42 protein-coding genes (1 of these 42 running past the window's edge) are annotated in these 57,671 nt (G+C 69.1%); 36 read left to right on the forward strand and 6 right to left on the reverse strand.

Annotated elements, in window-relative coordinates; all coding sequences use genetic code 11:
• The first annotated feature begins 92 nt into the window (after window positions 1-92).
• From LR394_RS05510 to LR394_RS05540, 7 genes are all read left to right on the forward strand, one after another.
• Window positions 93-668 carry an ATP-dependent Clp protease proteolytic subunit gene (locus LR394_RS05510; protein ID WP_052532488.1) on the forward strand — a complete coding sequence of 192 codons (576 nt, stop codon included), beginning with the start codon at window positions 93-95 and terminating at the stop codon, window positions 666-668.
• Window positions 669-743: 75 nt separating this feature from the next.
• A complete protein-coding gene (locus LR394_RS05515) occupies window positions 744-1,454 on the forward strand; it encodes an ATP-dependent Clp protease proteolytic subunit (protein WP_231439268.1) in 711 nt (236 codons plus the stop codon).
• Between the two features lie 119 nt (window positions 1,455-1,573).
• Complete coding sequence (gene clpX / locus LR394_RS05520) at window positions 1,574-2,854, forward strand: ATP-dependent Clp protease ATP-binding subunit ClpX (protein WP_231439269.1); 1,281 nt, start codon at window positions 1,574-1,576, stop codon at window positions 2,852-2,854.
• Window positions 2,855-3,090: 236 nt separating this feature from the next.
• Entirely contained in the window at window positions 3,091-5,481 is a 2,391-nt protein-coding gene (locus tag LR394_RS05525; RefSeq protein ID WP_231439270.1) for an immune inhibitor A domain-containing protein, read from the forward strand.
• Window positions 5,482-5,736: 255 nt separating this feature from the next.
• On the forward strand, window positions 5,737-8,073 hold the full coding sequence (locus tag LR394_RS05530) for an immune inhibitor A domain-containing protein (RefSeq protein WP_231439271.1): 2,337 nt from the start codon (window positions 5,737-5,739) through the stop codon (window positions 8,071-8,073).
• 217 nt (window positions 8,074-8,290) lie between these two features.
• Window positions 8,291-10,651, forward strand: a complete 2,361-nt coding sequence (locus tag LR394_RS05535) for an immune inhibitor A domain-containing protein (protein WP_231439272.1) — start codon at window positions 8,291-8,293, stop codon at window positions 10,649-10,651.
• A gap of 201 nt (window positions 10,652-10,852) precedes the next feature.
• Complete coding sequence (locus tag LR394_RS05540) at window positions 10,853-11,770, forward strand: siderophore-interacting protein (RefSeq protein ID WP_231439273.1); 918 nt, start codon at window positions 10,853-10,855, stop codon at window positions 11,768-11,770.
• 6 nt (window positions 11,771-11,776) lie between these two features.
• On the opposite strand, the gene LR394_RS05545 is transcribed toward LR394_RS05540, so the two are convergent.
• A complete protein-coding gene (locus LR394_RS05545; RefSeq protein ID WP_231439274.1) occupies window positions 11,777-12,706 on the reverse strand; it encodes a hypothetical protein in 930 nt (309 codons plus the stop codon).
• The gene (locus LR394_RS05550) at window positions 12,703-13,239 is read right to left on the reverse strand and encodes an RNA polymerase sigma factor (protein WP_231439275.1); all 537 of its coding nucleotides are present in this window, start codon (window positions 13,237-13,239) and stop codon (window positions 12,703-12,705) included. The genes LR394_RS05545 and LR394_RS05550 overlap by 4 nt, the downstream gene beginning before the upstream one ends.
• A gap of 199 nt (window positions 13,240-13,438) precedes the next feature.
• Here LR394_RS05550 and LR394_RS05555 point away from each other — a divergent pair, with 199 nt between their 5' ends.
• The 14 genes from LR394_RS05555 (at window position 13,439) to LR394_RS05620 (ending at window position 37,443) form a co-directional block, all read left to right on the forward strand.
• Window positions 13,439-14,872 (forward strand): bifunctional folylpolyglutamate synthase/dihydrofolate synthase, encoded by a 1,434-nt coding sequence (locus tag LR394_RS05555; RefSeq protein ID WP_231439276.1) that lies wholly within the window; start codon window positions 13,439-13,441, stop codon window positions 14,870-14,872.
• A gap of 203 nt (window positions 14,873-15,075) precedes the next feature.
• Entirely contained in the window at window positions 15,076-16,278 is a 1,203-nt protein-coding gene (locus tag LR394_RS05560; protein ID WP_231439277.1) for an ROK family transcriptional regulator, read from the forward strand.
• A gap of 72 nt (window positions 16,279-16,350) precedes the next feature.
• Window positions 16,351-17,844 (forward strand): sugar ABC transporter ATP-binding protein, encoded by a 1,494-nt coding sequence (locus LR394_RS05565; protein WP_269328748.1) that lies wholly within the window; start codon window positions 16,351-16,353, stop codon window positions 17,842-17,844.
• Window positions 17,841-18,833 carry an ABC transporter permease gene (locus tag LR394_RS05570; protein WP_231439279.1) on the forward strand — a complete coding sequence of 331 codons (993 nt, stop codon included), beginning with the start codon at window positions 17,841-17,843 and terminating at the stop codon, window positions 18,831-18,833. Before LR394_RS05565 ends, LR394_RS05570 begins: the two co-directional genes overlap by 4 nt.
• A gap of 117 nt (window positions 18,834-18,950) precedes the next feature.
• Window positions 18,951-20,012, forward strand: coding sequence for a substrate-binding domain-containing protein (locus tag LR394_RS05575; protein WP_231439280.1), 1,062 nt, complete (start codon window positions 18,951-18,953; stop codon window positions 20,010-20,012).
• Window positions 20,012-21,211 (forward strand): Gfo/Idh/MocA family protein, encoded by a 1,200-nt coding sequence (locus tag LR394_RS05580; protein WP_456238328.1) that lies wholly within the window; start codon window positions 20,012-20,014, stop codon window positions 21,209-21,211. Before LR394_RS05575 ends, LR394_RS05580 begins: the two co-directional genes overlap by 1 nt.
• Before the next feature lie 113 nt (window positions 21,212-21,324).
• Complete coding sequence (locus LR394_RS05585; RefSeq protein ID WP_231439282.1) at window positions 21,325-22,452, forward strand: sugar phosphate isomerase/epimerase family protein; 1,128 nt, start codon at window positions 21,325-21,327, stop codon at window positions 22,450-22,452.
• Window positions 22,452-25,583, forward strand: coding sequence for a PQQ-dependent sugar dehydrogenase (locus LR394_RS05590; RefSeq protein WP_231439283.1), 3,132 nt, complete (start codon window positions 22,452-22,454; stop codon window positions 25,581-25,583). The genes LR394_RS05585 and LR394_RS05590 overlap by 1 nt, the downstream gene beginning before the upstream one ends.
• 59 nt (window positions 25,584-25,642) lie before the next feature.
• Window positions 25,643-26,647 carry a sugar phosphate isomerase/epimerase family protein gene (locus LR394_RS05595; protein ID WP_231439284.1) on the forward strand — a complete coding sequence of 335 codons (1,005 nt, stop codon included), beginning with the start codon at window positions 25,643-25,645 and terminating at the stop codon, window positions 26,645-26,647.
• Between the two features lie 96 nt (window positions 26,648-26,743).
• Window positions 26,744-27,139, forward strand: a complete 396-nt coding sequence (locus LR394_RS05600) for a DUF4233 domain-containing protein (protein WP_231439285.1) — start codon at window positions 26,744-26,746, stop codon at window positions 27,137-27,139.
• 92 nt (window positions 27,140-27,231) lie between these two features.
• On the forward strand, window positions 27,232-27,894 hold the full coding sequence (locus tag LR394_RS05605; protein WP_231439286.1) for an NAD(P)-binding oxidoreductase: 663 nt from the start codon (window positions 27,232-27,234) through the stop codon (window positions 27,892-27,894).
• A gap of 126 nt (window positions 27,895-28,020) precedes the next feature.
• Window positions 28,021-28,440, forward strand: coding sequence for a YbaB/EbfC family nucleoid-associated protein (locus tag LR394_RS05610; RefSeq protein WP_231439287.1), 420 nt, complete (start codon window positions 28,021-28,023; stop codon window positions 28,438-28,440).
• The gene (locus tag LR394_RS05615; protein WP_231439288.1) at window positions 28,437-28,769 is read left to right on the forward strand and encodes a hypothetical protein; all 333 of its coding nucleotides are present in this window, start codon (window positions 28,437-28,439) and stop codon (window positions 28,767-28,769) included. Before LR394_RS05610 ends, LR394_RS05615 begins: the two co-directional genes overlap by 4 nt.
• A 49-nt stretch (window positions 28,770-28,818) precedes the next feature.
• The gene (locus LR394_RS05620; protein ID WP_231439289.1) at window positions 28,819-37,443 is read left to right on the forward strand and encodes a trichohyalin-plectin-homology domain domain-containing protein; all 8,625 of its coding nucleotides are present in this window, start codon (window positions 28,819-28,821) and stop codon (window positions 37,441-37,443) included.
• A 4-nt stretch (window positions 37,444-37,447) separates the two neighbouring features.
• On the opposite strand, the gene LR394_RS05625 is transcribed toward LR394_RS05620, so the two are convergent.
• Window positions 37,448-37,618: a hypothetical protein gene (locus tag LR394_RS05625; RefSeq protein WP_231439290.1), complete on the reverse strand. Its 171-nt coding sequence runs from the start codon at window positions 37,616-37,618 to the stop codon at window positions 37,448-37,450.
• 193 nt (window positions 37,619-37,811) lie between these two features.
• On the opposite strand from LR394_RS05625, the gene ndk reads away from it, so the two are divergent.
• The 5 genes from ndk to LR394_RS05650 all read left to right on the forward strand — a co-directional run bounded on the left by ndk (window position 37,812) and on the right by LR394_RS05650 (window position 46,555).
• Complete coding sequence (gene ndk / locus LR394_RS05630) at window positions 37,812-38,234, forward strand: nucleoside-diphosphate kinase (protein ID WP_231439291.1); 423 nt, start codon at window positions 37,812-37,814, stop codon at window positions 38,232-38,234.
• 67 nt (window positions 38,235-38,301) lie between these two features.
• Complete coding sequence (locus tag LR394_RS05635) at window positions 38,302-40,365, forward strand: TIGR03960 family B12-binding radical SAM protein (protein ID WP_231439292.1); 2,064 nt, start codon at window positions 38,302-38,304, stop codon at window positions 40,363-40,365.
• The gene (locus LR394_RS05640) at window positions 40,365-41,150 is read left to right on the forward strand and encodes a TIGR03936 family radical SAM-associated protein (protein ID WP_231439293.1); all 786 of its coding nucleotides are present in this window, start codon (window positions 40,365-40,367) and stop codon (window positions 41,148-41,150) included. Before LR394_RS05635 ends, LR394_RS05640 begins: the two co-directional genes overlap by 1 nt.
• 159 nt (window positions 41,151-41,309) lie before the next feature.
• Complete coding sequence (locus LR394_RS05645) at window positions 41,310-44,747, forward strand: ribonuclease E/G (RefSeq protein ID WP_231439294.1); 3,438 nt, start codon at window positions 41,310-41,312, stop codon at window positions 44,745-44,747.
• A 116-nt stretch (window positions 44,748-44,863) separates the two neighbouring features.
• The gene (locus LR394_RS05650) at window positions 44,864-46,555 is read left to right on the forward strand and encodes a thioredoxin-like domain-containing protein (RefSeq protein ID WP_231439295.1); all 1,692 of its coding nucleotides are present in this window, start codon (window positions 44,864-44,866) and stop codon (window positions 46,553-46,555) included.
• Here the strand turns inward: LR394_RS05650 and LR394_RS05655 are convergent.
• Complete coding sequence (locus LR394_RS05655) at window positions 46,542-47,426, reverse strand: oxidoreductase (protein WP_231439296.1); 885 nt, start codon at window positions 47,424-47,426, stop codon at window positions 46,542-46,544. The two genes, LR394_RS05650 and LR394_RS05655, sit on opposite strands and share 14 nt — an antisense overlap.
• A gap of 5 nt (window positions 47,427-47,431) precedes the next feature.
• The gene (locus LR394_RS05660; protein ID WP_231439297.1) at window positions 47,432-48,502 is read right to left on the reverse strand and encodes a GGDEF domain-containing protein; all 1,071 of its coding nucleotides are present in this window, start codon (window positions 48,500-48,502) and stop codon (window positions 47,432-47,434) included.
• A 271-nt stretch (window positions 48,503-48,773) separates the two neighbouring features.
• Between LR394_RS05660 and rplU the strand changes: the two genes are divergently transcribed.
• The 7 genes from rplU (at window position 48,774) to LR394_RS05695 (ending at window position 55,418) form a co-directional block, all read left to right on the forward strand.
• Window positions 48,774-49,082, forward strand: a complete 309-nt coding sequence (gene rplU, locus LR394_RS05665; protein ID WP_231439298.1) for a 50S ribosomal protein L21 — start codon at window positions 48,774-48,776, stop codon at window positions 49,080-49,082.
• A 31-nt stretch (window positions 49,083-49,113) separates the two neighbouring features.
• Window positions 49,114-49,377, forward strand: coding sequence for a 50S ribosomal protein L27 (rpmA, locus tag LR394_RS05670; RefSeq protein WP_231439299.1), 264 nt, complete (start codon window positions 49,114-49,116; stop codon window positions 49,375-49,377).
• Window positions 49,378-49,651: 274 nt separating this feature from the next.
• Window positions 49,652-51,205 carry a GTPase ObgE gene (gene obgE / locus LR394_RS05675; RefSeq protein ID WP_231439300.1) on the forward strand — a complete coding sequence of 518 codons (1,554 nt, stop codon included), beginning with the start codon at window positions 49,652-49,654 and terminating at the stop codon, window positions 51,203-51,205.
• 241 nt (window positions 51,206-51,446) lie between these two features.
• A complete protein-coding gene (gene proB / locus LR394_RS05680) occupies window positions 51,447-52,583 on the forward strand; it encodes a glutamate 5-kinase (RefSeq protein ID WP_231439301.1) in 1,137 nt (378 codons plus the stop codon).
• 247 nt (window positions 52,584-52,830) lie between these two features.
• Window positions 52,831-53,268: a hypothetical protein gene (locus LR394_RS05685; protein WP_231439302.1), complete on the forward strand. Its 438-nt coding sequence runs from the start codon at window positions 52,831-52,833 to the stop codon at window positions 53,266-53,268.
• Between the two features lie 104 nt (window positions 53,269-53,372).
• Window positions 53,373-54,677 carry a glutamate-5-semialdehyde dehydrogenase gene (locus LR394_RS05690; RefSeq protein ID WP_231439303.1) on the forward strand — a complete coding sequence of 435 codons (1,305 nt, stop codon included), beginning with the start codon at window positions 53,373-53,375 and terminating at the stop codon, window positions 54,675-54,677.
• A 45-nt stretch (window positions 54,678-54,722) separates the two neighbouring features.
• Window positions 54,723-55,418 (forward strand): class I SAM-dependent methyltransferase, encoded by a 696-nt coding sequence (locus LR394_RS05695; protein WP_231439304.1) that lies wholly within the window; start codon window positions 54,723-54,725, stop codon window positions 55,416-55,418.
• Window positions 55,419-55,442: 24 nt separating this feature from the next.
• Here LR394_RS05695 and LR394_RS05700 read toward each other — a convergent pair whose 3' ends face one another.
• Window positions 55,443-56,426: a glycosyltransferase family 2 protein gene (locus tag LR394_RS05700; RefSeq protein WP_231439305.1), complete on the reverse strand. Its 984-nt coding sequence runs from the start codon at window positions 56,424-56,426 to the stop codon at window positions 55,443-55,445.
• Window positions 56,427-56,569: 143 nt separating this feature from the next.
• Between LR394_RS05700 and LR394_RS05705 the strand changes: the two genes are divergently transcribed.
• The 3 genes in view from LR394_RS05705 to rsfS are tightly spaced (at most 21 nt apart) and all read left to right on the forward strand, a layout consistent with a single transcriptional unit that may run on beyond the window.
• The gene (locus LR394_RS05705) at window positions 56,570-56,743 is read left to right on the forward strand and encodes a hypothetical protein (RefSeq protein ID WP_231439306.1); all 174 of its coding nucleotides are present in this window, start codon (window positions 56,570-56,572) and stop codon (window positions 56,741-56,743) included.
• A complete protein-coding gene (nadD, locus tag LR394_RS05710) occupies window positions 56,744-57,397 on the forward strand; it encodes a nicotinate-nucleotide adenylyltransferase (RefSeq protein WP_231439307.1) in 654 nt (217 codons plus the stop codon).
• Between the two features lie 21 nt (window positions 57,398-57,418).
• On the forward strand, window positions 57,419-57,671 hold the 5' portion of the coding sequence (gene rsfS, locus LR394_RS05715; RefSeq protein WP_231439308.1) for a ribosome silencing factor. 143 nt of this gene lie beyond the right edge of the window; the window shows 253 of its 396 coding nt (coding positions 1-253); the start codon lies at window positions 57,419-57,421; its stop codon lies beyond the right edge, outside the window.

The raw sequence follows: 57,671 nt of genomic DNA on the forward strand, positions 1-57,671 counted from the left end.
GGAGCGACATCGTGAGCCACTTGATCGTTCCGGGGATCGACCCGGTGACGAATTCGTTCGACCAGCCGGTGGCCCGCACGGCGTCACCCGGCATGGGTTACGACGACCACGTGTACAACCGTCTCCTGAAGGACCGGATCATCTTCCTCGGTTCCGAGGTGCGCGACGAGAACGCGAACGCGATCTGCGCGCAGATGCTGCTGCTCGCCGCGGAAGACCCGAACAAGGACATCTACCTCTACATCAACTCGCCCGGTGGCTCGGTGACCGCCGGCATGGCGATCTACGACACCATGCAGTACGTCTCCTGCGACGTGGCCACCATCGCGATGGGCCTGGCCGCCTCGATGGGGCAGTTCCTGCTCACCGCGGGCGCCAAGGGCAAGCGCTCGGCCACCCCGCACGCCCGCGTGATGATGCACCAGCCGCTGGGCGGCATCGGTGGCTCGGCGACGGACATCAAGATCCAGGCCGAGCAGATCCTGCACATCAAGCGGCAGATGGCCGAGCTGATCGCCGAGCAGACCGGGCAGTCGGTCGAGACCATCACCAAGGACTCCGACCGCGACCGCTGGTTCACCGCGCAGGAAGCCCTCGAGTACGGCATCGTCGACCACGTGGTCCGCTCCGCCCGCGACGTCAGTGGTGGTGGCGGCACCGGCGCCTGACCTCCCGGTCAGAGCCTGCCGAACCGCTGTCCGAACCGCCTTCCCAAGCCAGCAAGAGCATCAGGAGTTGACCCGATGAGCTACCCCGATCACCACGCAGGTCTGCACCTGCCGGGTTCTGGCCGCACCGCCGGCCACGTCGCCGCGCCCAGCAGCCGCTACGTGCTCCCGAACTTCGAGGAACGCACCGCCTACGGCTTCAAGCGGATGGACCCGTACACCAAGCTGTTCGAGGACCGCATCATCTTCCTCGGGGTGCAGGTGGACGACGCCTCCGCCGACGACGTGATGTCGCAGCTGATCGTGCTGGAGAGCCAGGACCCGGACCGTGACATCACCCTGTACATCAACAGCCCGGGTGGCTCGTTCACGGCACTTACGGCAATCTACGACACGATGCAGTACGTGAAGCCGGACATCCAGACGGTCTGCCTGGGGCAGGCGGCCTCGGCCGCCGCGGTGCTCCTGGCGGCCGGCACCAAGGGCAAGCGCCTGGCGCTGCCGAACGCCCGGGTGCTGATCCACCAGCCGGCGATGTCCGGTGGCGACTACGGCCAGGCCTCGGACATCGAGATCCAGGCGAACGAGGTCCTGCGGATGCGGACCTGGCTGGAAGACACCATCGCACTGCACTCGAACCACACCTCGGAACAGGTGCAGAAGGACATCGAGCGGGACAAGATCCTGACCGCCGCTCAGGCCCTGGAATACGGGCTCATCGACCAGGTACTCACAAGTCGTAAGGGCGTTCAGGTCTCCACGCCGCCCGACCCGTCCGGCGCCTGACACGCCGACCGAACAGGGGGTGCCGCTGACAGCGGCGTCCCAGTGGCGTTGAATGGTGCTGGGGCCGGTCGAATGCAGACGGGCGAGGAGCCAGTAAGCCCCCGGAGGAAGGACTGCGCGTGGCACGCATCGGAGACGGTGGCGACCTGCTGAAGTGCTCTTTCTGTGGAAAGAGCCAGAAGCAGGTGAAGAAGCTCATCGCCGGGCCCGGCGTCTACATCTGCGACGAGTGCATCGACCTGTGCAATGAGATCATCGAGGAGGAGCTGGCCGAGGCCAGCGAGCTCGGTCTGGTCGAGCTGCCGAAGCCGAAGGAGATCTTCGACTTCCTCGAGCAGTACGTGGTCGGGCAGGCGCCGGCGAAGAAGAGCCTCGCGGTCGCCGTGTACAACCACTACAAGCGGATCCAGGCGGGCGAGCCCGGCCGGCGCGGTGACGAGCCGGTCGAGATCGCCAAGTCGAACATCCTCCTGATCGGGCCGACCGGCTGCGGCAAGACGTATCTGGCCCAGACCCTGGCCAAGATGCTGAACGTGCCGTTCGCGATCGCCGACGCGACCGCCCTCACCGAGGCCGGTTACGTCGGCGAGGACGTCGAGAACATCCTGCTGAAGCTGATCCAGGCGGCCGACTACGACGTCAAGAAGGCCGAGACCGGGATCATCTACATCGACGAGGTCGACAAGATCGCCCGGAAGTCGGAGAACCCGTCGATCACCCGGGACGTGTCCGGCGAGGGGGTTCAGCAGGCCCTGCTGAAGATCCTCGAAGGCACTACCGCGAGTGTGCCGCCGCAGGGTGGCCGTAAGCACCCGCACCAGGAGTTCATCCAGATCGACACCACCAACGTGCTGTTCATCGTGGGTGGGGCGTTCGCCGGGCTGGACCAGATCATCCAGTCCCGGGTGGGCAAGCGCGGCATCGGTTTCGGCGCCCCGCTGCACGAGGCGAAGGCGAACAACGACTCCTACGCCGACGTGATGCCGGAGGACCTGCTGAAGTTCGGGCTGATCCCCGAGTTCATCGGCCGGCTCCCGGTGATCACCACGGTCTCCAACCTCGACCGGGAGGCGCTCGTGCGCATCCTCACCCGGCCGAAGAACGCGCTGGTCAAGCAGTACCAGCGGATGTTCGAGATCGACGGGGTGGAGTTGGAGTTCACCGACGACGCGCTGGACGCCATCGCCGACCAGGCGATCCTGCGGGGCACCGGCGCTCGAGGCCTGCGGGCCATCGTCGAAGAGGTGCTGCTGCCGGTGATGTTCGACGTACCCAGCCGGGACGACGTGGCGCGCTGCGTGGTCACCCGCGAAGTGGTGCTGGAGAACGTCAACCCGACGCTGGTGCCGCGCGAGGCGCCGGTGCGTAAACCGCGGGAGCGGCGCGAGAAGTCGGCCTGATCCGCCGAAAAGCCCGATCGCTGCCCAGGTGGCGAGTCCGACCGAGGCGACCACACCGTCCCCCATTGGGAGACGTTGGTGGTCGCCTCGGTCGTTTGCCCGGGCTTGGGCGGGACGAACGCATCAATGCCCTTCTCGGTCGTGGGCTACTGACCGGGACTCCGAAATGATCGCCTGCGAGCCTCTAGCAGTTGACGGGATGGGGCTTATTCGGGGGACGTTCTCGGGGGTTGGCCTTGAAGCGAAAAGTGCTGGTGGGTCTGCTGACCCTGGGGATCGCCGGTGGCGCGGTGACCGCGTTGCCGGGGGTGGCGCTGGGCGCTGCGCAACCGGTGCGGGCGGTGGCGCCGAGCGACCTGCTGGAGGTGACCGGTCAATCGGACGATGATCTGGTCGGCCCGCTGCAGGTGAAAGCCCGTGCTCTGCGGGACAAGGCGGTGACCCAGGTGCTGAACGGGGAAGCCGAGGTGGAGAACCGCAACGGCAGCAAGGTGGTCCGCCTGGACGGCCCGGCGAATGCCGAGAACCGGCGCAGCAGCAAGGACGAGGGGCAGTACGTCGAGCTCGGCCGGCAGGCGACCGACAAGATCTTCGTGGTGCTGGCCGAGTTCGGCAACGAGCGGCACCCGGACTACCCGGATCAGGACACCGATCCGAAGACGCCCGGCCCGAGCGTGTTCGACGGCCCGCTGCACAACCGGATCCCGCAGCCCGGAACGGACGACAACACCACCAACTGGCAGCCGGACTACGATCGTGAGCACTTCGAGCAGATGTACTTCGGCGAGGGTGAGGGCGTCGAGTCGCTGAAGACGTACTACCAGACCCAGAGTTCGGGCCGCTACAGCGTGGACGGCGTGGTCACCGACTGGGTCAAGGTGCCGTACAACGAGGCCCGCTACGGCCGCTCGAACGGCTATCCGTGCACCGGCAACGTCTGCGTCAACGTCTGGTCCCTGCTCTCCGACGCGCTGAAGGCCTGGGTGGACGGGCAGAAGGCCGGCGGCCGCAGCGATGCCGAGATCAAGGCCGGGCTGGCCGAGTTCGACCGGTGGGACCGCTACGACCACGACGGCGACGGGGACTTCAACGAGCCGGACGGGTACATCGACCACTTCCAGATCGTGCACGCCGGGGGTGACCAGGCCGACCGCGACCCGTACCAGGGGGAGCACGCGATCTGGAGCCACCGTTCGTACGTGAACCTCGACCGCGCCGGAAGGGACGGCCCGGCGAGCAATCCGCTGGGCGGCACCCAGGTCGGTGGCACCGGTATCTGGGTGGGCGACTACACGATGCAGCCGGAGAACGGCGGCATGGACGTGTTCGCCCACGAGTACGGCCACGACCTCGGGCTGCCGGACGACTACGACACCACCGGTGGTGAGGGCAGCCCGGTGGAGTGGTGGTCGCTGATGGCGCAGAGCCGGCTGAACGGTAAGGGCGAGCCGATCGGTTCGCGCGCCGGTGATCTCGGCGCCTGGCAGAAGCTGCAGCTCGGCTGGCTGGACTACGAGGTGGTGCCGTACGGCCGCCGCGACCGGGTGGTGGAACTCGGCCCGCAGGAGTACAACACCGACCGGGCCCAGGCCGTGGTGGTACCTCTGCCGCTGAAGAAGGTGGTCACCGAACTGCCGAAACCGGTGAGCGGCGAGTACGAGTGGTGGAGCGGCACCGGGGACATGCTCAACACCACGCTGACCCGGACGCTCGAGATGCCGGCCACCGATCCGCAGCTGACCTTCCAGGCCAGCTGGAACATCGAGGACTGCGGCACGACCGCCTGTGACTACGCCTATGTAGAGGTGAACGACGGCAAGGGGTGGAAGGCGATCTTCGGCTCGATCACCAACGGCGAGGCCGAGGGCTACGGTATCGACGGGCTGAGCAAGGGCTGGCAGCCGGCCTCGTTCGACCTGGGCGCCTACGCCGGCCAGAAGGTGGACCTGCGGCTGCGGTACACCACCGATCCGGCCGTGGCCGGTCAGGACGTCAAGCAGCCGGGCGGGCTGTTCGTCGACGACATCGAGGTGTCGGGAGCCTTCACCGATGGTGCCGAGGACGGTGACAACGGCTGGCAGAGACTTGGTTTCGTGCGGACCACCGGCACGGTGACGGAGTACTACGACCACTTCTACATCGCCGGCCACCGGTCGTACGTCAGCTACGACCAATATCTGAAGACCGGTCCGTACAACTTCGGCTGGCAGACCGAAAAGCCCTTCTGGGTGGAGCACTTCCCGTACCAGGAAGGGCTGCTGGTCTCCTACTGGGACACCTCGCAGGTCGACAACAACGTCAGCCAGCACCCGGGCGCGGGGCGCAACCTGTACGTGGACGCGCACCCGGCGCCGTTGTACCGCAGCGACGGCAAGCCGTTCCGGACCCGGATCCAGCTCTACGACGCGCCGTTCGGCCTGGATCGGACCGACAGCCTCCGCCTGCACATCGAGGGGGAGAAGACCCGGATCCCGAAGCAGCCGGGCAACCCGGTGTTCGACGACACGCAGAACTACTTCGACCCGGTGCAGCTCGACCACGGCGTGAAGCTGCCCGGCACCGGAGTGAAGATCGAGGTGCTGAAGCAGAAGAAGACCCGGATGACGATCCGGGTGACCACCCCCTGATCTGATCGGGTGGGAGCGGGGCGTTCGGTCGCTGTCCAGGACCGGACGCCCTGCTTTGGTCATGGCCTGGCTCACAGCCAAAAGGTTGCCCAATAAAACAATATGAGACGTATCTCTCGCCAGGGCTTTTCAGCTGTGGCTTTGCCGGGTGACCCGGTTTGTAACAAAGGTGACTCTTGGCTGACGCACAGCGATCCTTAAGTTTTCGGTGCACCCGGCGGTGTCATTGCGGGTGCTCGGGAAACGGGAGGTCTGATGCGAAAGGCTTTGATCGGCCTGGCCACGGCGTCGTTGGTGGCGGCCGGGGCCGGGCTGCTGGTGCCGGTGACCGCGCAGGCGGCGGTGCCGAGAGCGGTGCAGGCGGTGAGCGGGTCCGAGGTCGCCGGATCGGACGACCTGCCCAACCCCCTGGCCGAGAAGGCACGGGCGCTGCGGGAGGAGGCGGTGTCCGGAGTGCTGGACGGCGAGGCCGATGTGTTGCGGCGCAACGGTAGTGACGTGGTCCGGCTCGACGGAACCGGGATCGACGACGACCGGTACGTGGAACTGGCCCGGGAGAAGACCGACCGGATCTTCGTGGTACTGGCCGAGTTCGGCAACGAACGTCATCCGAACTTCCCTGATCAGGACACGGCTCCGGCCATTCCTGGCCCGGCGACCTTCGAGGGGCCGCTGCGCAACGCCATCCCGGAGCCGGGCAAGGACGACAACACCACGATCTGGCAGCCCGACTACGACCAGAAGCACTTCCAGGATCTGTATTTCGGCGATGGTGAGTCGCTGAAGACGTACTACGAGTCGCAGTCCTCGGGCCGGTACAGCGTCGAAGGTACGGTGACCGACTGGGTCAAGGTGCCCTACAACGAGGCCCGGTACGGCCGATCCAACGGTTACCCGTGCGCCGGTGACACCTGTAACAACACCTGGGCCCTGGTGACCGACGCGCTCAACGCCTGGGTCGCGGACCAGAAGGCGGCCGGTAAGTCGGACGCCCAGATCAAGGCGGACGTGGCCGAGTTCGACCAGTGGGACCGTTACGACTACGACGGTGACGGCGACTTCAACGAGCCGGACGGATACATCGACCACTTCCAGGTGGTGCACGCCGGTGGTGACCAGGCCGACGGCGACCCGCAGCAGGGCGAGGACGCGATCTGGAGCCACCGCTGGTACGTCAGCCAGAACAGCACCAGCGGGCCGGCCGGAAACCGGCGGGGCGGAACGCAGATCGGCACCACCGGGCTGTGGGTCGGGGACTACACGATCCAGCCGGAGAACGGCGGTCTGAGCGTCTTCGCCCACGAGTACGGCCATGATCTCGGTCTCCCGGACGAGTACGACCTCGGCGGCGGCCAGGGCAACGCCAACGAGTGGTGGACCCTGATGGGCCAGAGCCGGCTGGGGGCCAAGGGCGAGGCGCTGGGCGAGCGGCCCGGTGACATCGGAGCCTGGCAGAAGCTCCAGCTGGGCTGGCTGGACTACGAACTGGTCGGCGCCGGTGAGAGCCGGACGATCGAACTCGGCCCGGAGGAGTTCAACACCGCTGATCCGCAGGCCACCGTGGTGGTGCTGCCGGAGAAGGAGACCAGCTCCAAGCCGGTCGAGCCGGCCTCGGGGGAGTGGGAGTGGTTCAGCGGGACCGGTAACAGCTTCACTCACACCCTGACCCGGGCGGTGGACCTGCCGGCCGGCTCGCCCCAGCTGACCTTCCAGGCCAACTGGAACATCGAGGACTGCGGGCCGGACGCCTGTGACTACGCCTACGTGGACATCAACGACGGGGACGGCTGGGACGCCATCCCCGGCTCGATCACCAAGGCGGGTGAGGGCAACGGGATCGACGGAGTCAGCGAGGGCTGGCAGCCGGCCACGTTCGACCTGTCCGGCTACGCCGGGCAGAACGTCCAGCTGCGGTTCCGTTACGTCACCGACCCGGCGGTCGAGGGTCAGGTGACCACCCGGGCGCCTGGGTTCTTCGTGGACGACATCGCGGTGGCGGGTGTCTTCGAGGACGGTGCCGAGACGGCCGACGAGGCCTGGACCGCAGACGGTTTCGAGCGGATCGAGGGCCGGGTGGTGACCACCGCCGAGCAGTACTACATCGCCGGCTACCGCTCCTACGTCAGCTACGACCAGTACTTGAAGACCGGGCCGTACAACATCGGCTGGGCCTCCACCAAGCCGGACTACGCCGAGCACTTCCCCTACCAGGTGGGTCTGCTGGTGTCGTACTGGGACACCTCCTACAGCAACAACAGTGTCAGCCAGCATCCCGGGGCAGGCCGCAACCTGTACGTGGACGCGCATCCGGAACCGATCTACGACGACGCTACCGGGCGCCCGTTCCGCACCCGGGTCCAGATGTACGACGCGCCGTTCGGCCTGGAGAAGACCGACAGCATCACCCTGCACACCAACGGCGAACGGACGAAGATCAAGAAGCAGGAGGGTAATCCGGTCTTCGACGACACCGGCGACTACTTCGACGAGGCCCAGCCCGACCACGGGGTGAAACTTCCGGCCGTCGGGGTCCGGATCGAGGTGCTGAAGCAGGACCGGGACGACATGACGATCAAGGTCACCAACCCCTGACGTCCCCTCCGGCACGAAAGTCTCCGTGCTGACTCTGGAAACACGGCGATCGCCGAACGGCTGCCCGGATCGGCAGGCGTTCGGCGATTCGCGGGTTTCGGTGGTGTTTCTGCTTCTATATCCGACAAATACCTTAACTTGAGCGGTGTTCTCGCCTAGGTTCGACTCCGAGTCCTGCGGCACCTGGACCGCGGGATCAGCGGACTCGGAGGTCTGAGTGCGAAAAGTCCTGGTGGGTCTGGCGACCCTTTCCCTGGCCGCGGGAGCGGCGATCGCGCTGCCCGGCTCGGCGGCAGCGTCCGCACCACTGGCGCAACCTGCCGTCGGTACCCCTGATCAGGCCGTTCAGGGTACGGACGACCTGTCCAGCCCGTTGCAGGACAAGGCCCGGGCGCTGAAGCAGGAGGCCCTGACCCAGGTGCTGAACGGTGAGGCCACGGTTCAGCGCAAGAACGGCAGCCAGGTGGTGAAGCTGGCCGGGAGCAAGGGCAAGGGCGACGACAAGTACGTCGAGCTGGCCCGCGAGCAGACCGACAAGGTGTTCGTGGTGCTGGCCGAGTTCGGCGACGAGCGTCATCCGGACTACCCCGACCAGGACACCGACCCGGATTTCGTCGGGCCCACGGTGTTCGACGGTCCGCTGCACAACCAGATCCCGAAGCCGGGCAAGGACGACAACACCACGGTCTGGCAGAAGGACTACAGCAAGGAGCATTTCGAGGACCTGTACTTCGGCGAGGGCAAGAACGCCGAATCGCTGAAGACCTATTACGAGACCCAGTCCTCCGGCCGGTACAGCGTCGAGGGCACGGTCAGCGACTGGGTCAAGCTGCCCTACAACGAGGCCCGCTACGGCCGCTCCAACGGCTACCCCTGCGCGGACGTGATCTGCGACAACACCTGGGAGATGCTGGCCGACGCGATGAACGTGTGGGTCGCCGACCAGAAGGCGGCCGGTAAGTCGGACGCCGAGATCAAGGCCGCGGTGGCCGAGTACGACCAGTGGGACCGTTACGACCACGACGGGGACGGCGACTTCAACGAGCCGGACGGGTACATCGACCACTTCCAGATCGTCCACGCCGGCGGCGACCAGGCCGACCAGGACCCGCAGCAGGGTGAGGACGCGATCTGGAGCCACCGCTGGTACGCGTTCTTCGACCAGGCCGGCAGCGCCGGCCCGGCGGACAACCCGCTGGGCGGCACCCAGATCGGCGACACCGGCATCTGGGTCGGCGACTACACCACGCAGCCGGAGAACGGTGGGCTCAGCGTGTTCGCCCACGAATACGGCCACGACCTGGGCCTGCCCGACAACTACGACACCGCCGGCGGCGAGGGCAGCCCGGTGGAGTGGTGGTCGCTGATGGCGCAGAGCCGGCTCGGGGCCAAGGGCGAGGCACTCGGCGAGCGGGCCGGGGACCTCGGGGCCTGGGAGAAGCTGCAGCTCGGCTGGCTGGACTACGAGGTGGTGCAGGCGGGCAAGGACAAGAGCCGCACGATCGACCTCGGTCCCTCGGAGTACAACACCTCCAAGCCCCAGGCGGCGGTGGTGGTCCTGCCCAAGAAGCAGGTCACCGAGCAGCTGGTGGAACCGGCCGCCGGTGAGTACGAGTGGTACAGCGGCAGCGGGAACGAGCTGAGCAACACGCTGAGCCGCTCGGTGGCGGTGCCCGCCGGTTCGCCCGCTCTGACCTTCCAGGCGAACTGGAACATCGAGGACTGTGGCGAGACCGCCTGCGACTACGCCTATGTCGAGGTGGACGACGGCAGCGGCTGGAAGGCGATCCCGGGCTCGATCGCGAATCCGGCCGAGGGCAACGGCATCGACGGGCTGAGCGAGGGCTGGCAGCCGGCCACCTTCGACCTGTCCGCCTTCGCCGGCCAGACGGTGGGCCTGCGCTTCCGTTACGCCACCGACCCGGCTGCGGTGGGCAACGACCCGACCAAGCCGGCCGGGATCTTCCTCGACGAGATCGCGGTCGAAGGGGTGTTCGAGGACGGTGCCGAGACGGACGACAACGGCTGGGATGCCGACGGTTTCCGGCGCACCACGGGTACCGAGCAGGTGGAGTACGACCACTATTACATCGCTGCCAACCGGACCCACGTCAGCTACGACAAGTATCTGAAGACGGGGCCGTACAACTTCGGCTGGGCCTCCACCCGGCCGGACTACGTGGAGCACTTCCCGTACCAGGAAGGCCTGCTGATCACCTACTGGGACACCTCGTTCGCCGACAACGACGTAAGCGTGCACCCGGGCCAGGGCCGCAACCTGAACGTGGATGCGCACCCGAAGGCGCTGATCCGCCCGGACGGCAAGCCGTGGCGCACCCGGGTGCAGCTGTACGACGCGCCGTTCAGCAAGAAGAAGGCCGACAGCATCACCCTGCACCTGGAGGGTAAGAAGCAGAAGATCAAGGGTCTGAAGGGCAACCCGACCTTCGACGACACCAAGGACTACTTCGACCCCAAGCAGCTCGACCACGGCGTCAAGGTCGCCGACGCCGGCGTGAGGATCCAGGTCACCAAGCAGAAGGGGGCCTCCGCCACGGTACGGATCACCACCAAGTAACCCGGTTCTCCCGCGGCGTCCCGGCTCCTGTGGGCCGGGGCGCCGTTGTGGGTTGGTGGCTCTCGAACTGGAGGACGCGTCCCGGCCGCCGGTTCGGTCGCTCTTGCGGGTGTCGCGCACTTCACCTGGTCTGGATGCCAGGGCTGCGATGGCTTAAGGTTAGGCTGTCCTAACTATTGCTTGAGCTGGGAGCAGCCAGAGATGACCTACAGCGTGACCGGTGCCATCTACGCCGAGGTCGTCGCCACCGAACGGATCAGCCCGCACCTGGTGCGGATCGTCCTCGGCGGACCCGAGCTGTCGCAGTACCAGCCGCTGCAGGTGCCGGACGAGGCGGTCGTCCTCTGGTTCCCCAAGGAGGGGCAGGACCGGCCCGCCCCGCTGACCGAGAAGGACGGCGTCTGGGGGCATCACGACCCGCAGGTCGCCCCGCCCGGCCGCAACTACACCGTGCGCTCCTTCGAACCGGGTGAGAACGCCCGGATGACCGTGGACTTCGTGGTTCACCCGGGCGGGGTCGCAGGCGAGTGGGCGGTCAAGGCACAGGTCGGGCAGCAGCTGATGATCACCCGGCCGCGCTGCTGGTTCGAGCCCCCGGCCGACGCCCGGTGGATCCTGGCCGCCGCCGACCTCACCGGCCTGCCGGCCCTGGCCCGGATCATCGAGGAGTGCAAGCCCGACGGCCCGGCCGTGCACGCGATGGTCGAGACGGTGGACGCGGCGGACCTGGCCGGGCTGCCCGCCACCCAGTGTCACGCCCGCAGCGTCGACGCGAGCGTGGGCACAGGTAACGGCGTGGCGCCCGGGGCGCTGGCCGACCTGATCGCGGCCAAGCTGCCGGAGCTGGTCGGGAAGGGCCCGGGGTACGTCTGGTACTCGGGCGAGGCGGCGCAGTCCCGGGAGATCCGCAAGCTGCTGCGCAAGGGGCACGGCTGGCCGCTCGAGCGGGTGGCGACGGTGGGCTACTGGCGGCAGGACGCCGAACGCTGGAACGAGACGTTCGAGAAGATCGGCGGCGAGCAGCTGGTGCAGGTGTACTACGAGGCGGTCGAGCACGGCCTCTCGAACGCCGAGGCGTCGGAACTGCTCGACGAGGCGTACGAGAAGGCCGGGCTCTGACGCGTTCTAAGGGCGCATGACCGCCGAGGCGTGGAACGAGGGCTCGGTGCTCAGTACAACCCGGGTTTCCTGTTCCGGGTCGACCAGAACCAGTCCACCGTCCTCCTCCACCTCGATCCCGGCCGAGCCGGCCTTCGGCCCGTCGTACCACTCGCCGGCCAGGATCTGGGTCAGGAGGCTGGCGACCTCCTGCGGTTCGCCGATGCAGAAGTTCTCGCGGTCCGACGGGTCGCACCTGAGCAGAAGACCCTCGAACTCCAGGGTCGAACGGTCCACCCGGCAGACGGTGGCCAGCGGGGTGGCCTGGGTGCTCTCACTTCCGCAGTAGACCGCGTCGTCCATCACCTGGAACCAGTCCGCTCCGCCGATCTCCGTCTGCAGGCCCCCGCCGGGCTGGGGAAACGCGTGCTGGATCTGGGAGGCGCCGGCGTTCAGAAGGAGCAGCTCGGTGTACTCCTCGGTGTCGCAGATCTGGTAATCCGGCCCGTCAGGCGCCCGCAGGCAACCGTGGAACCGTTCCAGGCCGGCCGGGATGGTGGGCCGGCTGAGCACCCACACACCTTCCGGCGCTCGCATCGGTGTGCCGATGATCGTGCCGATCCGCTGCCGCAGGGGCAGTTCGGCCACGACCGGGAAGACCTCGTCCCGTTCGGCCTGCTCCGGCGTCTGGCTGGGCCCGTCCTGGTCGGGGACGACCAGGGAGGGCACCGGTGTCGGGTCGTCCGAGGGGGCGACGGCCGCCTTTTCCGGTAGCCCGCCGAGCAGCAGGGTGCCGGCCAGCACCGCCAGTACAGCCACTGCGGCCAGTGCCGGGATCAGGTACCGGTGTTGGACTCGGTCCGGGGCGGGCGGAGCAGCCGCCACCCGCTCGTCCAGGTCGTGCAGGGCAGACCGGATCCGGTCGTCCAGGTTGCTCGTCCTGCTCACCTTGCTCATCGGCCGTCCTCCTCTCCCAGGATCTTCGCCAGCCGGGCGCGAGCCTTGTACAGGTGAGCCTTGGCCGTCCCCTCCGCGCAGCCAAGAATCTCCGCCACTTCCTTCACACTGCGGTCCTCCAGGTAGGCCAGCACCACGGCGGCCCGTTGCTGCCGGGGTAACCGCCGGATCGCCGCCAGGACCACCTCGTACTGTTCTGGTGCGGGTGGCAGCGCCGGCACCGGGCGGCCGAGCTTCAGCACGGCGGCCGCCTCGGCGCGGGCCCGGCGCAGCCGCTTCGAGGCCAGCTGGATCGTGACCTTGCGCAGCCAGGCACCCGGACGCTCGTAACCGCCAACCGAGTCCCAGCTCTGCCGGGCCTGCAGCAGTGCGTCCTGGGCGACGTCCTCGGCCACCGCCCGGCTGCCCGAGACCACGCCCGCCAGGGTCACCATCCGGGGGAACTCGCGGCGGTAGAACTCCTCGAAGTCCAGGGCCGTCCCTCCTCTGCTCGAACTTCGGCTCGAAGCTGCTGTGTGCGGTGCGGCGGGCACGATGCCAGTCCTTCCCGTCGGTCGTCGTCCATGACCAAGCACAGCCGCAGCCCAGCCTGAAGGTTTACTCCAGAGGCGCACGAATGCTGGGTCGCTCCGGCCGACGCGGTGCTGCGGGCTGTCGGGGAGCGATCCGGGTGCGGGGATCTTCCCCCGCGCGGACTAGGCTGCGGGGAATGAGCAAGGTGGAGATGCGCTGATGGCACGGATCGACGGTCGGGGACCGCAGCGGGATGCCAAGGAGGCCGCAGCGGCCGAGGCGCTCTCGCAGCGCTCCGCCGAGGTCTACAAGGAGATCCTCGACCGGGCCCCGGAGCACGACCTGGTGCCCAGCCTGGACCGGATCCAGGCGGTGGCCGAGCTGCTCGGCGACCCGCAGCGCTCGTTCGAGGCCGTGCACGTCACCGGCACCAACGGCAAGAGCTCCACCACCCGGATGATCGAGCGGCTGCTGCGCGAGCACAACCTGCGCACCGGCCGGTTCACCAGCCCGCACCTGAACGACGTGCGCGAGCGGATCTCGATCGACGGCGAGCTGATCGACCAGGAACGCTTCGTCGAGGTCTACGACGAGATCAAGCCCTACCTGGAGCTGGTCGACGCCCGCAACGCCGAGGCCGGTAACCCGCGCCTGACCTACTTCGAGGTGCTGGTCGCGCTGGCCTACGCGGCGTTCTCCGACACCCCGGTGGACGTGGCCGCGGTCGAGGTCGGCCTGGGCGGCTCCTGGGACGCGACCAACATCATCGACGCCCGGGTGGCCGTGGTCACCCCGGTCGGCGTCGATCACGAGCGTTTCCTCGGCCACGATCCGGCCACGATCGCCACCGAGAAGGCCGGCATCATCAAACCCGGTGCCATCGCCGTGCTTTCGGAGCAGCTCGAGGAAGCGATGGAGCCGCTGCTGGAGCGCGCGGCCGAGGTCGGGGCCACGGTTTTCCGCGAGGGCTACGAGTTCAGCGTCAGCAGTCGCGAAGTAGCCGTCGGCGGGCAGCTTCTCACGCTCCAGGGCGTGGCCGCGGTCTACCCCGACCTCTTCCTCCCGCTGCACGGCGCCCACCAGGCGCAGAACGCGGCCACCGCGCTCGCCGCGGTCGAGGCCTTCCTGCTCTCGGACGGGCGCGACTGGTCCACCACCGACAACTCCCGTGAGGGAACCGGTCTGGACATCGACGTGGTGCGCGCCGCGTTCGCCGACGCCAGCTCACCCGGCCGTCTCGAAATGGTCCGGCAGAGCCCGGCGGTACTGATCGACGCGGCCCATAACCCTTCCGGCGCCCAGGTTCTCGCAGACAGCCTGGAAGAGGCCTTCGGCTTCAACAAACTGGTCGGCGTGGTAGCGGTGCTGGAGGACAAGGACGCGGAGAGCATCCTCGGCGTGCTGGAGCCGGTGCTCGACGAGATCGTGGTCACCCGCACCTCCTCCCCGCGGGCGATGGACCCGGACGAGCTGGCCGAGATCGCCGAGGACGTTTTCGGCGAGGAACGGGTGACCACCTTCCAGCGCCTGGACGACGCCCTGGACTACGCCATGGGCCAGGCCGAACTGGGTGGCCAGATCGGCGGCGGGGTGCTGGCCACCGGCTCGGTCACGATGGCCGCCGACGTCCGCCGGCTGTTCCGGATCAAGTAGCAGCTTCGCTGGTTGCCCAACCCGACCACGTTGTCGGGGTGACCTGCGCGCTTGTGGCGCGCCAGGCGTCCTCAATCGACCGCTCACCGGACTTTTTGTTTTTTGTGGCCGAAGTTCTTCACAAAAAGGGCGAAGCCTGACTACTGTCACTCACAGGTGCTACACAGGGGTAGCGGCCAGACACGGACAGGGAGGTCGGCGTCGTGGCACGAGTCGGCACCCGTCCGGAGAACCGGCACCAGGCGCGGTTTCTCAGAATTCTGCGGGACAGCGGGCCGCAATCCCGGGCCGAGCTCGGTGACGCTGTGGAGCTGTCCAAGTCCAAGGTGGCGATCGAGGTCGAGCGCCTGGCCGAGCTGGGCTTCGTCGACATCGTCGGCCTGGCCGCCTCCCGAGGTGGCCGGCGCTCGCAGATGGTCGCCCTGTCACAGAACCTGCGCTTCGTCGGCATCGACATCGGCGCCACCTCGATCGACGTGGCCGTGCTGGACGGCGAGCTGAACCTGCTCGGCCAGGACCGGGCCGAGACCGACGTCCGGCTCGGCCCGCGGGTGGTGCTCGACCAGGCCACCGATCTGGTGGCCAAGCTGCGCGCGTCGCTGGCCGGGGGATCGGTCGCCGGGGTCGGCGTCGGAGTGCCCGGTCCGGTCAGCCAGGCCGAGGGGGCCCTGGTCGCTCCGCCGATAATGCCTGGCTGGAGTCGGTTTCCGATTCGCGACGTGCTCGGTGCGGCCCTGGGGGCCCCGGTCATGGTCGACAACGACGTGAACGTGATGGCCCTCGGCGAACTGCACGCCGGTACTGCCCGGAGCGTGCGCGACCTGCTCTTCGTCAAGATCGGCACCGGCATCGGCTGCGGCATAGTGGTCGGCGGGGAGATCTACCGCGGGGTGAACGGCTCGGCCGGCGACATCGGGCACATCCAGGTGGACGGGCACGGTCCGGTCTGCGCCTGCGGCAATACCGGGTGCCTGGAGGCTGCCTTCGGTGGCGCCGCCCTGGCCCGGGACGCCGAAGCCGCCGCTCGTAGCGGCCGTTCCGCGTATCTGGCGGAAATGCTGGGAAAAACCCTGTCCGCGAAGGATGTCGGAGCCGCCGCCGATGCCGGAGATCCGGTCAGCCTGGCCCTGATCCGCGACGGCGGTACCCGGATCGGCAAGGTCCTGGCCTCGCTGGTCAGCTTCTTCAACCCTGGTCTGGTGGTGATCGGGGGCGGCGTGGCCGGTCTCGGTCATCCGCTGCTCGCCGAGATCCGCAGTGTCGTGTATCGCCGTTCGCTTCCTCTCGCGACCGGGAATCTGCCCATCGTCCTGTCCGAGCTCGGCGGCACCGCAGGAGTTGTCGGTGCCGGGCGGCTCATCTCCGACTCGGCCCTCTCCGTCAACGGGCAGAGTGCCACTAACTGACCCACTCTCCTAGGCACCTTCCATCCTGACCTCGAAGAGGAGGCCACCGTGGACGACGGCGTTCTGCTGCGCATGCGCGGAATCGTCAAGCAGTTCCCTGGTGTACGGGCCCTGGACGGCGTCGACCTCGACGTCGCCGCAGGGCAGGTGCACTGTCTTCTCGGCCAGAACGGCGCCGGGAAGTCCACTCTGATCAGGGTTCTCGCCGGAGCGCACCGGCCGGACGAGGGCAGCCTGAGCTGGGAGGGGGAGGATGTCTCGTTCTCCTCGCCCTCGTCGGCCATCCAGCGCGGGATCGCCACCATCTACCAGGAGCTCGACCTGGTGCCGGGGCTTTCGGTGGCTGACAATCTTTACCTCGGTCACGAGAAGGCCACCGCCGGGTTCGTGCACCGCAGCGCGCAGGGTGCGGCGGCCGCTGCGGTACTGAAAAAGCTTGGCCACTCCGAGATCCCGGTGAGCCGGGAGGTCGGGCGGCTGTCGGCGGCTCAGCAGCAGATCGTCAGTCTGGCCCGGGCGCTGGCCCGGGACGCCAAGCTGATCGTGATGGACGAGCCCTCGGCGGTGCTGGCCCACGACGAGGTGGACAACCTGTTCCGGGTGATCCGCGGGCTGATCGCCGAGAACGTTGCGGTGGTCTACATTTCGCACCGGCTGGAGGAGATCCGGCAGATCGGCGACATGGTCACCGTGCTGAAGGACGGGCGTACGGTAGCCACCGGGCTGCCCGCCAAGAGCACGCCCACGCCGGAGCTGGTCTCGCTGATGACCGGGCGGAACGTCGAATACCTCTTTCCGCCGCGAACTTCGGATCCGTTCTCCAGCGATGCTCCGCTGTTGCAGGTCGAGGGTCTGGCCCTGAAGGGCGCTTTCGAGGGAGTGGACCTGGTGGTGCGGCCTGGCGAGATCGTCGGGCTGGCCGGCCTGGTCGGCGCCGGGCGCTCCGAGGTGCTGGAGACCATCTACGGGGCTCGACGGCGAACTACCGGCACGGTCCGGATGGAAGGCCGCGAGCTGCCGGCCGGGTCGGTGCGGGCTGCGGTCAAGGCCGGCATGGGCCTCGCGCCGGAAGAGCGCAAGAGCCAGGCCCTGCTGCTGGGCGAACCGGTGGCCCGCAACGTCACACTGGCCTCACTGTCCCGGATGACGAAAACCGTTCCGGGGTGGCTGGACCGGCGCCGCGAGAAGATCACCGCGCAGGAGGCCACGGCCGGGTTGGAGGTGCGCCCGGCCGATGTGACCCGCGCGGTGAAGACCCTTTCCGGCGGTAACCAGCAGAAGGTGGTGCTGGCCCGCTGGCTGCTCGGCTCGACCAAGCTGCTGCTGCTCGACGAGCCCACGCGGGGGGTGGACGTGGGCGCCCGATCGGAGATCTACGCCCTGGTCCGGCGCCTGGCCGACGACGGGATGGGCGTTCTGCTGGTCTCCAGCGAGGTGCCGGAGGTACTCGGTCTGGCCGACCGGGTGCTGGTGATGCGGGAAGGCCAGGTGGTGCACACCGGTCCCGCCGACGAACTCGACGAGCACCGCGTGCTCGACCTGGTGATGGAAGGAATCGCGCGATGAGTGTCTCCACGGCCCCACCGGCCGTCTCTACGCAACGGCCGGGCGTGCTGGCCCGGATGCGGGGCACCGAGGTCCGCAACCTCGGGCTGGTCGCGGTGCTCGCCGTGCTGATCGTGATCGGCGCGGTCACCAGCGAGAACTTCCTGACCACCGACAATCTCGAGAACATCCTGGTCAGCTCGTCGGTGATCGGGGTGGTCACGATCGGCATGACCTTCGTGATCATCGGCGGCGGGATCGACCTGTCGGTGGGCGCGATCGTGGCCCTGGCCTCGGTCTGGGCCACCACGCTGGCCACCCAGTCGTACGGCCCCTGGATGATGGCGCTGTGCGCGATCCTGGTCGGTGCCGGGGCCGGGCTGGCCAACGGCCTGCTGATCGCCTACGGCCGGCTGGTGCCCTTCATCGTCACGCTGGCCATGATGGTCTCGGCCCGTGGCCTGGCCGCCCGGCTGGCCGACAACCGCACCCAGCTGGTGAACGAGCAGGGCATCAAGGACCTGGCCAAGACCGACGTGCTCGGCATCCCGCTGATGGTGATCATTCTGGCGGTGGTGGCCGCGCTGGGCTGGATCCTGCTGAACCGCACCACCTTCGGCCGGCGCACCTTCGCGATCGGCGGCAACACCGAGGCGGCGCGGCTGGCGGGCATCGACACCCGGCTGAACACCGCACTGCTGTACGTGCTCTCCGGAACCTGCTGCGGAATCGCCGCGGTGATGCTCCTGGCCCGGACCACCACCGGCTCCAGCACCCACGGAAACCTTTACGAGCTCGACGCCATCGCCGCGGTGATCATCGGCGGGACGCTGCTGAGCGGAGGCCGGGGCACCCTGATCGGTTCCATCCTGGGCGTGCTGGTCTTCATCACGATCTCCAACATCTTCATCCTGAACAACCTCGCCACCGAGACCCAGAACATCGCCAAGGGCCTGATCATCGTCGGGGCCGTGCTGCTGCAGCGCCGCGCCAACCGCGACACGACCTAGGCGCGGGCTGGGCGGGCAAGTATGTGAGCCAAGGCGAGCAACAACCACAGGTGCGGGCCGGGCGGCCGGCCCCCACCACGTCTCAACTTTGAAAGTCCGACCACAACGGAGGTTCCCATGGACGGCTTCACCCTCGATCGCCGCCGGCTGCTGGCCGGGTCCGGTCTGCTCGGCGCGGCCGGCCTGCTCGCCGCCTGCACCAGCAACGAACCGGACGAGCCGGAGAGCACCGGCGCCAGCCAGGTGGCCAACACCGGCAGCGGGAACGACGAGCCCGGCCAGGAGGTGGTCATCGGGTTCAGCGCCCCGGCCGCCGACCACGGCTGGATCGGCGCGATCACGACCAAGGCCGAGGAGGAGGCCGCCAAGTACGAGGACGTCGACTTCCAGGCGGTCGAGGGCAGCAACGACGTCAATCAGCAGATCTCCCAGGTGGAGACCCTGATCAGCCGCAACGTCAACGTCCTGGTGATCCTGCCGTTCGACGGCAACGCCCTGACCGAGGTCGGGATCAAGGCGATGGAGGCCGGGATCCAGGTGATCAACCTGGACCGGGTGTTCTCCTCGGCGCGCGGGTACCGCACCTACATCGGCGGCGACAACTACGGCATGGGCGCGGCCGCCGGGTACTACCTGGCCCAGCAGCTCACCGAGAAGGGCGTCAAGGACCCGGTGATCGGCGAGGTGCAGGGGATCGCCGACCTGCCGCTCACCCAGGACCGCAGCAAGGGCTTCGAAGAGGCCCTGGCCACTGCCGGTTTCAAGGTCTCGAACAAGGTCAGCGCGCAGTTCACGGTGGAGTCCGGGCAGCAGGTGACCAGTAACCTGCTGCAGGCCGCGCCCAAGCTCGACGCGCTCTGGAACCACGACGACGACCAGGGCCTGGGCGTCCTGGCGGCGATCGAGCAGGCCGGCCGGGACGAGTTCATCATGGTCGGCGGGGCCGGCTCGCGGAACATGATGGACCTGATCAAGGCCGACTCCGGGGTGATGAAGGCGACCGTCACCTACCCGCCGAGCATGGCGGCCTCGGCGGTGAAGCTGGCCCGGCTGGTCGGCCAGAGCAAGGGGATGGCCGACCTGGTCGAGCTCGGGGTGCCCGCCTCGATCACGCTGACCAGCGAGACGATCACCAAGGAGAACGTGGACCAGTACCTCTCCCTCGGATTCGAGTCCTGATGGGGGAGAAGACTTATGGAGTAGGCATGATCGGCTACGCCTTCATGGGAGCGGCGCACTCCCAGGCGTGGCGGTCGGCCGGGCACTTCTTCGACCTGCCGGCGCAGGCCCGGATGACCGCGATCTGCGGCCGGGACCGCACCGCCACCGAGCAGGCGGCGGCGAAACTCGGCTGGGCGAGCGTCGAGACGGACTGGCGGGCGCTGCTGGAGCGCGACGACATCCAGATCATCGACATCTGCTCACCCGGGGACACGCACGCCGAGATCGCGATCGCCGCGCTGGCCGCGGGCAAGCACGTGCTGTGCGAGAAGCCGCTGGCCAACACCGTGGCCGAGGCCGAACTGATGGTGGCGGCGGCGCAGCAGGCCCGGGCTCAGGGGGTGCGCTCGATGGTCGGCTTCAACTACCGCCGGGTGCCCGCGATCACACTGTCCCGAAAACTGGTGGCCGAAGGACGGCTTGGCGAGATCCGGCACGTGCGGGCGCAGTATCTGCAGGACTGGATCATCGACCCGGACTTCCCGCTGGTCTGGCGGTTGCAGGCGGAACGGGCGGGCAGCGGGGCGCTGGGCGACATCGGCGCCCACATCGTCGACGCCACACAGTTCATCGTGGGCGACCAGCTGGCGGGGGTGAGCGGCCTGACCGAAACGTTCGTCAAGGAGCGTCCTCTGCCCACCGCGTCCTCCGGTCTGTCGGCGGGTGCCGACAGCGACATCAAGGGTGCAGTAACAGTGGACGATGCGGCTCTCTTCATCGGTCGGTTCACCGGTGGGGCGCTCGGGTCCTTCGAGGCCACCCGTTTCGCCGGAGGCCGCAAGAACGCCATCCGGATCGAGATCAACGGCAGCCTGGGCAGCCTGGCCTTCGACTTCGAGGCGATGAACGAGCTGCACCTGTACGACGGCACCTCCAGCCCGGAGACCGGCGGGTTCACCCGGATCCTGGTCACCGAGCCGGAACACCCGTACCTGAAGTCCTGGTGGCCGCCCGGCCACCTGATCGGGTACGAGCACTCCTTCACCCACGAGATCGCCGACCTGCTGGCCGATCTCGGCAACGGGGTGGACCCGACGCCGTCGTTCGAGGACGGACTCCAAGTGCAGCAGGTGCTGGCCGCGGTGGCCGAGTCGGCCGCCGGCGGATCGCGCTGGCAGGCCCTGCCGCTCGTGGCCGCGGCCAGCAGCGCCGCCTGACCACCGCCCGAAAACGGTTCCCGCCGGTGCTGGCACACCGGCGGGAACCCGCCAGGAAGGAGATCAGCACCTAGCTCGCAGCCCCCCTGACCGCTCCAGTCTAGGAGACAAGAATGTTCGACGCACCATCGCAGAACGAGCCATCAGCCCTGGCCAAAGCCCTGCGGCTGAACCGTCGTCAGCTCTTCGCAGCCAGCACCGGCCTGGCCGCCGCGGCGGCCGTGGCGCTGCCCGCCGGGCCGGCCGCGGCCGCCCCAGGGACCAAGGGCAAGAGCGGTGCGATCCCGAAGGGCAAGCGCGGGATCATCCTTTACACCGTGCGCGACGCGATCTCCCGCGACCCGAACACCTTCAACGGTCCGTCCGGGTTCAAGGAGGTTTTCGAGGCGCTGGCCAAGATCGGTTACAAGCAGGTCGAGTTCGCCGGTTACAGCCAGCACGCCAACGCTCCCGGCGGGGCCTCGCTGGAGAGCGTGGAGGGCGCCAAGCAGCTGCGCAAGTGGCTGAACGACAACGGCCTGAAGGCCCAGGGCAACCACGGCTTCATCCCCTCCTCCTGGCCGTTCACCGACGCCGACCTGGAGCGCTTCAAGCTGCACACCGAGATCGCGAACATCCTTGGCATGCAGCACATCGGCACCGGCTCCGACCCGACCAACAGCTCGTTCAAGGCGGACTGGGACGTTGCCGCGGAGAAGTGGAACGCGCTGGGCAAGATCGCCGCGAAGGCGGGCCTGAAGCTGTACACCCACAACCACGACGCGGCCTACAACTTCCTGCTCGACACCGGACCGGCCGACGCGAGCGGTAATCCCACGCGCAGCACGGGAATCCGGAAGCTGGAGTACTTCCTGAAGGTGACCGACCCGAAGTACGTGCACCTGGAGATGGACATCTTCTGGGCGCACGTGGCGCAGTACAAGTTCAAGGAGTACACCGCCAAGGACGGCTCGACCCGCAAGGACGTGTTCGACCCGGCGGCCACGGTGCTCACCGCCAACGCCCGGTTCCCGCTGTTCCACGCCAAGGACGGTGAGCCGGACGCCGACGTGGCGAACGGGTACAACATCGTGCCGTTCGGGACCGGGCAGATCGACTACGACAAGTTCTTCCGCCGGGTGGGCCGCACCGACAGCCGTAACCCGATGGTCGAGCAGGACACCGCCCCGGGCGGCACCACCGCTCCGGCGCAGTCGTTGCAGCACGCTCGTCTGGGCTACCAGCACCTGTCGAGCCTGTGATGGCCGCGACAACGGGGTTGCGGCGGATCCGGCTGTTCAGTCTGCTGGTTGCGGTACTGCTGGTCGCCCTGGTCTCGAGCCTGGTGGTCGGCCTGGGCTCGCCGAAGTCAGCGGTGGCCAACACCGGAGGCCACCACGGTCTGGCCCAGGCCCCGGAAGATCCCGGGGCCGCGGACGACCCGCTGAACTGGGCCAACTACGAGAAGGTCACGCTGACCAAGGAGACCGGCGAGCCGATCGACCTGGCCGTGCTGCCGGACAGCCGGGTGCTGCACACCGCCCGCAACGGGGTGGTCCGGCTGACCGATCCGGCCACCGGCCTGACCACCACGGCCGGCACGTTCGACGTGTACAGCAACTCCGAGGACGGCCTGCAGACGGTCACCCTGGACCCGGAGTTCGCCGAGAACAACTGGGTCTACTTCTACTACGCGCCCAAGACGATGGACGCGCCGTACCCGGCCAGCACGCCGACCGGCTCGGCCCCGACCTCGCTGCCGGCCGGCGCCGACGAGACCTACTGGGACCAGTGGAAGGGCTACAACCAGCTCTCCCGGGTGAAGTGGGACGACGCCACCGGCAAGCTCGACCTGAGCACCGAGCAGGTGATCATCAAGGTCGAGCAGCAGCGCGGGCAGTGCTGTCACGTGGCCGGTGACGTCGACTTCGACGGCGAGGGCAACCTCTACCTCGGCACCGGCGACAACACCCCCGCCAGCACCCCCGGGGCGGACGGCTTCGCGCCGAACAACGACCGGCCCGGCTACAACCCCGGGCTCGACTCCCGTCGCGGGGCCGGCAACACGAACGACCTGCGCGGCAAGATCCTGCGGATCAAGGTCGCCGAGGACGGCTCGTACACCGTGCCGGAGGGCAACCTCTACCCGGCCGGGACCGAGAACACCCGGCCGGAGATCTTCGTGCAGGGCGTGCGCAACCCGTTCCGGATCGACGTGGACGCCGAGACCAACAGTGTTTCCTGGGGCGACTACGGCCCGGACGCCGGGGTGGCGAACCCGCAGCGGGGCCCGATGGGCCTGGTCGAGTGGCAGACCACCGGGATCGACAACCCGATGAACTCGGGCTGGCCGTACTGCACCGGCGACAACTTCAACTACAACGAGTGGAACTTCGAGACCGCCACCCCGGGTGAGTTCTTCGACTGCGCCGCCGGCGCCGAGAACAACTCACGCTGGAACACCGGTCTGGACACCCTGCCGCCGGCCACGCCCGCCACCCTCTACTACGGGGACGACGCGGACGACCAGCCCTGGCCGGAACTGACCGAGTTCGACCGCCAAGGGGGCCAGGGCCCGATGGGCGGCCCGGTCTACCACTACGACGCGGACAACCCCTCGAGCACGAAACTGCCCGAGTTCTGGGACAACAAGGCGTTCTTCGCCGAGTTCTCGCAGGACTACCTGGCGGCCTTCACCGTCGACTGGCCGAACGGCCCGGTCTCCAAGATCGAGCAGTTCCTGCCCAACCGTGATCTCACCCTGAACGTCCAGCCGATCACCGACAGCCCGATCGACATCGAGTTCGGGCCGGACGGTTCGCTTTACGTGCTGGACTACGGGGACGGCTTCTTCCGGCAGAACCCGGACGCCGGTCTGTACCGGATCGACTGGGCTCCGGGGAACAAGAGCCCGCAGGCCAAGATCACCGCGGACAAGGTGAGCAGCAGCGAGGCTCCGCTCACGGTCGAGTTCTCCGGCGCCGGGTCGATCGACCCGGAGGGCGAGGACCTGACGTACGAATGGGACTTCACCGGCGACGGCGAGTTCGACGCCACCGGTGAGACCACGTCCTACACGTACGAGGAACTGGGCGCCTACAAAGCCCGGCTGAAAGTGACCGACCCGGGCGGCAAGTTCGCCCTGACCACGATCGCGATCAGCGTCGGCAACGTGGCGCCCACGGTCAAGGTCACCACCCCGGCGGACGGGTCGTTCTTCAACTGGGGCGACCAGGTTCCGTTCACGGTGACGGCGACCGATCCGGAGGACGGGGACACGCCGGTGTGCGGCCGGATGGCCTGGGACTTCGGGCTGGGTCACGACAGCCACGCCCACCCGCTCAGCCAGGGTACCGGTTGCCAGTTCACCCTTCCGACCCCGGCGGATGCGCAGGAGCACGGGGTCACCGAGAACATCTTCGGGGTCATGGTGATCCGCTACACCGACGGCGGGGCGAACGGGGTCCCACCGGCCACCGGTGAGGCCACACTGATCCTCAACCCGCGTGAGCAGCAGGCCGAGTGGGCCGACGTCCAGGAGGGCGTCGAGATCACCGACGACGAGAACGCCGGTGGTCTGCGGAAGGTCACCTCGTTCGACGCCGGCGATCATCTGGGCTGGGACCCGGTGAACCTGGAGGCGATCAAGTCGATCGTGGTCCGCTCGTCCGGAGCCGGCACGCTGGCCTTCCGCTGGGGTGCCCCGGACGCCGAGCCGATCGCTCAGCTGAAGGTGGACAGCGCCGAACTCGCCGACAAGACGGTGGGGCTGAAGAACGTGCCGGAAGGCACCGGCAAGCTCTTCGTCACCTCCACCGGCGGCGTGATCCTCGATCAGCTCACCTTCTCCACCGAGGAGGGCGGCACCGAGGAACCACCGGACGACACCACCCCGCCGGTCGTGACCGTCACCGGAGTGGAGGCGGGCATCGAGTACGGGGACGCCGGCGTCCTCAAGCCGAAGTGGGAGGCCACCGACGAAGGCGGGATCGACACCGTCGTCGCCACCCTGGACGAGGAGGAGATCCAGGCCGGTGACCAGATCGCGCTCTGGAAACTGGATCTGGGCACCCACACGCTGAACGTCCAGGCCACCGACCAGGCCGGCCTGAGCACCACCACGACGGTGGAGTTCTCCGTGGTCACCTCGTTCGCCGACGTCAAGGCCCTGATCACCCAGTTCCGCAAGGACAAGAAGGTGACCGTGGCCGGGGCGGTGCTGCTGCAGGCCGAGCTGGAGGCGGCCCGCAAGCAGAAGAACACCAAGAAGCAGGTCGCGGCGCTGAAGATCTTCAGCGCCTCGGTGACGAAGGTGATCGTGAAGGACGCCGACGTGCGGGCCGTGCTCAAGCGCGACGCGGCCGACCTGATCAAGCAGGTGCAGAAGAAGTAGTCCACCGCCGCCCGGGCCTGATTCAGGCCCGGGCGGCCCCTTCCCGGGAGGTCGCTCCGATGGCCCGACCAGTAACCCTTTTCACCGGCCAGTGGGCCGATCTGCCGTTCGAGGAGGTCTGCCGGCTGGCTTCCGGCTGGGGCTACGACGGCCTCGAGATCGCCTGCTGGGGCGACCATTTGGACGTGGTCCGGGCCGCCGAGGACGACGCCTACCTGCAGGGCCGCAAGGACCTGCTGGAGAAGCACGGTCTGACGGTCCACGCCATCTCCAACCACCTGAGCGGCCAGGCGGTCTGCGACGACCCGATCGACGCCCGGCACCGCGGCATCCTGACCGACCGGGTCTGGGGCGACGGATCGCCCGAGGGCGTGCGCACCCGGGCCGCCGAAGAGCTGAAGTACACCGCGCGGGCCGCGGCCCGGCTCGGGGTGGACACCGTGGTCGGCTTCACCGGCTCGGCGATCTGGAAGTACGTGGCGATGTTCCCGCCGGTGTCCCAGGAACTGGTGGACGCCGGGTACCAGGACTTCGCGACGCGCTGGAACCCGATCCTGGACGTCTTCGACTCCGAAGGCGTGCGGTTCGCCCACGAGGTCCACCCGTCCGAAATTGCCTACGACTACTGGACGGCGCAACGCACCCTGGAAGCGATCGGTCACCGGCCCGCGTTCGGGCTGAACTGGGACCCCTCGCACTTCGTCTGGCAGGACCTCGACCCGGTCGGGTTCCTCTGGGACTTCAAGGACCGGATTTACCACGTGGACTGCAAGGACGCCAAGCGTCAGGTCGGCAACGGCCGCAACGGCCGGCTCGGCTCGCACCTGGCCTGGGCCGACCCACGCCGCGGCTGGGACTTCGTCTCGACCGGCCACGGCGACGTGCCCTGGGAAGCCTGTTTCCGGATGCTCAACGCGATCGGTTACGACGGCCCGGTCTCGATCGAGTGGGAGGACGCCGGGATGGATCGGCTGCTCGGGGCGCCCGAGGCGCTGGCGTTCGTCCGCTCACAGCTGTTCGACCCGCCCGCGGCCGCGTTCGACGCAGCGTTCAGTTCGCAGTAGGAGCGGCTATTGGCCGGAGAGTTTGGCAGAGACTCAGCAGAGACTGGGCAGAGGGTAGGTAGACGATTCCTTTAGAGGGTTTGACAGACTGGGCGGGTGCGTAACCCCACCCGGACCATGGCTGCAACCGTCCTCGTCAGCGAGGCGCTGGTGATGTTCTTCGCCGGTCTGGTCGCCAAGGAGCTCTCTGACCTCTCCACCGGCGCGGCGCTGGGCATCACCTGCGCCCTCGCCCTGGCCTGCATCCTGACCGCGGGGATGCTGCGCAGCCGCACGGGGTACCTGGTCGGCACGTTCCTGCAGGTGCTGATCATCGGGTTCGGCTTCTGGGTGCACACCATGCTGTTCGTCGGCGGGCTGTTCGCGGCGCTGTGGGTCGTGTCACTCCGGATCGGCACCCGGCTGGAGCGCGAGACCGCCGAACGCTGGGCCCTGCACGAGGCGGAGCAAGCCAAAGAGGAGCGCGACGGGGAATCCAGCGAGTCTGCCTGAGAAGCCCGCTCGACGCAGCGGCCTACCGTCGGTCAGATCCATCACGTTTCTGCCCGGGACAGTTCACGTTCACCTGGGTTAGCGTCCAGACCATGCGCATCGTGATCGCCGGAGGCCACGGAAAGATCGCTCTGATCCTGGGGCGGATGCTCCATGACCGCGGCGACGACGTGGTCGGAATCATCCGTAATCCTGCTCAGTCGGACGACCTACGTGCAGTGGGCATGACGCCGGCCGTCCTGGACCTGGAGAGCGCCGACGTCGAGGCGGTGGTGCGGCTGCTGGCCGGGGCCGACGCCGTGGTGTTCGCCGCTGGGGCCGGACCGGGCAGCGGTGCGCCGCGGAAGGACACGGTGGACCGGGGCGCGGCGGTTCTGCTGGCCGAGGCCGCGGAGAAGGCGGGCGTGCGGCGCTACGTGCAGATCGGCAGCCTGGGAGCCGACCTGGTCGCCGGTGGGGCGCGTCCCGAAGGCCTGGACGACGTCTTCTATTCCTACCTGGTGGCCAAACTCGCCGCGGAGGACGACCTGCGGGCCCGCGACCTGGACTGGACCATCCTGCGGCCGGGCGGGCTGATCGACGGGCCGGGCACCGGCCAGATCAAGCTGGCGCCCAGCGTCAATCGCGGTTCGGTACCCCGGGCGGACGTGGCTGCGGTGGTGGTGGCGCTGCTCGACGCCCCGGGCACCGCGGGCAAGGTGCTCGAGCTGGTCTCCGGCAACACCGAGATCGCCGCTGCGGTTCGCCGGGCCTGATCGCCCGACCGTTCGTCGCATGATGAACGCAATGTTTCGCATGCGTGAACTCTCCGTTTCCGCCCCGCGTGAGGGAAGTGTGGCAGCGAGGTCGGTGCCACCTCGACGGGCGGAACGGAGAAAGCGATGGGCTCCATCCCAGATCCCTGGGCCTACAACCTTGAGGACGAGCTCGAGCAGATGCGCGAGCTGGTCGAGCGCATCCAGTCGCAGGGCTCGGCGACGCAGTACTCCGAGACCTCCCGGCGCAAGATCCTCACGGTGACCGCCAACGGCCGCGGCGAACTCGTCGACCTGGCCTTTCGCGGGACCGCCTACCGCTCGCTGCCGCCGGCCGAGCTCTCGCACCTGATCCTGGAGACGGCCGAGAAGGCCCGGGCCCGGGGCCGGCAGGCCGCGATGGACCAGATCGCGCAGATCGCCCCGGACGCCGCCATCTCGCCCGACCTGTTCGATCCGAAGGCCGGTTTCGAGGAGTTCGTCCGGGCGATGTCCGAGGCCTTCGACGCTCCGGCCACCGAGTCCGAGAGCAAGGGCTCCTCGTGAGCGACCGGACGGTCCGCAACGGCGGGGCCGACCTGCGCCACCAGATCTCCAACCTCGACGAGCTCCGGGCGCTGGCCGGTCAGATCGCCCAAGGCCTGGATCAGGGGCTGGCCGGTCTGGGACCGCTCGTGCCCCGCGCCGCCTGCGAGCTCGACCTGGAGATCAAGAAGGCCACCGAACCGCCGATCAGCACGGTCTTCGACATCTTCACGGGGCTGGAGTCGCTGCTGACGCGTTTCGTCGACGACAGTGGGACCGCGGTCAAGGTACACGACCGGGTGGACGCCACGAATGCCGGAACCGCGGCGCACTGGGGCCGTCGGAGCTAGGCCTCTCCCGCTTCGAAGACGTCCCTCCGGCACCCCTGCGAGATGAGGTATGGCCACCCAACTCAACCCGTCGGCGATGGAAGAGATCCTCTACTACCTGACCGGGATCCGTCCGTCCGCAGTGTCTCCGGCCGTGCTGGACGGCGCCTCGCAGATCCTCGCCGAGGGTGGCCGCAAGACCCAGTCCGAGCTGATCCCCGCCCTGCACACGTCGGTGCGCAACGTCCGGGGCCGGATGCTCGGCGAAACCGCGGAGGCGTTCGCGGTGGCCGCCGGGATGTACGTCTCCTCGGGGCCGAAGCTGCTGGTGGCCGCGGCCGACATCCTGCTGGACCTGGCCCGGTACCTGAAGACGATGGGCTTCGAGGTCCGCAAGCTGAACGCGGTGATCCGCTGGGTCCTGATCTTTATGCTCGCCCAGTACCTGTGGGCGTACTACGAGATGGTCTACAACCCGCCCGGGGCCGCGGCCCGGATCGCGGCGACCCATGCGGCGGCGCGGATCATCACTGCCAAAGCCGTTGGCAAGATCCTGCTCTCGGCGATGGCCGGGACGGTGCTGACCGAGGTCGGGGCCGAGTTCATGGCCCAGCTCGAGGTGGTGCTGGGAGCCGGTGGCAAGTTCGACATCAAGGCGCTGGGGCAGGCCGGGATGGGCGGGCTGATCGCGGCCGGGGCCGGGCTGGCGATCGCGGTGCCGGGGGCGATCGGGCTCAGCAAGGTGGCCGGGTCGATGCTCAAGGCGCACGGCATCAACGGTGGGCTCGGGCACTACATCGGGCTGGCGGCGGCGCAGCTCCCGGCCGGGCTCGGCGGTGAGATGGTCGGTGAGATCCTGGCCAACGGTGCGCTCAGTGGGCAGTGGAAGATCGAGGGTGCGGGGACGGTGACCGCCTCGCTGGCCGACGGGGCGGGTAGCACCACGGCCGGGGCGCTCGGTCTGGCCACGCTGAACATGACGAAGGGGAACGGGGTCAATGTTCCGGCGCTGCTGATGAAAGGTCCATCGGTTCAGCCTTCTTCCAAGGATCCGGTGAGCACGGGCAAGGCCGAGACACTGGTTCAGCCGGAGATTCCTGAGCAGCTGCCGCCGGTGACCGCGAATTCTCAGCTCGGCAGCTGGGCGCGGAGCGAGTCGGCGGTGGGGGAGAGCACTGTCCAGACAGATGCGTTGAACCAGCAGCTGGCCGCGCTGTACGCGGCCCGGGCGGCGTATCTGGCGGACTGCCTGGCACGGCTGCGCGAGCTCAATCAGATGCTCTACGGCCCGACCTCAGCGCATACCGTTGACAATGCCCTCACCCCAGAACTTCTCACCGCGCAGAACCTGGGCGCCGAGACCTGGGACCGGCTGGGCTCGTCCTGGGATCCGGTGAAACAGACGCTGCTGGAGGCCGGTCCGGGCGCAACGGCGTTCGTGTACTCGAAGGCGCCCGGGCAGCCGCAGCACGCCTTCGCCTTCCGAAACGTCGAGGGCTCGGTCGTCCCACTGGAACTGCAGTCTCCGGCGGGCGGGTTCGTCCTCGGGCCGGACGCCGTGCCCCGGGTTCCGGTGGAGGCCCGGGCGATCATCAAGGGCCCGGACGGTGCTCTGATCAGACTGCCCGATGACCTGGGGCCGGTGACCACGGCCGCCGCCCTCACCCTTCCGGCGACCTCGGCCACGCCCGGTATGGCTGCTCATCCCGAGCCTGAGGTGCTGCATCGGCGGTACCCGCAGATGCCGGAGCATCCCCGGGGCCGGGTTCCCGAGTTCCCGCTGGACCTGACCCAGCACCCGGCCGTGCCGATGGACATGCGCCAGTACCAGCGCAACTGGCTCGGCGATCTGAGCAGGGCCGGCGATCTCACCACCCCGGCGGCCACCGCGCAGGCCGCGCGGGACCGGGTTCAGCTGCTTCCGGAGAAGCAGCAGGCCACCGTGCTGGCGGCGGCCGACAAGGTGATCGCCAGGCAGGTGGTGCTTCCGGATGCGACCGACGTCGAGCAGACCGCCCGGTCGGCCACGCTCAGCAATGCGGATCTTCGCTACCAGGTCGCGGACGTCCTGATGGTGACCGCGGGCAAGGAGAAGGCCGCCGGTGAACTGGATGCCTCCTACGTCGTGGCGGATTTCTACGACCAGGAGAAGCGACGGCTCACGGACCCGGCCGAGATTCCAGCAGTACCGGCCAACGACGGAATCGTCTCGCGGGAGCCGGTGCGCAACGAACCGGCAACCAGCCCGGCTGACAATCGTCCTCTGGTAGTTGCTCCACCATCACCTCTTTCGCCCGCCGCGCCGCATGCGGTGGGGACCCCACGAGGCGCCTTGCCGAACGTCGATGCCCTGGCCGCCGCAATCACCACCGGGGTGCAGGAACGCGGCGGAAAGCTGGGGCACGACGATGTGGAGAATCTGCCCGGGCGGCTGCTCGGGGCCTACCGGAATCTGAACACCGGGTACTGGTTCAACCTTGGCGGGATCGACGTGATGGTCGACATCCGCCCGGACAATCCGCGGCTGATCGACAAGGCGGAGGGAGTCTATCGCCGGGCCGACGGCAGCGGAGGCCCGGGTGATTCCGCAGCGATCAAGGATCCGAACGACGCACCCGGCCAGTTCCGGGCCAACCAGAACACCCAGGGCGCGTTCAACACCGGTGGTCATGTGCAGGCCACCAGCGGCCAGGCCGGGGCTTTCCGGGTGACCGGAACGTTCGGCGCAGTCTTTGCCGGGGTCGCCCGGATGGGGATGTCGGTGTTCGGCACCGTGAATCAGGTCAACATCTCGACCTCGGCCCCCAAAGACGTGGAATCCGGCCGGGTTCTGGACTACCGCGATGATTCGACCATGGTGGCCTACGACGCCAACTACACGGTCAGGTTCCGGACCCGGCCGAATGATTCCTGGACCGACATCCCGCCGTCCTGGAGCACCGACTCCACCAGACCGGGCCCCGACGGCCGGGTCGTGCCGACGTCGGAAGATCTGCTCGTCTACGTTCCGAGTGATCTGCTGCGGAACCCGCTGTCGGAGAAGGTCATTGCCGTGGCTCCGGAATCCGGGCCGTTGGCAGCGGAGTTCGAGGCGCGGAGCAAGGAGTTCCCGGACTACTACTTCGCCAGCGGCATGGACGGGCTGGACACCGTCTACGACCGGACGATGCAGGCGCTGAACGGCCCGGGCGGGATGAAACTGGCCGTCGACTCACCCGAGGCGCTGCAGTTGCAGGTGATGATGGGGGCCTGGCCGGACAACATGATCGAGGCCACGAGCGGCTCGCGGCCCTACGAGTACCTGATCCACGACAAGCGCGGCGAGGTCGTGGCCAAGGTCATCGGCCGCAGCGAGTACCTGCCGTCGCAGGCCACGCCGCTGGGTATGGTCAGCGAGAAGATGCACATCGAGCGGGTGCGCACGGCCATCGTCGGTTTCGGCGGCAGCCAGTCGGTGACCAACGTGGCGGGCGGAAACGTGAGCCTGGCGGCCGACGCCCTGCCTCTGCCCGGGGCGACCCTGGGGCCTTCGTTCCGGGTCGGGATGAGCGGGGCCGACGGTGACTCGTTGTCGGCCGGAAAAGTGGCGGTGCAGCCGGACGTCAGTCGATACACCGGGCCGGTGAACTCCTATGCGGTACCGGTCCGGCACCGCACCGAGATTCATCTGGTGGGCAAGCCGAACCGTTCTGTGCTGAATACCGACTGGGTGGCCGGATCGGCATTCGTGGCGACCCCGCAGTGGCAGGCTTTCGCCCACGGCTTCCCGGTGGACCGCAGTTCGCTGAGACCGGGCTTCGCGGTCGAGAACGGCACGGTCGAGTTCCATCCGGATGCGGTGCCGGACCGGCGCAATCCGCCAGTTCCGGTGGTGGACAAGGGTAAGCGGCTCGAGACCATTTACGAGGAAGAACCGGTCTCGAGCCGGCCGCCCGTCCCGGTGCCGCCGGTGGCCAAGATGGACCTGCCGGCCCACATTCTCGAGGGCCGGGGCGCCGACTCTGCTCAGGTGGCGGTGAACCGGGAGGCCGCGGAGGCGGTCTATCAGCAGGTGATGACCGAGGCCGGATTCAGCGGCCTGGTGGACGTGCTCTGGGAACGACCGCTGGATCAGCGCCCGGCCGGGGGAGCACCGAGCCGGCGGCTGACCCGAAAGCTCAATGTCTCCTCCACCCACCGCTCCCGCAACGCCCAGACCATCCGCAAATTCACCACCCAGTACGCGCTCGAGGCACTGGACAACAACGTGGTCACCGACGGCGGGCAGTTCATGCTGCGCGGTACCACCCCGATGGGTGTTTCCCGGCTGGCCCGGGTCACGGTCGTCGGCGAGAGCCGGCTCGACGCCCAGGCCGAGTACCCGGCACGGGAGGTGGACACGATGAGCAGCGTCTTCCTCTCGATCTCCTCGACCAGCGCCGGTCACGGCACCTCGGGCAGCCGGACCGTCACCAGCGGTCTGCGGGTCAACGCCGGCGTGGATCTGATGCAGATGTTCGGCGCCGGAATGGACCTCTCACGTACCGCGGCGGCCGGGCAGTCGGCGACCACCATCGGCAACCGGGTCGAGCTGAACGAGTCCAAAGACCTGAAGCTGGTCGAGCACGTGCTGCCGGTGGTCTACCGGGTCCGGATCGACTACGCCGATCTGCCCAACGGCCCGGCCGAATGGCTGAGACACCGCACCACCCGGCCGATCGAGAAGATCCGGCAGATGGACATTCTCAAGAACCGGACGAGCGAGCTGGCCCGTCAGCTCTCCCGCCGGATGGCCGCCGCGCGCGGTACCGCCACCGGATTCCTGCTGCGTTCACCGCACTCTTCGGTGAGCCCTGACCTCCTGGCGCTTCAGGCCCCTACCCAGCCCGATCGTCCGTTGGCTGAGCAGTTGCAGGAAAAACGCCGAGAGCAGATCCGGCAGGCCAAGGCGAGAATTCAGGAAGTCGCGGCCAAGGCGCAGAATCGGCACGAATCCCAGGAGAAATCCCGGCAGCTCGCCGCCGATGCCCGCCAGGCCCGGCGGGAGCGGGACGCTCAGCGCAAGGTTCTGGGGCGGGCCGAGAAGGCTTACGAAAAGGCCCAGAACAATGGACGAGTGGTCTTCCTGGGCGGGACCGAGGCGCAGAAGTCACTGGCAGAGCAAGGGATCAACGAGACCCGCCGGCAGTTGACCGAGGCGCGGGAACGCTTTGAAACGCTGAACGAGAAGGCGCAACTGGCCAATCGGGCCGCCCGCGAATCCGTGGCCGCGATTGCGCCGGATGCGCATCGCTTCACCTGGACCGGCCCGCCGATTCCGGGAACCCGCACGGTTGCCCGGGTTCCCGGCCTGGGTCTGCCGGAGTTCGACCCTCGGGCGGTCAGCGAATCCGGCCTGCCGAAGACCGATCCGAACGTGCTGGAACTGGCGCTGATCCATCACGTCGACACCGCCGGTCTACTGCCCGCGGCCCGATCCCTGTTCCCGGAACTGACCCGTCCGGGTGGGCCGGCCGACGAACTGGTCGCGAACATGGCCAGTGCGGTGATGATGCGCTCCTACTTCAAGGAGTCGGTGCGCGGGGAATACGAGACCGGTCTGCTCTTCGATCCGGGATTCCTGAGCGACGAGCATGCCGGTCTGGGAATCGCGGCCGAACTGGGGCCGTCGCTGTACGCCGGGGTCACCGACGGCGAGTACGTGGCCGGTGACATCAAGCTCTATCTGAAGCAGCACGGGGACTCCCGGGCGATCCAGAACGAGTGGGCGCTGAGTACCGGCTTCCGGATGGGTGACTCGATCGGAGACGGGGATGTCGCCCTGGGTGCGTTGTCGGCCGAGGAAGGAGCGGTCTACCGGGACACCCGGCGCAAGGGTACTTCGATGGGCCGGACCGGCGGTAAAGAACTGCTGCACCTGGATTTCCACCGGGCCTACGGCTTCATGGCGCCGGTGACCTACCACCTCGACGGGGTTCAGGAACACCGCGGGAAGTTCCGGCCGAACCGGGTGGACCAGGCCGCGACCACGGTGGGACCGCGCTCGATGATGTACATCCTGCCCGAGCCCAAGGCCCTGGCTGCCTACGGCCGGGGGCAGGTGCCGATCAACGCCGACCAGGTGCGCGATGCGCTCTGGCGCTGGGACCAGGGTCAGCTCGGCACCCTGGACGACTCGCTGATCACCTCGGTCCTGGACCGGCTGGAGCGCCAGATCCACCACGCGCCGGGCGATCTGGACGTCAGTGCCACGCAGCGGGAGATCGACGGGTACCGGGCCAAGGCCGGCCAGCACGGCCTGGAGGCACACCTGCGCCGGATCGGCCGGACCAAGGACGACCTGGTGCTGCCCGAGTACCTGACCCGGGGCGGGCCGAAGTCGATGGGGCACCACGGGATCCAGGCGCTGACGATCTACCCGCGCAGCGACACCCCGGCCGAGGCCACGTCGATGGTGGACGTGCTCTGGGACGCCCTCGACCGCTCGTCCCCGGGCCTGGTCGGGCCGCGGCACACCCGGTGGAAGGAGATCGACCCGAACGACACCTGGTACCGCCGGATGGCCGGGGACAAGCCGGTGCTCGGCCGCCAGCTGATCGGGATGGACTGGATCACCAGCCTGGCCTCGGCCCAGCGGGAGCACGCCATGGCCGGCGACCTGATGTCCGAGCACGGCGACCAGCACCAGCTCGCCAACCCGGTGAACGCCGTGCTCGAGGACATCCTGGAGATGACGCTGGACCTGAAGCTGACCTCGGCGCCCGAGATCGTCGGTTTCCTCGACCAGCACGGCATCGAGAACTACGACCACGCCCAGGCGGTGGACAACTGGTCCTGGGCCCGGACCCGGTCGGGTGGCCTGACCCTGCTGAAACCCGGGTTCGGCGGCACCGGGCCGACTTCCGGTACCTCCGGGGCGCCGCAGATCGACCTGCAGGCCTCGCAGCGCAACGAGATCACCCGGACCGACGTGGTGGTCGAGGAGCAGACCGCCTACGACTGGAGCGGGCACTACGTGGTCAAGGTGCGGGGTGAGCTGGGGGCCGGGACCAACCGGACCAAGCAGGCCGGCCGCTCGCTGAACAACCTTCTGCTGCACAAGTTCCAGATGCCGCAGAACCAGAAGGGGCCGCACCGGACGGAGTACGACGTGGAGATGGAGATCCTGATCCCGCGCTCGATCGTCGAGGGCCAGCAGCGGGCCGACGCCGCGGATGCCGCGCGCCTGGCCCCGTTGCCGCCGCTGCCCCGGGACGTGTACGTGGCCGAGACCTTCCTGGACGATCTCACCCCGGCGGCGTGGGAACTGGCCGGGCAGATGTTCGGGCCCGACGCCAACGACCGCGACACCCGGTCCTCGGCGAGCCTGCCGAACGCGCTGAACCGGACCATGCTGCGCAACCACCTGCACAAGGCGACCGGTGGGCAGCGTCATCAATTGGCCCGTAACCAGTTCGTGCCCGGTCGTTCCGGGGAACAGGCGAGCTACTTCCTGACCGGGCAGCTGCACCACCTGCAACAGGTGGCATACCTGCCGAACGGCAAGGGGACCGGGCGCTACGCCAAGCATCAGATCGGCGTGACGGCGAACAGCGAGACCGGCCTGTGGCGGCCGACCACCACCGCCGCCGCGGGGCAGGCCGGCGAGGTGATCGGCCACATCTCGGCCGACCGGCAGCTGGAGAACCCGGGGCTGGGCGGGGGCAGCCAGCCGGTCACCCCGCACACCCCCGACGACTCGCAGTCCGGAGCATCAACTCTGGACGGGGCGGGCGGCACCGTGGTCAATCGCACCACTGCACAGGGCGAGGGGGCACGAGACACCGTCAACATCCGGGACGAGCAGCACCAGAAGCAGAGTCAGGGCCCGGTGGTGCTGGTCAAGGCCGTGTTCAAAGGGCATCTGGAGGGCGAGCTCGCCGAGCGCGGGGTGTTCCTGGAGACCCACGCCCAGAGGTTCCGGTCCGACCGGGTGGTGGGCGATGTCTACGTCGAGATGTTCGAGCAGGAGTACCGGACCTACAAGCAGCAGGCCGAGCAACTTGCGACCCAGGCCCAGGACCATCCCTTGCCGGTCGGTCCCTGGCCGGTCGCCGGGCCGCGCACGCCGGCCTACGCCTTCGACAAGCTCCTGACCGACGCGGGCTGGGGTACGAAGCAGGACCACGAGGTGGCCCACCCGATCGCCCGCTACGTGCAGGCGCACGCCCGGTCCTCGCACCTGGTGCTGAATTCCTCGGCCGCGCACCAAAGTTTCGACCGTTATCGGGGCGCGGTCTCGTGGGCGCTCGGGCAGTTGGAGGCCGATCATCCGGACCGGGCCCGGGTGCTGCAGGAGCAGGACGCGGCCATGCGCTGGACGCTGCAGCAGGCCCTGCTGAACAACCGCTCGCCCTCGGCCGGCGATCTGGACACGATCGAGCAGAGCATCGAGGACCTGGTGAACATCGTCCGGGAGGTCCGGCCGGGCGCGGCACTGCCCGGGCATCTCGGTGCAGCCGCCCGGGACCCGCTGGCGGTGGCTCAGGTGGTGGCGCAGGACCTGAACCGGAGCATCGAACTGCGGTACTCCGACGCCCAGGGCCAGGTGATCGTCCACCGGATCGCGGCCGACGGCCGGGTGCTGGCGAGCGAGATCCGGCCCGGGACGAGCAACGCCGCCCGCGAGCCGATGATCCGGTTCACTGCGGACGGCGTTCCGGTGCCGCTGGTCTGAAGTCTCAGGCGGCGGTGGAGGGGTCGGGCTGCTCCTCCTCCGACTGTGCGGCCGGTTCCGGGCCGGGGCGCCGGGGCATCGGGATCACCGTGGCCAGCAGCGCGGGCCGGCTCGGGTTCTCCACGGCAGCGGCCAGCACCGACGACAGCACCGTGGTCAGCGGCGGGTGTTCCATGGCTCCTCCAGCGGAAGATGACAGCACATCGTTAACGTCGCCCGGGCCCCGCACGGTCCTGAGACCGCAAACGGGTGACGGGCGAGGATCAGACACCGATCGGTGTTCAGTAGGCTCTGCCTGCCCGACCGGTGCTCATCCGGCGCCGGAACATCGGGCATCCAGGTGCTGAACTGTCGAGAGGGAAACGATCATGGCCGCGGAGCGGACGCTTGTTCTTGTGAAGCCGGACGGCGTGCGCCACCGTCAGATCGGCGAGGTGCTGCGCCGGATCGAGACCAAGGGCTACGACGTCGTCGCCCTGCAGATGCTGGTGCCCACCCCCGAGCTGCTCGAGAAGCACTACGAGGAGCACGTCGGCAAGTCGTTCTACGGCGTGCTGGTCGAGTTCATGATGTCCGGCCCGGTGGTCGCCGCCGTCGTCGAGGGTGAGCAGGTCATCCCCGCGTTCCGCTCGCTGGCCGGGGCGACCGACCCGATCAAGGCCGCGCCCGGCTCGATCCGCGGCGACCTGGCCCGGGACTGGGGCACCAAGGTCCAGCAGAACGTGGTGCACGGCTCCGACTCGCCCGAGTCCGCGGCCCGGGAGATCGCCCTCTGGTTCCCCTCGCTCTGAGGTCCCTTCGGCGGGACCTGGGCACCGGCTTTCGTCCAGAGTCCTAGGTCCCGCTTAAACTGGCCCGATGCGTACGGACACCCAGCCGGCAGTGAGCGGCGAATCGGTCTTCGACCGGCTCGAGGCGCTCCTGCCGTTTGTCTCCAAGCCGATCCAGTACGTCGGTGGGGAGCTCAACTCCACGATCAAGGAGTGGGACTTCGCCGGCCCGGAGACGGTGCGCTGGGCCCTCATGTATCCGGACGCGTACGAGGTCGGCCTGCCCAACCAGGGCACGATGATCCTCTACGAGGTCCTGAACGAGCGGCCCGACGCCCTGGCCGAGCGCACCTACGCGGTGTGGCCCGACCTGGAGAAGCTGATGCGTGAGCACGGCGTTCCCCAGTTCACGGTCGACGCACACCGCCCGGTGGGCGACTTCGACGTGCTCGGCCTCTCGTTCTCCACCGAACTCGGCTACACCAACATGCTCACCGCGCTCGACCTGGCCGGGATCCCGATCGAGGCCGCCGAGCGCGGGATCGACCACCCGATCGTGCTGGCCGGCGGGCACGCGGCGTTCAACCCCGAGCCGATCGCCGACTTCATCGACGCCGCCGTGCTCGGCGACGGCGAGCAGGCCGTCGGGATCATCACCGACGTGATCCGGGAGTGGAAGCAGGAGGGCCGCCCGGGCGGCCGCGAGGAGCTGCTGTACCGGCTCTCCGGCACCGGCGGGGTCTACGTGCCCTCGCTGTACGAGGTGGAGTACCGGCCCGACGGCCGGATCAGCCGGGTCGCCCCGAAGCGCGCGGGCGTGCCGTGGCGGGTCAGCAAGCACACCGTGATGGACCTCGACGAGTGGCCGTACCCGAAGAAGCCGCTGGTCCCGGTGGCCGAGAGCGTGCACGAGCGGATGAGCGTGGAGATCTTCCGCGGCTGCACCCGGGGCTGCCGGTTCTGCCAGGCCGGGATGATCACCCGCCCGGTGCGTGAGCGCACCATCCAGGGGATCGGCTCGATGGTCGACTCCGGGCTGCGCGCCACCGGCTTCGAGGAGGTGGGCCTGCTCAGCCTGAGCTCGGCCGACCACTCCGAGATCGCCGACGTGACCAAGCAGCTGGCCGACCGCTACGAGGGCACCAACACCGGCCTGTCGCTGCCCAGCACCCGGGTCGACGCGTTCAACATCGACCTGGCCCAGGAGCTGTCCCGCAACGGCCGGCGCTCCGGCCTGACCTTCGCCCCCGAGGGCGGCAGCGAGCGGATCCGCAAGGTGATCAACAAGATGGTCACCGAGGACGACCTGGTGCGCACCGTCGCGGCCGCCTACGGCGCCGGCTGGCGGCAGGTCAAGCTCTACTTCATGTGCGGTCTGCCCACCGAGACCGACGAGGACGTGCTGCAGATCGCCGAGCTGGCCAAGCGGGTGATCCAGACCGGCCGCGAGGTCTCCGGCACCAAGGACATCCGCTGCACGGTCTCGATCGGCGGGTTCGTGCCCAAGCCGCACACCCCGTTCCAGTGGGCCGGCCAGACCGCCCCCGAGGTGGTCGACGCCCGGCTGGCCAAGCTGCGCGACGCGATCCGCTCGGACAAGCGCTACGGCAAGGCGATCGGCTTCCGCTACCACGACGGCAAGCCCGGCCAGGTCGAGGGCCTGCTCTCGCGGGGCGACCGGCGGGTCGGCAAGGTGATCCGGGCGGTCTGGGAGGACGGCGGCCGGTTCGACGGCTGGAGCGAGCACTTCTCCTACGACCGCTGGATGGCCTGCGCCGACCAGGCCCTGGCCGACACCGCGGTGGACGTGGACTGGTACACCACCCGCGAGCGCGAGGAGACCGAGGTCCTGCCCTGGGATCACCTGGACTCCGGCCTGGACAAGGAATGGCTCTGGGACGACTGGCAGGACGCCCTGTCCGAGGACGAGGTCGAGGACTGCCGCTGGACGCCGTGCTTCGACTGCGGCGTGTGCCCGCAGATGAACACCGAGATCCAGGTCGGCCCGACCGGGCGCTCGCTGCTGCCGCTGAGCGTCAAGGGCTCGCTGCTCGGCTCGGCGCCGGGCCTGGACGTGGCGCCCGGTCAGAGCGTGGTGCCGGGCCAGAACCGGGTGCACTCGCACACCCCCAACTACGGACCGGTGAACTGATGGCGCGCATGCCCGAGGGCCCGCCCCCGCCGCCCGTCGTGCAGAAACTCCGCCTGCGCTACGCCAAGCGGGGCCGGCTGCGGTTCTCCAGCCACCGTGACTTCCAGCGCGCGCTGGAGCGGGCGCTGCGCCGGGCCGCGGTCCCGATGGCCTATTCGGCCGGGTTCAACCCGCACCCGAAGATCAGCTACGCCAACGCCGCGCCGACCGGTACCGCCAGCGAGGCCGAGTACATCGAGATCTCGCTGGCCGAGCGCCGGGAGCCGGAGGAGATCCGGGACGCGCTGAACAGTGCCCTGCCCGACGGCCTGGACATCGTCGACGTGGTCGAGGCCGGTCCCGGGCTGCTGGCCGACCGGCTGCAGGCCTCGGTCTGGCAGATCGAGCTGTTCGCCGACACTCCCGGCGAGGAGGCCGCGGCGGCCAACGACAGCACGGTCCGCGACGTGGTCGAGCGCTTCCTGGCGGCCGAGCGGGTCGAGGTCCAGAGGATGACGAAGAACGGGCTCAGGACTTTTGACGCCCGCGAGGCCGTTCTCCGGATCGAAGTGGAGCCTGGTGTCACATCAAGACCCGGTAACGGTTGTGCGATACTGAGCTTGGTCGTGCGGCATAACACACCGGCCGTACGCCCCGACGACGTCCTTTCCGCTTTCCGCGCGGTAGCCGACTTCGCGCCTCCGTCACCACCCCGGGTGACGCGCCTGGCGCAGGGGCTGCTCGACGAGGCAGACGGATCGGTGACCGACCCATTGGTCCCCGATCGGGACGGCGCCGGCGCCTGACTGGTGCCGCGCCCCCAGCCCTGACCGGCTCGGCGCGCACCGCTGAGGGCGCAAGGTCTTGACTTCCGCCGCGACCGGTAGGCGCGGCGACCTACACGAGTGCCCCGAGCGGCGCCGACGCGGTGTGGTCGGCGCCCGGGGTTGAACGGGAGAACGCCCGTGGCGAGCAATGAAGAAACACCCGCGGTCGCAGATGGCGAAGAACGCAGCGGCGAGGTTGTCGGCAACGGTGGCGACCAGACCTCGACCGCCAGCACCACCGCAGGATCGGTCGCCGTACCCGACAGTGCAGCTCAGGCCGGCGCCGTGATCGGCGAGCCGGCCGGTGGACCGGTACCCGACCCGGGCGCGAAGACCGCGCCGGTCGGCGACCCGGCGGCCGCCCAGGACCGCACCGATGCCCCGGCGGCTCCGGCCGCTCCGGTGGCTTCGGCCGAGCCCCAGCGCACCCAGAACGTGAGCATGGCCAGCGACGCCGCGATCGCCGTGCCCGACGCCGCCGCCCCCGAGGCCGGCAGCGTTCCGGGCACCGAGCCCGCGGCCGTGGTCCCCGATCCGGAAGCGGCGGCCAGCACCACCACGCGCCGTCGCAGCACCCGGGCGCGCACCGCGAAGAAGGCCGTGGCTGCTCCGGCCGCTGCGGTTGAGGGCAACGACAGCACCGAGGCCGCCGGGGAGAGCGCGGCCGAGGGCGAGACCCCGGCTCCGGTCAAGCGAGCCCGGGCGCCGCGCAAGCGCACCTCCAAGCGGGCCGCTGCGGCGGTTGCGCCGGAGGCCGGCGAGAGCGTGGACGGCGGCGCCGTTGCTGCTGCGGACGGCCCGACGAGCACTGAAAGCACTGATCCGGCCGCGAGCACTGCGGCTGACAGCACTGTGACCGGCAGTGATGCGGTTGCCGGTGCTGGTGATGCGGCTGCGGCGGACACGGCGCAGGCGCTGGCCAGCGTGGCCGGTACCGAGCAGGCTCCGGCCGCTCCGGAGTCTGACGGCGGCCTGTTCGCCGAGCCGGCCCCGGCCAAGAAGACCACCCGCCGTCGCAGCACCCGCAAGGCGTCCGCCCCGGCCACCCGGGTGGCGGCGACCGAGCCGGACGAGGCCGCGACAAGTGATGTGAGCAGCAGCCCGGCGGTCAGTGACGCCAAGGCTGACAGCAAGGCTGACGCCCCGGCGGAGGCCAAGGTGGAGGCCAAGGCCGAGAACGCTACGGCCGAGAGCACCCCGGCCACCGACTCCGGTGCGCCGAGCGCGTCGGCGACCACCGCGTCCTCTGCTGACGCCCGCCCGACCACCGCCCCGGCGAGCTCGCAGACTCCGGTGACCACACCGTCCGTTGCTGAAGCTCCCCGCACCCGCCCGCGTACCCGTGTGCGCTCCGCGGCCGAGCGCGCCGCGGAGGCTGCCGCCGAGGAAGCTGCTCAGGCCGCCCGCGACCAGGCCGCTGCCGCTCAGCGGGGCGACGCCCCGGAAGCCGGCCGCAGCTACACCGCCGCGGCCCAGGCCGACGAGGCCACCGAAGCTCCTGCCCGACCGGCGATCATGCCGCTCTTCCAGGCCCCCGAGCCGGCCGCCCAGCGTCCGCGCCGGGCTGCCTCCCGCCCGGCCGGCCCGCCCAAGCCGGTGATCGAAGAGGCGCAGGACGCCGCCGCCACGCCCGCCGAGGACATCGACGAGGACGAGACCGTCGCCGCCGAGGACGTCGCCGAAGAGGCGACGGGCCTGCTGGAGGGCCCGGCGGAGGACGCCGCCGAAACTGAGGACGCAGGCGAGGAGGAAGACGCCGAGCAGGACGCGGAAGAGGGCTCCGAGGACGGCGAGGAAGAGGAGAGCAACGCTCCCCGCCGTCGTCGTCGCCGGGGTGGCCGGGGTCGTCGTGGCCGTAGCCGGGGCGACTCCGCCGAGCAGTCCGACGCCCCTGCCGCTGCTGCGGAAGAGGGTGCCGAGGAAGCCGAGCCGGCCGCGGAGGACTCCGAGGGTGGCGAGGACGAGGACGGCGAAGAGTCCTCCGAGTCCACCGGCAGCCGTCGTCGTCGCCGTCGTCGCCGCAAGGGTTCCGGCAGCACCGACGGTGAGGTCACCGTCGACGAGGGAACCACGGTCGTCACCAAGGTCCGCGAGGGCCGTGAGGGTCGCCGCAGCGGCGGTACCAGCAGCGACGACGTCACCTCGGTACGCGGTTCCACCCGTCTGGAGGCCAAGAAGCAGCGCCGCCGCGAGGGCCGTGAGGCCGGCCGCCGCCGCACCATCCTGAGCGAGGCCGAGTTCCTGGCCCGCCGGGAGAGCGTCGAGCGCAAGATGGTGGTGCGCGAGCGCGAGGGTCGCACCCAGATCGGCGTCCTGGAAGACGGGGTCCTGGTCGAGCACTACGTCGCCCGTAAGACCCAGACCTCCACGGTCGGCAACGTCTACCTCGGCCGGGTGCAGAACGTGCTCCCGAGCATGGAGGCCGCGTTCGTCGACATCGGCAAGGGCCGCAACGCCGTGCTCTACGCCGGTGAGGTGAACTGGGACGCCGCCGGCCTGGAGGGCCAGCCGCGCCGGATCGAGCACGCGCTGAAGGCCGGCGACTCGGTGCTGGTGCAGGTCACCAAGGACCCGATCGGCCACAAGGGCGCCCGCCTGACCAGCCAGATCTCGATGCCCGGGCGCTACCTGGTGTACGTGCCGGACGGCTCGATGACCGGGATCAGCCGCAAGCTGCCGGACACCGAGCGCTCCCGCCTGAAGAAGATCCTGCGTGAGGTGGTGCCGGACAACGCCGGCGTGATCGTGCGCACGGCGGCCGAGGGCGCCAGCGACGAGGAACTCGAGCGTGACGTCCAGCGGCTGCAGGCGCAGTGGGAGGACATCTCGGCCAAGGTCGGCTCGGTGAACGCGCCCGCCATGCTCTACGGCGAGCCGGACCTGGCGATCAAGGTCGTGCGGGACGTCTTCAACGAGGACTTCAGCAAGCTGATCATCTCCGGCGACGAGGCCTGGGGCACGCTGCACGGCTACATCTCGCACGTGGCGCCCGACCTGGTCTCCCGGCTGCAGCACTGGCAGGAGGACAAGGACGTCTTCGCCAAGTACCGGATCGACGAGCAGCTGGCCAAGGGTCTGGACCGCAAGGTCTGGCTGCCCTCGGGCGGCTCGCTGGTGATCGACCGGACCGAGGCGATGACCGTCATCGACGTCAACACCGGCAAGTTCACCGGTGCGGGCGGCAACCTGGAAGAGACCGTCACCAAGAACAACCTCGAGGCCGCCGAGGAGGTCGTGCACCAGCTGCGGCTGCGCGACATCGGCGGGATCATCGTGGTCGACTTCATCGACATGGTGCTGGAGTCCAACCGGGACCTGGTGCTGCGCCGGCTGCTGGAGTGCCTGGGCCGCGACCGCACCCGGCACCAGGTCGCCGAGGTCACCTCGCTGGGCCTGGTGCAGATGACGCGCAAGCGGGTCGGCCAGGGTCTGCTCGAGGTGTTCAGCGAGACCTGTGAGCACTGCGGCGGCCGCGGGCTGGTCATGCACGACGAGCCGGTGGAGAAGAAGCAGCAGGAGAACGGCAACGGCGGTGGGGGCGGCGGCCGTAAGGGCCGGAACAACCACCACCACTGATTGAGGACGTCGGGCGTGCGGTCGGTTTCTTTGTGGAACCGGCCGCACGTCGCGGTTTTGGCGTGAGGGTTCGGGCGCCTCGGTTGCGGGGACGCGGGTGGCTGAACTCGGAGCCCTTGACGCTGGAGGGCCTGCGCGGCCGGTGGGTGCTGCTGGAATTCTGGACGTCCGCGTGCGTCAACTGTGTGCACGTGATCGAGGAATTGCGTTCAGTTGAGCGGGAGTTCGCGGACGTGCTCACCGTGATCGGGGTGCACTCACCCAAGTTCCCTTACGAGGCTGAGGCTTCGGCGGTACGGAACGCGGTGGAGCGGTATCGGGTGGAGCATCCGGTGCTGGACGATCCGGACCTGCTGAACTGGGACTCGTACGCGGTGAATGCTTGGCCCACCCTGGTTTTGATTGATCCGGCCGGGTATGTGGTGCGGCAGGCCTCGGGGGAGGGGCATGTCGCCGAGCTGGTGGGACTGATCGATCGGGAAGCAGCGGACGTGGGTGGTGGGCCTGCGTCGGCCGGCTCACCGATGGTCTCGTCGGCGGTTTCGGAAGGTGTGGGGGAGTTGGGCCTGCGCTTTCCGGGTGGGCTCCTGGCCTTGTTGCCTGAGGGTGGCCTTGTGGTGGCGGATACCGGGCATCACCAGCTGGTGGTCTCTGGGCCGGGCGTCTTTGTTTCGCCCTCCCCAGATCAGACCAGAATTGGTTCTTCGGAGCGGGGGCTGGTGGACGGGGCGGCTGAAGTCAGCCGGTTTGCTGACCCGCTGGGGTTGGCGCTGCTTCCTCCTGAGGTGGCGGACGAGGTCGGGTTCGAGGTGGTGATCGCCGACAGCGGGAACGACGCCATCCGTGGGCTGAGGCTGTCCGACTTTGCGGTCTGCACTGTGGCCGAGGGGATTTCGACGCCGGGTGACGTGGTCTGGTTCGAGGACCGGCTTGTTGTTGCCGGGATCGGGCGGCATCAGCTCTGGGCGGTTGACGTTCTCAGTGGCGTGGTGTCCCGCTATGCCGGCACCGGTAAGGAAGGACTGGTCGACGGGCCGGCCGAAAGTGCCTGGTTCGCTCAGCCTTCTGGTCTGGCGGTGGGGCCGGACGGGTTGTGGGTGGTCGACGCGGAAAGCTCGGCGTTGCGGCTGGTGTACCGGGCCGGCGGTGGGCTTCAGGTCAGAACTGCTGTCGGACAAGGGCTTTTCGAGTACGGGGATGATGACGGTGAGGGCTGGGCGGCCCGGCTGCAGCATCCGCTCGGGGTTGCGGTGCTGCCCGACGGCTCGGTGGCGATCGCCGATACTTTCAACTCCTCGATCCGGCGTTACGATCCGCGCACCGACCAGGTGACCACCCTGCGGACCGGGCTGCTGGAACCGTCGGCGCTCACCCTCGTCCATCATCGGCTCTGTCTGGCCGAGGCGGCCGGGCATCGCATTTCCTTGCTCGACGTCGAGTTCGACGACCCGCCCAGCCCGCCACCCACTCCGGTGCCGGTGCAGGATCTCGGCGAGTCGAGCGTCCATTTGCAGGTTGCTCTTGATCTTTCGCCCGGCGAAACGCTCGAAGAAACCTGGCTGGAGGTGACCCCGCATCCCGCCGGGCTGCTCGAGTCCGGCGCTGGTGGCGCGGCCGGGCTGGATCGCGAATTGATCTTCGCTGAGGGGATTTCCGGTGGGAGGATCAACGGCTGGCTGCTGGTCGAGGTCCGGGCGTCCTGGTGCGACGCAGCGGGTGCGGTCTGCCGTCTGCATCGACAGCGCTGGGAAGTTCCGGTGCGGCTGATCCCCGGAACGGCGTCCCGGCTGGAGCTTAGAGGTAGCTGACTCCGGTGAGTTCCTCGGCCTTTCGCCACAACTGCGCTGCGGTGGCCTCGTCCTGCGAAGCCGTGCTCGAGGTGGAGGGACCGGGAAAACCGCGCACTTCACCCGGGCCGGTGGGGCCGTAGTACCCGCCGGGCCCGGCCTGAGAACTGCAGACCGCGAACAGCACCGACAGGGCCGCCTGCTCGGCCGTGTGCCCGGCCATCCGGGATGTCAGCGAGAGCAGGGTGTTCTGCACTTTTGAGCCGGTGTGCGAGGTGAGGTCGGTGTTGGCCACTCCCGGATGAGCGGCGATCGACATCACCTGCGAACGGGCTGCCCACAGACGGCGCTGAAGCTCACGGGCGAACAGCAGATCGGCGAGCTTGGACTGGGCGTAGGCGCCCCAGCGGGCGTAGCGGCGGCTCTCCCAGTTCAGGTCGTCCAGGTCGATCCGGCCGCGGCGGTGCACCACGCTGGAGAGGGTGACCACGCGCTCGGACAGCACCGGCAGCAGGAGCCCGGTGAGGGCGAACGGCCCCAGGAAGTTCGTGCCCATGTGCATTTCGAAGCCGTCGCGGGTGGTGCGGTGCGGCACCGCCATCACCCCGGCGTTGTTCAGCAGCACGTGCGCCCGGCCCACCTCGTCGGCGAAACGGTCGTTGAACTGCCGGACCGAGGTCAGGTCGGCCAGATCCAGCGGAAGTACCCGAACGTCACCGGGCATGGTCTGGGCCGCAGCCTGTCCTTTTTCCATGCTCCGGCAGGCCAGCACCACTTTCGCGCCCCGTTCGGCGAGCGTCCGGGCCACCACGGCCCCGATCCCGCTGTTACCGCCGGTCACGATCACGGTACGGCCGTGCTGATCGGGGACGTGCTCGTCACTCCAGGACACGTCGCTCACCCTAGAGGCGGGGTGCGGGGGCGCACCCCCAGGGTCGATGAACGGGCGCCGACCTGATCGCGACCACCACGTTTCGCCTGGTACAGCGAGACGTCGGCGCTGGCGTACAACTGGGGCAGGTCGTCCGCCTCGGTGGGGGCGTGGGAGACCCCGATGCTGACGCTGAGATGCAGCAGTTCGCCGTTCTCGATCTGCAGGGGAGAGCCCCGCACCGCCTTGACCAGATCGTTGGCCCGGCGCAGGGCCACCTCGTAGTCGCAGCCGGGCAACAGCACCGCCAGCTCGTCCCCGCCGAGCCGGCCGATCACCGCGTCCGGGCGCATGTTCGCGGCCAGGATGGCGGCGAGGTGTTTCAGTGCGGCGTCACCGACCGGATGACCGTAGGTGTCGTTGATCGTCTTGAACTTGTCCACGTCGATCAGCAGCAGCGCGGTGCCCGCGGGGGAGTTGGCGGCGCTGATCGCTCCGTGCGCGGCCTCGTCCAGCACCCGGCGGGTGACCAGGCCGGTGAGGGTGTCCACGCCGGCCTGGGCGCGCAGCAGTTCGGTGAGCTGGCGGGTGGCGGTCGTACCCCGGGTGATCAGGATGCTGGAGGCGCCGACCACGATCAGGAGGTAGGCCATCGAGCGGAAGGCATCGTGCGCGGGCAGCAGGCTGAAGGTGAGGGCGGCGTCGCTGGCGATGTTGTAGGCGAGCATGACGTAGCTGCCTCGCGGTCTCAGGATCGCGGCGCCGTAGAGGATCGGCAGGGTGGAGGCGAACAGCGCGGGGGCTCCGGCGTCCTGCTTGGCGAAGCTCATCCCGGTCAGGACGAGCGAGCAGGTCAGGGGGATGGCGAAGAACGCCCAGGAGGGCAGCCGCAGACCCCAGCGGGCCAGCAGATAGGCGAAGGCGAGCAGCAGCAGGGTGAGCCCGATGGTGAACCAGTGCGCGGCGCCCTGCCAGCCCGAGGTGAACTCGTCCACGACCAGCAGCACGGCCGAGGCCAGCATCATGCCGATGCCGGCCTGGTTGGCCGCGACCACGTCCCAGGCGCCGACGTGCTCGCTCAGCCAGCTGCGCTGCATTCTGTCCGGCCCCGTCCTTGATCGCGCGTGCCTCCCCTATCGGCCGGGGCAGCGTCCGACCTGAGATCCGCTCCCGAGCGCCTGGTGTTGTAGGGCCCGGCTGACCTGAGAGAATGGTCCAGGCCCGGAGCCGGTTTGCTCCTGGGCCTTGCGATCCGTAATCTTTACTGCGGTGCGCCGCGTGGCATCGATATGCCTGCGTCAGCCCTCACCCTCTCGGGTGTCAGGGAAGAAGATCGCACCCCCTGAACCGACCGGAGAGTGATTTCACGTGTACGCGATCGTCCGCGCTGGTGGCCGCCAGGAGAAGGTTGCCGTTGGCGACGTCCTCACTGTTGACAAGGTCGAGGGTGCGCCCGGCGACGCGGTGAACCTCGTCCCGCTGCTGCTGGTCGACGGCACCGACGTGACCAGCGCCGCCGACGCCCTCGCCAAGGTGAGCGTCGCCGCCGAGATCGTCGAGGCCACCAAGGGCCCGAAGATCGTCATCCAGAAGTTCAAGAACAAGACCGGGTACAAGAAGCGCCAGGGCCACCGCCAGCCGCTGACGACGATCAAGATCACCGGTATCTCCAAGTAGTCTCGGCTGACCAGAAGGCAGGCACACAGACATGGCACACAAGAAGGGCGCAAGCTCCTCCCGTAACGGCCGCGACTCCAACGCTCAGCGTCTGGGTGTCAAGCGGTTCGGTGGCCAGGCCGTCAAGGCCGGCGAGATCATCGTCCGCCAGCGGGGCACCCACTTCCACCCGGGCGACAACGTCGGCCTGGGCAAGGACGACACGCTGTTCGCGCTCTCCGCGGGTGCGGTGGAGTTCGGCCAGCGCCGCGGCCGCCGCATCGTGAGCATCGTCAGCCCGGTCGGCGCCGAGTAAGGCTGACCACAGCTTTTCTTTCGCACGAGGGCGGGCCGGGTGACCGGCTCGCCCTCTTGCGTGTTCAGGTACGCAAGCTGTCCTGAAGCCACCTGACCCACCAGTAATACGACAACGTTGCACGGATCGGGAAGCACGCAGACCAGGGACGAGGACGTTCCTGAACCACTGACGTCCTCTGTTTCGGCTCTGCAGCAACCATCAGTTCGCGCTGGTACCCACGAACTGATCCATCACTACGGGCGGGGTACCACCGAAGAGAGCAGAGGCCGGCATGGTGACCTTCGTCGATCGGGTCACGCTGCACGTAGCGGCGGGCAACGGCGGACACGGATGCGCTTCCGTGCACCGGGAAAAATTCAAGCCCCTGGGCGGGCCGGACGGCGGTAACGGCGGCAAGGGCGGCGACGTCACCCTGATCGTCGACCCGCAGGTCACCACCCTGCTGGACTACCACCGCTCGCCGCACCGCAAGGCCACCAACGGCAAGCCCGGCGAGGGCGACCACCGCAACGGCGCCAACGGCGACGACATGGTGCTCGGGGTGCCGGACGGCACGATGATCAAGGACGCGGACGGCAACGTCATCGCCGACCTGGTCGGCAACGGCGCCAGCCTGGTGATCGCCGAGGGCGGCCGCGGCGGCCTGGGCAACGCCTCGCTGGCCTCGGCCCGGCGCAAGGCGCCCGGCTTCGCGCTGCTCGGTGAGCCCGGCTGGGCCGGTGACATCACCCTCGAGCTGAAGACCGTGGCCGACATCGGCCTGATCGGCTTCCCCAGCGCGGGCAAGTCCAGCCTGATCGCCGCGCTGTCCGCGGCCCGGCCGAAGATCGCCGACTACCCGTTCACCACCCTGGTCCCGAACCTGGGCGTGGTCGAGGCCGGCGACGTGCGCTTCACCGTCGCCGACGTGCCCGGCCTGATCCCCGGCGCCAGCGAGGGCAAGGGCCTGGGCCTGGAGTTCCTGCGCCACGTCGAGCGCTGCGCCGCCCTGGTGCAGGTGCTGGACTGCGCCACCCTGGAGCCCGGCCGGGACCCGCTGACCGACCTCGACGTGATCGAGGCCGAGCTGGACGCCTACCCGGTCGAGCCCGGCACCAAGCCGCTGAAGGACCGCCCGCGGCTGGTCGTGCTGAACAAGGTCGACGTGCCCGAGGCGCGCGAGCTGGCCGAGATGGTCAAGCCGGACCTGGAGGCGCGCGGCCTGAAGGTGTTCATCATCTCGGCCGTCGCGCACGAGGGCCTGCGCCAGCTCACCTTCGCAATGGCCGAGCTGGTGGCCCAGGCCCGCGCCGAGGCCCCGGCGCCGGAAGCCCCCCGGGTGATCGTCCGGCCGGTACCGGTGGCCGAGAAGGACGCCTTCGACGTGCGCCGGGAGAACAGCTCGGACGGCCCGTTCTACCGGGTGCGCGGGGTGAAGCCGGAGCGCTGGGTGCGCCAGACCGACTTCGCCAACGACGAGGCGGTCGGCTACCTGGCCGACCGGCTGGCCCGCCTCGGGGTGGAGGACGCCCTGGCCGAGGCCGGAGCGGTGGCCGGCGCCACGGTGGTGATCGGTGGCGACGACGGCGTGATCTTCGACTGGGAGCCCACACTGATCGCGGCCGCGACCGGCCCGGCGGCTCCGCGGGGCTCGGACGTACGGCTGGAGTCCGACGCCCGGCCCACCCGTGCCGAGCGCCGCGAGCGGTACATCGAGTCGATGGACGCCAAGACCGAGGCCCGTGACGAGCTCGCGGCCGAGCGGCGGGCCGGGCACTGGACCGACCCGGCCGAGTCTCCGGCCGATTCTCCGGCCGAGCTCGAGGACACCCCAGACCGCGCCTGAAGCTCGCTACCTCCCACCCCAGCTCAGGTTCACCAGCTCTGGTTGCAGTAGAAGCAACTTTCTAACGCTTCTGCTGCAACCAAGCCTGGTGAAGGCAACCAGGGCTGGTGAAGGCAACCAGGGCTGGTGAAGGCAACCAGGGCTGGTGTGGCGAGCAGCGACCGGGGATGGGAGTTCTGGCCTGTCCGAGGGGTGAAACTGCTTTGACCGAGGTCACCCATGGATTGGTAGGACTAGGCGAGTGGAAGGTACTGAGCAGGGGCGGCACCGGCTGGTGGCCGCGCAGCGGATCGTGGTCAAGGTCGGCTCCTCGTCGCTGACCTCGGCCGCCAACGGCAGCATCGACGCCGAGCGGATCGAGCAGCTGGTCACCGCGCTGGCCGAGCACCGGCTGGCCGGGCAGGAGATCGTGCTGGTCTCCTCCGGGGCGATCGCGGCCGGCCTCACCCCGCTCACCCTCGCCCGGCGCCCGAAGGACCTGGCCACCCAGCAGGCCGCGGCCAGCGTGGGGCAGGGCCTGCTGATGGCGCACTACACCGCCGCCTTCGCCCGGCGCCAAATCACCGTCGGGCAGGTGCTGCTGACCGCCGACGACGTGATCCGCCGCACGCACTACGCCAACGCCCGCCGCACCCTGTCCCGGCTGCTGAACCTGGGCGTGCTGCCGGTGGTGAACGAGAACGACACCGTGGCCACCGACGAGATCCGCTTCGGCGACAACGACCGGCTGGCCGCCCTGGTGGCGCACCTGGTCCGGGCCGATGCCCTGGTGCTGCTGTCCGACGTGGACGCGCTGTACGACGGCCCGCCCAGCCGGCCCGGGGCCCGCCGGATCGAGGTGGTCGGCGGCCCGGCCGATCTGGAGGGCGTCGAGATCGGTTCGGTGGGCAGCAACGTCGGCACCGGCGGCATGGTGACCAAGGTCGACGCGGCCCGGATCGCCACCGTCGCGGGCATCCCCACGCTGCTCACCTCAGCGGCGAACGCGGCCGAGGGGCTGGCCGGCAAAGACGTGGGTACCTGGTTCGAGGCCCGGGGTGGGCGCACGGCCAGCCGGCTGCTGTGGCTGCGTCACGCGGCCGAGGCCGAGGGCCGCCTGGTGCTCGACGAAGGCGCGGTGGCCGCGGTGGTCCAGCGCCGGATGTCGCTCCTGCCGGCCGGGGTGGTCAAGGTCGAGGGCCGGTTCGTCGCGGGGGCGGCGGTCGAGCTGGTGAACCCGGCCGGGACCGCGGTGGCCCGCGGACTGGTCAATTTCGACTCCGGAGAGTTGCCGGCCCTGCTCGGCCGCTCCACCCGGGACCTGGCCGCCGAGCTCGGTCCCGACTACGCCCGCGAGATCGTGCACCGCGACGACATCGTGCTCCTGCGCACGCGCTGAGCAAACGAACGCACGCGCTGATCGAACGAACGCGCACGCGCTGCTCACCGAAATCGCGCGCGCCGAGGACCGGGATCCGGCACCGGTTGACCGGTCAACGACCCACCACGAAACGGGCAGATCACCTGCCCCGTCACTATCCCGCCACACCACGCATTCGCGCTGCCCGACTGTGCTGATCCTACGAATTCAGCGGTTCGTGGCCGATTCCCAAGACGTTCGCGTCAGCATCTGCTCAACTAGAGGGGTGTCAATCGGATCACGTCACGACGTCCCCTCCACGTCGTGCGTGCGGCGAGCAGCCCTCGAGCAGCAGCCGTACATCAGCCGCGCCGATGACGCCGCGGACGCCCGCGAACTGTGGTTCGTCACGGTCACGGTCGGCGGCGGTGCCCTCGCTCAGAACGAAGTTCGTGAAGCGCTGGAACGTCTCAGCGTGGAGCGGGCGTTCGTCGTCAGCATCCGCTACGACCGCAACTGTGCCCAGATCCGTTACTGGGACGAGTGCGACGACGCGGGTCAGGCCACCCTGCAGGCGCTGTCGCTGTGGGGCAGCGCCGAGGTCTTCGACGAGCTGCCCGGCTGGCGGGTGAGCGGCCTGGAAGTTCTCGACCTGCTCTCGGCCCAGCACAGCGGTAGCCCGCGGGTGTACGCCCTAGGGGAGATCGTCCCGTTCGACGAGTGAGCCGATGAATTGGGGACGATTCGTCCCCCGATTCCCGATCGGCCCGCACCTCGGGTGCCGGAAAGCGTTACGGACGCCTGTGCGCCGCCCATTAGAGTGGCACGGTGAGCACCGAAGTCGAGTCGGCCGAGACGTCCCCGAGCGCCGTCCGTGACGCTGTCCACGAGGTAGCCGGCCGCGCCCAGCAGGCCGCCCGGGCCCTGGCCACCGCCCCGCGGCAGCAGAAAGACGAGGCGCTGAACGCCCTGGCCGACGCGCTGGTGGCCAACGCCGGCCAGATCGTCGCCGCCAACACCGAAGACCTGGAGCGCGGCGAGCGCACCGGCCTGGCCCCGAACCTGGCCGACCGGCTCCGCCTGGACCGCCCGCGGATCGAGGCGATCGCCGCCGCGGTGCGCGACATCGTGCGCCTGCCCGACCCGGTGGGCGAGGTGGTGCGCGGTTCCACGCTGCCCAACGGCCTGCAGCTGCGCCAGTTGCGGGTGCCGATGGGGGTGATCGGGATGGTCTACGAGGCCCGCCCGAACGTCACCATCGATGCCGCGAGCCTGGCTCTGAAGAGCGGGAACGCGGCCGTGCTGCGGGGTGGCTCGGCCGCTGAGAGCACCAACACCGTGCTGGTCGGCCTGATTCGCCAGGCTCTGGAGAGCGTGGGTCTGCCGGCCGACGCGGTGGCCACCATCGACCCGTGGGGCCGCGAGGGCGTGCAACACCTGATGCGGGCCCGGGGCCTGGTCGACCTGCTGGTGCCGCGGGGCGGTGCGGGCCTGATCAAGACCGTGGTGGAGAACTCCACCGTGCCGGTGATCGAGACTGGCACCGGCAACTGCCACGTCTTCGTCGACTCCAGCGCCGACCTGGCGAAGGCTCTCGAGGTCATGCTCAACGCCAAGCTGCGGCGCACCAGCGTCTGCAACGCCGCCGAGACGCTGCTGGTGCACGCCGACCTGGCCGACACCTTCCTGCCCTCGGTGCTCACCGCGCTGGGCGAGCAGAACGTGCGCATCCACGCCGACCCGCGCGCCCTGGCCGCCGCCGAGAAGGCCGGGGTCAAGGCCGAGGCCGCCACCGAGGGCGACTGGTTCACCGAGTACCTGGCCGCCGAGATCGCGGTCGGTGTGGTCGACGACCTGGGCCAGGCGATCGAGCACATCCGCACCTACTCCAGCGGGCACACCGAGGCCATCCTCACCTCGGATCTGCGCGCGGCCAACCGCTTCACCGCCGAGGTCGACTCCGCCGTGGTGGCGGTGAACGCGTCCACCGCCTTCACCGACGGCGCCGAGTTCGGGCTCGGTGCCGAGGTCGGCATCTCCACCCAGAAGCTGCACGCCCGGGGGCCGATGGGCCTGGCCGAGCTGACGTCCACCAAGTGGGTCGTCACCGGCGAGGGCCACACCCGTCCCTGAAATTCTGTCCACCCCCACGAGACGAAAACCGGGAGTACTGAACGCATGGAGGCGACCGAGGTCCGCAAGCTCACCGAGCTTGAGGAGCGGCACTGGTGGTACCGCGAGCGCCGGCACCTGCTCGCCAAGGCCGTCGCCGAGCTGAAGCCCGGCCGGGCACTGGACGTCGGTGCGGCGGGCGGGGGTAACACTCGCGTGCTGCAGTCGCTGGGCTGGCAGGCGGCCGCGCTGGAGTACGGTCCCACCGGCGCCGAAGTCTGTGCGGCCCGGGGGATTCCGGTGCTGCGGGGCGATGCCACCCAGCTGCCGCTGGATGCGGGCAGTCTCGACCTGGTGGTGGCGTTCGACGTGCTCGAGCACCTGGACGATGACAAGGCCGCCGCGGCCGGGGTTTTCGAGGCGCTGAAGCCGGGCGGCACGTTCCTGGTGGCGGTTCCGTGTGACCCCAAGCTCTGGTCGGCGCACGACGACGCGGTCGGCCACGTACGCCGCTACACCCGGCAGACGTTGTCGGACCTGTTGCTGGGCGCCGGTTTCCAGCTGGAGCCGATGGTCAGCTGGAACGTCCTGATGCGCCCGCTGGTCCAGCTGCGCCGCCGCAGCTCCACCGGTAGCGACCTGGACAACCCGCCGGCGCTGCTGAACAACGCGCTGCGTGCGGTGATCACGCTGGAGCGCTACCTGCCGGTGAAGTCACTGCCGGGCGTCACTCTCCTGGTGCACGCGAAAAAGCCCGCGTAACAAGAAAACCCAGCAACAACGTCCTCAGTTCTGCTCGGAATCCCACTCCACCGAGTCGTACGCGATGTGATACGTCGGCCGTCCCTGCAACTGCGTGTAGAGCCGGCCGACGTACTCACCGAGCAGCCCCAGGCACAGCAGCTGCAGCGTGCCCACCGCCGCGACCACCACGAAGGTCGAGGTCCAGCCGGGCAGCGTGTGGTCGGTGACGAACGCCACCACGGCGATCGCCAGCAGCAGCGCGGTCACCGCGGCCCCACCCAGGCCGAAGTACGTGGCCAGGCGCAGCGGAGCGATCGAGAAACCGGTCAGGCTGTCCACAGTGAGCCGGATCATCCGCGAGAGCGGGTACTTCGTGGTGCCGGCCGCCCGCTCCTCCCGCCGGTACTCGACCTGGGCACTGGGAAAACCCAGCGCCGGCACGACCAGCCGCAGCACCCGGTTCTGGGCCGGCAGCCGGTTCACCGCGTCCACCGTGGCCCGCGACATCAGCCGGAAGTCACCCGCGTCGGCCGGCACGTGGTGCCCGACCAGCCGCCGGATCATCCGGTAGTAGGCGTTCGCGGTGAGCCGTTTGAAGGCCGAGTCGGTGGTGCGGTCGTTGCGCACGCCGTAGACCACGTCGGCCGACTGCTCGCGGGCCGCTTCCAGCATCGCCGCGATGGTCTCCGGCGGGTCCTGCAGGTCGGCGTCGATGGTGGCCACCCAGGCCCCGCGGGCCCGCATCAGCCCGGCCGACAGCGCGGCCTGGTGCCCGGCGTTGGCGCGCAGCCGGATCACCCGCAGCTCGGCCCAGTCCCGGCGGGCCTTCTCGAGCAGCGCCGGGGTGGTGTCCCGGCTGCCGTCGTCGACCACCACGACCTCGTAGGTCTGGCCCAGATCGTCCAGGACGGGACGCAGCCGGTCGACGAACATGCCGATCACGGCCTCTTCGTCGTACATCGGCACGACCACGCTCACCTGCGGGGGCAGGGCACGGTCGAGGTCGGTGTCGGCTGCGGGATTCATCACCGCCAGCGTAGTGGCCCGCGTAGGTGACACCGTCCGCTGTGCCGGGCGGGGCGCCCGCGCAGCCTGCTACCGGGCATGGCAGACTCGGTTCGCCCGGGACGATCACCCGGCGCGCCCGTTCGATGAGAGGTTTCTCGACGATGATCGTCTCTTCTGCTCTGTTCGCAGCTGCTACCGAGCACGCCGAGGCACACCACGAGCTGCCGATGCCGTACTGGGCGTACCCGGCGATCGCGGCCGTCGTGTTCTTCGTGCTGTTCCTGCTGACGTACGCCTTCCGCAACGTCTCGAACAAGCAGCAGAGCCAGCACTGAGTGAGCGGTTTACCCACCGGTGACACCGCCGGGACGGGCCCCGAGCAGGAGCCCCGGCCCCGGCGGCGCATCGGTGTGATGGGTGGCACCTTCGACCCGGTGCACCACGGCCACCTGGTGGCCGCCTCCGAGGTGGGCAGCCGCTTCGGCCTGGACGAGGTGGTGTTCGTGCCCACCGGCGAGCCCTGGCAGAAGGTCGACGACCGGCGGGTCAGCCCGGCCGAGCACCGGTACCTGATGACAGTGATCGCCACCGCCGCCAACCCGCGCTTCACGGTCAGCCGGGTGGACATCGACCGCGGCGGGCCCACCTACACCAAGGACACGCTGCGCGACCTGGCCGCGCTGTACCCGGACGCCGACCTGTACTTCATCACCGGCGCCGATGCGCTCACCGCGATCCTGTCCTGGAAGAACCCGGACGAGCTGTTCCAGCTGGCCTACTTCATCGGGGTCACCCGGCCCGGGCACCGGCTGGACGGCTCCGGCCTGCCCGCCGACCGGATCAGCCTGCTGGAGGTGCCGGCCCTGGCGATCTCCAGCACCGACTGCCGCGACCGGGTCGCCGACGGTGAGCCGGTCTGGTACCTGGTGCCGGACGGCGTGGTGCAGTACATCGCCAAGCATCGCCTCTATCGTCCGGACGCGCCCTGAACCCGTGAGAAGGTTGGGGACGTGACCGCGTCAGACCATGCCATCGACCTCGCCATCCGTGCCGCCCGGGCGGCCTCGGAGAAGCTCGCCACCGACATCGTCGCCATCGACGTCAGTGACCACCTGGTGATCACCGACACCTTCCTGGTGGCCTCGGCGAACAACGAGCGCCAGGTGAAGTCGGTCGTCGACGGCGTGGAGGAGGAACTCCTCAAGATCGGCGCCAAGCCGATCCGCCGCGAGGGTCACCAGGAGGGCCGCTGGGTCCTGCTCG

The sequence above is a fragment of the Kineosporia babensis genome, from assembly GCF_021129305.1.
GTDB lineage: Bacteria > Actinomycetota > Actinomycetes > Actinomycetales > Kineosporiaceae > Kineosporia > Kineosporia babensis.

What these genes read in the sequence shown, in the direction of transcription:
- LR394_RS05510 (WP_052532488.1), top strand. Translation starts at nt 93, where the DNA reads ATGGGTTACGACGACCACGTGTACAACCGTCTCCTGAAGGACCGGATC.
- LR394_RS05515 (WP_231439268.1), top strand. Translation starts at nt 744, where the DNA reads ATGAGCTACCCCGATCACCACGCAGGTCTGCACCTGCCGGGTTCTGGC.
- LR394_RS05530 (WP_231439271.1), top strand. Translation starts at nt 5,737, where the DNA reads ATGCGAAAGGCTTTGATCGGCCTGGCCACGGCGTCGTTGGTGGCGGCC.
- LR394_RS05540 (WP_231439273.1), top strand. Translation starts at nt 10,853, where the DNA reads ATGACCTACAGCGTGACCGGTGCCATCTACGCCGAGGTCGTCGCCACC.
- LR394_RS05545 (WP_231439274.1), bottom strand. Translation starts at nt 12,706, where the DNA reads ATGAGCAAGGTGAGCAGGACGAGCAACCTGGACGACCGGATCCGGTCT.
- LR394_RS05555 (WP_231439276.1), top strand. Translation starts at nt 13,439, where the DNA reads ATGGCACGGATCGACGGTCGGGGACCGCAGCGGGATGCCAAGGAGGCC.
- LR394_RS05565 (WP_269328748.1), top strand. Translation starts at nt 16,351, where the DNA reads ATGCGCGGAATCGTCAAGCAGTTCCCTGGTGTACGGGCCCTGGACGGC.
- LR394_RS05570 (WP_231439279.1), top strand. Translation starts at nt 17,841, where the DNA reads ATGAGTGTCTCCACGGCCCCACCGGCCGTCTCTACGCAACGGCCGGGC.
- LR394_RS05575 (WP_231439280.1), top strand. Translation starts at nt 18,951, where the DNA reads ATGGACGGCTTCACCCTCGATCGCCGCCGGCTGCTGGCCGGGTCCGGT.
- LR394_RS05580 (WP_456238328.1), top strand. Translation starts at nt 20,012, where the DNA reads ATGGGGGAGAAGACTTATGGAGTAGGCATGATCGGCTACGCCTTCATG.
- LR394_RS05585 (WP_231439282.1), top strand. Translation starts at nt 21,325, where the DNA reads ATGTTCGACGCACCATCGCAGAACGAGCCATCAGCCCTGGCCAAAGCC.
- LR394_RS05590 (WP_231439283.1), top strand. Translation starts at nt 22,452, where the DNA reads ATGGCCGCGACAACGGGGTTGCGGCGGATCCGGCTGTTCAGTCTGCTG.
- LR394_RS05595 (WP_231439284.1), top strand. Translation starts at nt 25,643, where the DNA reads ATGGCCCGACCAGTAACCCTTTTCACCGGCCAGTGGGCCGATCTGCCG.
- LR394_RS05605 (WP_231439286.1), top strand. Translation starts at nt 27,232, where the DNA reads ATGCGCATCGTGATCGCCGGAGGCCACGGAAAGATCGCTCTGATCCTG.
- LR394_RS05610 (WP_231439287.1), top strand. Translation starts at nt 28,021, where the DNA reads ATGGGCTCCATCCCAGATCCCTGGGCCTACAACCTTGAGGACGAGCTC.
- LR394_RS05620 (WP_231439289.1), top strand. Translation starts at nt 28,819, where the DNA reads ATGGCCACCCAACTCAACCCGTCGGCGATGGAAGAGATCCTCTACTAC.
- LR394_RS05625 (WP_231439290.1), bottom strand. Translation starts at nt 37,618, where the DNA reads ATGGAACACCCGCCGCTGACCACGGTGCTGTCGTCGGTGCTGGCCGCT.
- ndk (WP_231439291.1), top strand. Translation starts at nt 37,812, where the DNA reads ATGGCCGCGGAGCGGACGCTTGTTCTTGTGAAGCCGGACGGCGTGCGC.
- LR394_RS05635 (WP_231439292.1), top strand. Translation starts at nt 38,302, where the DNA reads ATGCGTACGGACACCCAGCCGGCAGTGAGCGGCGAATCGGTCTTCGAC.
- LR394_RS05640 (WP_231439293.1), top strand. Translation starts at nt 40,365, where the DNA reads ATGGCGCGCATGCCCGAGGGCCCGCCCCCGCCGCCCGTCGTGCAGAAA.
- LR394_RS05660 (WP_231439297.1), bottom strand. Translation starts at nt 48,502, where the DNA reads ATGCAGCGCAGCTGGCTGAGCGAGCACGTCGGCGCCTGGGACGTGGTC.
- rpmA (WP_231439299.1), top strand. Translation starts at nt 49,114, where the DNA reads ATGGCACACAAGAAGGGCGCAAGCTCCTCCCGTAACGGCCGCGACTCC.
- obgE (WP_231439300.1), top strand. Translation starts at nt 49,652, where the DNA reads ATGGTGACCTTCGTCGATCGGGTCACGCTGCACGTAGCGGCGGGCAAC.
- LR394_RS05695 (WP_231439304.1), top strand. Translation starts at nt 54,723, where the DNA reads ATGGAGGCGACCGAGGTCCGCAAGCTCACCGAGCTTGAGGAGCGGCAC.
- LR394_RS05700 (WP_231439305.1), bottom strand. Translation starts at nt 56,426, where the DNA reads ATGAATCCCGCAGCCGACACCGACCTCGACCGTGCCCTGCCCCCGCAG.
- LR394_RS05705 (WP_231439306.1), top strand. Translation starts at nt 56,570, where the DNA reads ATGATCGTCTCTTCTGCTCTGTTCGCAGCTGCTACCGAGCACGCCGAG.